Origin of the sequence: Paenibacillus sp. Marseille-P2973 (genome assembly GCF_018101095.1) — a bacterium.
GTDB lineage: Bacteria > Bacillota > Bacilli > Paenibacillales > Paenibacillaceae > Fontibacillus > Fontibacillus vini.
The window spans coordinates 287,785-345,455 of the sequence record NZ_JAGQEH010000001.1 but is presented as its reverse complement, the minus strand read 5'-3'; the positions used below and the strand labels follow the sequence as shown (position 1 = coordinate 345,455).

Here is a 57,671-nt window from a genome sequence, read left to right as displayed (position 1 = left end):
TTAAGGGTAATGTGAAAATACCGGATGAAGATGTACTAAAGGCGGCGCGCGAGGAAGGTCTTTATCCGTTTCAATGGATTTTCTCGTTGCCCGGACAGGACAAGCTGTCGGCGGAGTTAAACCGCAAGCTGCCGGGGACGTCATGGGTCGGTGTCTCTCGTACGGGAACCAAAATCTCGATTCAGGTTGTGGAGGCGACAGAGCCAAAGGAGCAAGGGCTTGCGAGCCCGCGGCACCTGGTCAGCAAGGCGGATGCGATTATTACATATATTTATGCGGAAAAGGGCCAGCCTGAAGTAAAGAAAAATGACCGTGTCAAAAAGGGCCAAGTTCTAGTATCGGGAATACAGGGAGGAAAGATGGTAGTTTCCAAGGGCGAGGTGAAGGGAAACGTATGGCACGAGTATAAGATCGAAGTCCCGCTCGTCCGCAAACAAAAGGTATATACCGGTGAAAAGAAGGAGCGGGGTTATCTTTTTTTCGGAAAGACGGCGATTCAACTCACAGGATACGGAAAAGTGGACTTCGATCGATCTCAGGTCCTCACGGAGTTCGATCCTTTGAGCTGGAGAAGCTTTAAGCTCCCGATCGGCTGGATGAGCGAGAAGATGCTCGAAACGACGGAACTCGAAATCAAGCTGTCTCGGGAACAGGCGCTTAAAGACGGAATCGAACGCGCGAAAAGAGACATTTTGGCTAAAAACGGGGCGACAAGCATCATTTTGGATCAAAAAATTTTGCATGAGAAGACAGACAATGGTAAAGTTTATATGAAAGTGCTTTTTGAAGTGGAACAAAATATAGCGGAAGAACTTCCGATAGTACATGACCAAGGAGAATGAGCTACTTGTCAGAACAACTATTCAATATAAAGATCACACTACAAAACGCCGCGGAAGGATTGTCCCTATTCGGCCCTCAAGATGTATTTCTGAAACTGGTTGAAAAGCATCTGAAAGCAAGTATCGTGCTCAGAGAGTCGGAGATATCCGTAAGAGGTGAAGAGCACGAGGTTGAGCGGATTCAGCAGTTGTTTGAAGTGCTGCTGGAGCTGATCCGCAACGGGTATATCCTTACCGAAAGAGATGTGCAATATGCCATCGATCTCGCGAAGGAGCTTCGCGCGGATCAGCTTCTTGATTTATATAAGGGCGAAATTGCCGTCACTTTCCGCGGGAAGCCCTTAAGAGTCAAAACCATCGGACAGAAGCATTACGTCACTACGATCCGGAAGAGAGACATCGTCTTCGGTATCGGGCCGGCCGGGACCGGTAAAACCTATTTGGCCGTAGTCATGGCCATTACCGCTTTGAAGGAAGGCGCTGTCAAACGGATCATTTTAACACGCCCCGCCGTGGAAGCAGGCGAAAACCTTGGCTTTCTACCGGGCGATCTGCAGGAAAAAGTAGATCCGTATCTGCGTCCATTGTATGACGCTCTTTACGATGTCATGGGGCCCGACCAAACGGCGAAAGCGCTGGAACGAGGCCTGATCGAGATTGCTCCGCTAGCCTATATGCGCGGCCGGACGCTGGACGACTCCTTTATTATTTTGGACGAGGCCCAGAATACGACCCCCGAGCAGATGAAAATGTTCTTGACCCGTTTAGGCTTCGGTTCGAAAATGGTCATCACCGGCGATGTCACCCAGATCGATTTGCCGAAAGGGAAAAAGTCGGGTTTGAACGAAGCCAGGAAGATATTGGAGAATATCGAAGAGATCGGATTCGTCTATTTTACGGAGTCGGATGTCGTTCGTCATTCACTTGTGCAGAAAATAATCGTTGCTTATGACCGTGCTGCTGAAAATCAGGGTTAATCATCCAGCCCCCGAACCCTCCCTAGCGGGATTCATCAAGCATTACATTCGCGTTGCGGCTTACCGGAGTAATGCGTAAAACAGGGTTCGGCGGGCTTTAAATTTTTCAGGAGGGCTGTCTCTATGACCTCAAACTCAAACGATCGACAAGAGAAAAGTAAGCTTCACGCCAGAACCGCGGGATGGAAACACAGCACATCGGTTCGTTACGTTCTGTATGTTGTGTTAATTGCCATGCTTTATGTGAGTCTGTCTCCCAAACTGTTGCCCGAAACATATGACATTGCCGTAGGAATGCCTAGCGATAAAGAAATTCTGGCTCCGATGGAAATACCGAATACGAAGGCTACTTTGAAGGCGCAGGAAGAGGCCGCAGAGAAGGTAGGACAAGTCTATACCATTCTGCCGCTCCGTAACGAAGCGCTGGTCGGCCAACTGATCGACCGGATCTTCCGGCTGAACCAGGATGACCAGGTGGCGACAGAGGATAAAATTAATATTTACAAAGAAGAGCTGCCCCAGCGCGTTAAGGACCATGTCCAGAATTTCATCATGAATAACCGCAACTCGGGGTCTTATTCTTCGACGCTTTTTCAGGAAGTCACGCAAAAGGTTGACGAACAGCAGTATCATATTTCGGAAGAAACATTTATTAAGATTCCGAAATTGACTGCTGAGGATATCAATGAGATGAAGCCGGTAGCCGCCGACATCGTCGCGCGTCTGATGACGGACCAGATCGTCGATGCCCAGACGGCTCGGGCCAAGGTAGCTGAAATGGTCAGCACGAGCTCGCTGAGCAAGCGGATCTCGCGCGAAGTCGTGCAGGAGCTGGCACGTCTATCCATCACCGCCAACAAGTTTTATGACGAGGAAGCCACCAAAACCGCAAAAGTAGAAGCGCGGGAAAATACACCTACCGTTTATATTAAGCAAGGGGACGTTCTCGTAGCTAAGGGCGAGAAAATTACCCAGGAAATGTATACGCTTCTCGAAAAGAACGGACTGCTTAAGGATGAGGTGAATTATTGGCCGCAATTCGGTCTCGTTTTGCTGTCGTCGCTGATGACGATCGGGCTTATTATGTTTATGCGCCAATCTGAGGGAGTCAGCAGGTTTAAATACAACAACTCTCAATTTGTCATGCTGCTGCTAATTATTCTGATCACTATCATTTCGATGCATATTACGGGGATCGTGCAAAACGAACAGCGGCCATATATCGGGTATCTGGCGCCAATTGCGACCGGTGCCATGCTGATTACTCTTTTGATCGATCTGTCATTGGCTTATATTTGCTCGATCTTGTTTAGTATATTGGCCAGTGTGATTCTAAATGTCCATCAGGGACAAATATTCGATTTTCAGTTTGGCTTTTTTGCCTTCGTTATTTCATTCGCATCGATATTTGCCATTCACCGTGCGAGCCAGCGGTCAACGCTCTTGAAGGCCGGTATCATGACTTGCCTGTTCGGCTCTGTTGCCGTCTTTACGTTGATCGTGATTAACAATAACGGATGGACGGAGTCAAGCACATTGTATGCGATTGGCTTCGCGATTGCGGGGGGCTTGCTGACTACAATTTTGGTCATTGGCCTGATGCCGTTCTTTGAGGTGACATTCGGAATTCTGTCGGCGTTGAAGCTGGTGGAATTGTCCAACCCGAACCACCCGCTTCTCCGGAAGCTGCTTACGGAAACGCCGGGTACTTATCACCATAGTGTGATGGTCGGCAATTTATCGGAGGCGGCTGCGGAAGCGATCGGTGCGGACGGGCTGCTGTGCCGCGTCGGATCGTATTATCACGATATCGGGAAAACGAAACGGCCGAGCTATTTTATTGAAAATCAAAACAATATGGAAAATCCGCATGATTTCATCGACCCGAAACTGAGCAAATCGATTATTATCGCCCATGCCAGAGACGGAGTTGAAATGCAGAAGGAATACAAGCTGCCGAAGCCGATCCGGGATATTGCGGAGCAGCATCACGGAACGACGTTCCTGCATTATTTCTACCACAAAGCGCTTGCTCTCGCCGAAGAACAAGGCGTGGAGCCGGATTTTACGGAGAAAGATTTCCGATATCACGGTCCTAAGGCCCAGTCGAAGGAAGCTGCGGTGGTTGGGATAGCCGATAGCGTCGAGGCGGCCGTTCGTTCATTGCGCAAACCGACGGTAGAGCAGGTGGAAACGATGATCGAAAAGATTATCAAAAGCCGGCTGGACGATCACCAGTTCAATGAGTGCGATTTAACGATGCGGGAGCTTGATCTGATTGCCCAAACATTAAAAGAAACGGTGATGGGAATTTTCCATTCCCGGATTGAGTATCCGGAACAAATCAAGAAGACAAAAGCAAATGACGAGAAGGATAGGGGGCTTGATGTGAATGGGACTAAGTCTGGCTTGGAACAATGAACAGGAGATTATGGAGATCGGCGAGGATTTGATTGAGCTGCTGGACAAGCTGTTGCAAAAAGCGGGTGAGGTTGAAGGCGTGACGGAAGGGGAAGTAGCCCTTACATTTGTCAGTGATGAGGCCATTCATGAATTGAATCGGGATTATCGCGGGATCGATCGTCCGACAGACGTGCTTTCTTTTGCGATGAACGAGTCTCTGGACGAGGAAATGGATATCGTTTATGAGCTTGAAGAGGGAGAAGAACTGGATGATATGACCGATGTGCTCGGAGATATTATTATTTCCGTTGAACGGGCTCAGGCGCAAGCGGAAGATTACGGTCATTCATTAACCCGTGAGATCGGATTTTTGTTCGTACACGGCTTTTTGCATCTGCTTGGTTATGATCATCAGGACGTGGCGAGCGAAAAAGTGATGATGGGGAAACAGGAAGCCGTTCTGGCCCAGGTCGGGCTTGTTCGCTAATGGTCTCCCGGCGTAAATGGAGCGCCACCTTTCGAAGTGCCTGGAGCGGGGTAATAACTTCATTGAGAACGGAGCGAAACCTCCGGGTTCACGTAGCGGCGGCGATCCTTGTGATCCTGGCCGCGCTCTTCTTCCGGCTTCCGGTGAGGGACCTGGCGCTGCTGCTCCTGGTGATCTCCGTGGTCATAACGGCTGAATTGTTGAATACCGCTATTGAAGCTGCAGTCGATCTGGCGACTCCGGAATGGCACAGACTGGCCAAAATTGCCAAGGATGCCGCAGCCGGAGCTGTCCTGGTCGCCGCGGCTTTTGCCGTTCTAATCGGGATTTTGCTGTTTTATAACCCGGTTATGACCTGGCTCGGCGGGGGCTAGTGATCAAAAGAATGGGAGATGATAGAGTATGAATATCGATTACAGCGCTTTGCTTCAGGAAGCGATTAAAGCCCGGACGGCCGCCTATATACCTTATTCGGGTTTTGGAGTGGGAGCGGCCCTGCTGGATCAGGAAGGCCGTGTCCACCGTGGCTGCAATATTGAAAATGCGGCCTATGGACCGACCAACTGCGGCGAGCGTACGGCTATTTTCAGGGCGATCGCGGACGGCCTTCAGCCTCGTACCTTCAAGGCTATAGCGGTAGTCGGCGATACGGAAGGTCCGATCTCGCCATGCGGCGTCTGCCGGCAGGTAATGCTTGAGTTGTGCGGACCGGATATGCCGGTCATTCTCGGCAACCTCAAAGGGGATATCCGCGAGACTACGGTTGGCGAACTGCTTCCTTACTATTTCAGCTCCTCCGATTTGAACGAAAAATAACAAAGGTTTCCTGTACGGAAAGGAATAACATCATGGCTAAAAATAAATTTAAATCCGGCTTTGTGGCCATCGTAGGCCGGCCGAATGTCGGCAAATCGACCTTGATGAATCAAATCATCGGTCAAAAAATCGCAATCATGTCCGACAAACCGCAAACGACGCGGAATAAAATTCATGGGGTATATACATCCGAGGAAATGCAGGTTGTTTTCCTGGATACGCCAGGTATCCATAAGCGCCAGTCGAAGCTCGGAGATTATATGAATACGACAGCACTGAATACGCTCGGAGAAGTGGAAGCGGTTCTGTTCCTCGTCGATACGGCCGAGGGATTGGGCGGAGGCGACCGTTTTATTATCGAGCGGCTGAAAGATCTCCGCACTCCTGTCATTCTCGTTCTGAACAAAATCGATCGTATACAGCCGGAAGAATTGCTGCCGATTATCGAGGAGTACCGGAAGCTGTACGATTTTGCGGAAATCGTTCCTATCTCGGCTAAGCTGGGTAATAATGTGAATACATTGCTGGAACAGATTGGCAAGTATCTGCCGGAAGGCCCGCAATACTATCCGGAAGACCAGGTGACCGATCATCCGGAGCAATTCGTCTGCGCGGAGCTCATCCGGGAGAAAATTTTGCACTTAACCCGGGAAGAGGTGCCTCATTCCATCGCCGTAACTATCGAAGATATGCGCGTCGAGGATAACGGTGTCGTATATATCTCGGCTGTCATATTTGTGGAGCGGGATTCCCAAAAAGGGATCATTATCGGGAAGCAGGGCTCGCTGCTTAAGGAAGTCGGTAAATTGGCGAGACATGACATCGAGAATTTGCTGGGCTCCAAGATTTTCCTCGAGCTTTGGGTTAAAGTGAAGAAAGATTGGCGTAACCAGGACCGCGTATTAAAAGATCTCGGATTCCACAGAGATGCTTAAATAATTTATTTAACTCTTTATGTTGGGAGTTATTGCAACGCATAGTTCGTGTTCACCCGCGCATCCTATTCTTTGAAGATGCAGGCGTCTTTCCGAAGAAAGGGTGAATACGAATGCGAGATTTTTCGTGGAAGTATTTTTCAATGACTGGAGATGTCGACGCTTATTTGTTATACAAAGAAGCTGGCGGCAATTCCGAGGAGGAAGCCGCGGCAGCGGAGGAGATTTTTGTTCCGGAAGAACAGGCCGAATAATTCGGCGCTGGTATTTTTATTAGAATGAGGTCAGGCTTGGGGGAAGAGACATGCTATACAGGGTGGAGGGAATCGTCATCCGCAGCATGGACTACGGCGAGGGAAACAAAATCATTACGCTCTGCACGGAGTCCCATGGAAAAATCGGGGTACTGGTACGCGGAGCAAAAAAAGTAAAAAGCCGTCATGCTGCACTTACACAGCTTTTTACTTTTGGGGAATTTGCATTTTTTCGCCAAAACAGAGGATTAGGTACTTTGAATTCAGGTGAGATTATTGAATCTCACTTTTCTTTACGTGAAGACCTGTATCTGGCTGCTTATGCTTCTTATGCTTGCGAATTGCTCGACAAGACGCTACAGGACGAAGAAGTGGGAAGCTTTTGGTTCACGCAGCTGAAAGCGTGCCTGGAAGGACTTTCGGCCGGAAAAGATCCACAGATCGTTATCCATCTATTTGAGATGAAAATATTGCAGGCGGCAGGGTACGGACCCTCGTTTGAATCATGTATTTCCTGCGGACGGGTCGATGATTCTCTTACGGTCAGCCCCCGGCTTGGAGGCAAATTATGTCGTGCATGCCGTAATCACGATCCGGCGGCGTTGCAATTGACGCCAGGAACCTATAAATTATTGTCTCTTTTTGAGAAAATGGATCTTAGAAGGCTTGGCAATATCGAAGTGAAGGATGCGACGAAAAAAGAGCTGAAATCCGTCATGAGAGCATTTATGGATATGCAGCTTGGACTCAGGCTTAAATCCCTTCAATTTCTAGACCAATTGGACAAATACGAAATTTGACGAACGACCTATTATCATATATTATAGATGAGAATTTCTTCTTTAAATGGGCATTAAAATGCCTTTTATCGGAGACTCATGCGTCGAACGGGAAAAGTAATGAGCTTGGGCCGAATAGCGAGCCGGGGATAGTGCAAGCCTGGCCGGAAAACTCATGAAATGGCGCCCCGGGAGTGTGGGAATTTGTTCGTGAAAAGTGGATTTGTGTCGGGCCGTTAATGACCGGCGCTTCGCAAATCAAGTAGGGTGGAACCGCGGGACTTTTGCTCTCGTCCCTATGTCTGGCAGCAGGCGTAGGCGACGGGAGCTTATTTGCGTCTTCCGGTGCGTAAACCTGAACTGACCTAAATATGCGTAAGGAGTTGTGGTTCATGAATTTTCAACAAATGATTTTGACACTGCAGCAGTTCTGGGCGGAACAAAACTGTATAGTGGTCCAGCCATATGACGTGGAGAAAGGCGCAGGTACGCTCAATCCGATGACCTTCTTGCGTTCCATCGGACCGGAACCGTGGAATGTGGCTTACGTTGAGCCTTCCCGCCGTCCGGCCGACGGACGTTACGGGGAAAACCCGAACCGGCTGTATCAGCATCACCAGTTTCAGGTTATTTTGAAGCCTTCTCCGGATAATATTCAAGAGATTTATTTGGAGAGCCTGAAGCGTCTCGGTATCAATCCGTTGGAGCATGATATCCGTTTTGTTGAGGATAACTGGGAGCATCCGGGACTTGGGGCATGGGGACTCGGTTGGGAAGTTTGGCTCGACGGCATGGAGATTACGCAATTTACGTATTTCCAGCAGGTCGGCGGCATTGAAACTAACCCCGTTGCCGTGGAAATTACCTACGGTATGGAGCGTCTGGCTTCTTATATTCAGGATAAAGAAAATGTGTTCGATTTGGAGTGGGTTGACGGTACTACCTATGGCGACGTCTTCCATCAAGCGGAATTCGAGCATTCGAAATATACTTTTGAAATTTCCGACGTAAAAATGTTGTTCACTTTGTTCAATATGTACGAACAGGAAGCGGGCAAAGCGATGGAGCAGCATCTTGTATTCCCGGCTTATGATTACGTCCTGAAATGTTCGCACACCTTCAACCTGCTGGATGCCCGCGGCGCGATCAGCGTGACGGAACGGACAGGATACATTACCCGGGTGCGGAATTTGGCCCGCCAGGTGGCGGCCACTTATTTGGAGGAACGTGAGAAGCTCGGATTCCCGATGCTGCAGAAAGGAGGCGTTGTCCGTGACTAAGGATCTGTTGTTTGAAATCGGAATGGAAGAAATGCCCGCCCGCTTTATCCGCGCGGCTATGGAGCAATTGAAGGATCGTTTGGAAAAATGGCTCGAGGAATCCGTGATTCCGCATGGAGCCGTTGAGAGCTATGCAACTCCTCGTCGTTTGGCTGTGCTCGTTAAAGACGTGGCCGAAAAGCAGGAGGATGTTCACGAGGAAGTGAAAGGACCTTCCCGCAAAATCGCTCTCGGCGAAAACGGGGAATGGAGCAAAGCCGCTTTGGGATTTGCGCGAAGTCAAGGCGTTGACCCTGAGCAATTTACGTTCAAGGAGCTTGCGGGAACCGAATATATCTATGTTAGCAAAAGCCGGGCAGGGGTAGAAACGAAAACCATTGTAGCCGATGGTCTGAACGGCATTCTGCATGCGATGAACTTCCCGAAAAACATGCGCTGGGGTCGCTATGATTTCAAATTCGTCCGTCCGATCCGCTGGATGGTAGCTCTGTTCGGCGAAGAAATTATCGAGCTTGAAGTAGCCGGTGTGAAGTCCGGAAACGTCACGAGAGGCCACCGGTTTCTTGGTCAAGATACGGTTATTTCCGTACCTTCAGCGTACGTTGAAGCGATGCGTGCCCAACATGTAATCGTCGACGTCAGCGAACGGGAAGAGCAGATCAAGAATCAAATCAAGGCCTTGGCTGAAGAAAAAGGCTGGAATATCGCGGTGAAGGACGATCTGCTGGAAGAGGTTCTATTCCTTGTCGAGACGCCGACGGTGTTATTCGGCAAATTCGAAGAGTCTTTCCTGAACATTCCACAGGAGGTTCTGATTACTTCGATGCGTGAGCATCAGCGGTATTTCCCGGTACTTGATGAAAAGGGTGCTTTGCTGCCGTTCTTTGTTACGGTACGAAACGGGGATGACCGTTCCCTTGATGTCATTGCAAGAGGGAATGAGAAGGTTCTCCGTGCCCGTCTGTCCGACGCGAAGTTTTTCTATGAGGAAGATCAGAAGCTGGCAATCAAGGACGCACTTTCGAAACTGGAAAGCATTGTGTTCCACGAAGAGCTGGGAACGGTCGGGGATAAAGTGCGCCGGATCCGCCGGAATGCTGAAAAGCTGTCCGATCTGATCGGCATTGATACGGGAACGGCGGAATCTGTCAGCCGTACCGCGGAAATTTGCAAATTCGACCTCGTTACGCAAATGGTTTATGAATTCCCTGAGTTGCAGGGCGTTATGGGCGAAGATTACGCGCGCAAGGCCGGAGAATCCGAGGCGGTGGCGAAGGGGATCTTCGAACACTATCAGCCGCGGTTTTCCGGTGATAGCGCTCCTGCATCAAGCGTCGGCTCTATCGTGAGCATCGCCGATAAAATCGATACGATTACCGGATGCTTCTCCATCGGCATCATTCCGACGGGATCGCAGGATCCGTACGGACTTCGCCGTCAGGCTGCCGGTATCGTTCAGATTATTCTGGAGCATGGGCTGGCGGTAAAGCTTAGCGATATTTTTGCCATCGCTTTGGATACTCATCAGCATTTCCATGAACTGAAACGGACCCGGGAAGAAATCATGAAGGATCTGATGGAGTTCTTCGGCTTGCGCGTAAGAAAGACACTGTCCGATAGCCTTCGTTACGATGTGGTTGATGCCGTTATGACCGCCGGCTTTGATGATGTAGTTTCCGTGGTTGCCCGTGGCGCCGCTTTGATGGCTGCAGTGAATGAGCAGGACGATTTCAAGTCGACGGTAGAATCCTTTGGCCGGGTCAGCAATTTGGCCGCCAAAGCATCGGCCGCCAAAGTAAGATCCGATTTGCTGGACGACCCTGCCGAACAAGGTCTTTATGATACTTGGCGCAAAGTGACCGAGGAATACCGGAAATCGCTGGACAGTCGCAATGCCGCTGAAGCATTGCAGCATCTCGGCGGACTGAAGAACGCCATCACCGTTTTCTTTGATGCGGTTATGGTCATGGCTGAGGATGAAGAAATCCGCACGAACCGTCTTGCTTTGTTGGCGGCAATCGATCGGGATCTTAAAGCCTTCGCCGATTTCAGCAAACTAGTCTGGGCATAATATAGAGGAAGTCAACTTCTCAGTGCTGAAAGCCCGGTTTTTGAACCTGATTTGAAGAGGTAGTTCAAAAAGCCGGGCTTTGATTCGAAGTAAGTTAAAGTACGGAGTAGCGAAATACGGACTTGGCTTGAATTAGCTGTAAAACCTGCAGCTAATTCAAGCCGGTAAGGCTGTTTGAAGCAAATTTGATGTAGAACCTGCAGTTAATTTTGTTCTTTCGGCGGGAAATTGGCATAATGGCTCAAATTAACGGTAGGTTTTACAGTTAATTTGGGATACTGAGGGTAAAAGGCCGAAATAGCTGTAAGTTTTGCAGTTATTTTGAGGCAGTTGGTAAAAGGCTGAAATAGCTGTAAGTTTTGCAGTTATTTTGAGGCAGTTGGCAAAACGCCAAAAATAGCTGCAGGTTTTGCAGTTGTTTTATGAGGCTGAAGGCTGCAGTCAGAGGGAAGAGAGCGGCCCCGAGCTTACTAAGAAGCAGTCGTTGGAGCGTAACGTATAGTTAATCTTATTCAGCCGGGAGTTCCGGCGAAAGGGAGCGGGAGTCTGATGGATATACGAATTGTCGTTGACGGGGACTCCTGCCCTGTCAAGGAAGAAATCGTTGCAGCGGCGCGGAGCTACGGAGTCCGCGTATTGATGGTCTCCTCTTACGATCATGTGCTTCGCGGAAGTGAAGGCGTGGATATTGTTCAGGTTGACCGCAGTCAGCAAAGCGCCGATCTGTACATTGCCAACCATATTGCCAAGCACGATATCGTCGTCACGCAGGATTACGGACTTGCGGCGTTGGCGATTGCCAAATCATGCAGAACTTTGTCTCCCCGGGGCGAAATATTTGACCCGGGGAATATTGATTATTTGCTCGAACGCCGCCATCATCATGCCAAGGCACGGCGCGGAGGGCGCTATTTCAAGGGGCCTCGGCCTTTTACAGATGAGGACCGGGGACATTTTACCGAGGTATTGTTAAAACTTTTGCAAGATATGCAGGAGAATGTACAATTTTAGCGAATTATTATTTACGTGTCTTAAGAAAGATGAAGGTGGTTTAGATGAGTACCGGACGAGGAAGTATTCCGGAGGAAGTCATCGAGGCAGTCTTGCGGCAGCATGATATCGTCGATACGGTCGGCAAGCACGTTCATCTGACAAAACAGGGCAAATATATGAAAGGGCTTTGTCCGTTTCATTCGGAGAAAACCCCTTCATTCACGGTGACGCCCGACCGTCAAATTTTTCATTGTTATGGCTGCGGCAAAGGCGGAAACGCGATTAAATTCCGAATGGAGATCGAAGGCCTGACTTTCCCGGAGGCGGTCAGAATGATGGCCGAAGAAGCCCATATCCCGTTTGATTACGGAACGGCCGGCCAGGGAGATGCGCCGCGAAATCTGGAATTAGAGCAACAACTGCAAGCCCATGAATGGACGTCCAAGCTGTATCATTTTCTGCTGAAAAATACGGAACACGGCAAACCGGCTATGGATTATCTTAAATCCAGAGGGTTTACCGACAAAGCCATCGACACGTTCCAAATCGGCTATGCGCCGGCGCGTTGGGATACGCTCGTTCAATTTTTGGAGAAGCGATCCTTTGATCTGGGAACGATGGAGAAAGGCGGCTTATTATCTTCCAAGCAGGATGGTACCGGCTATGTTGACCGTTTTCGCGACAGGGTGATATTTCCGTTGCACAACCGGAATGGCAAGGTGATTGCTTTTGCCGGAAGAGTGCTCGGGGAGGGACAGCCTAAATATTTGAACTCGCCGGAGAGCAAATTGTTCAGCAAGAGCCGTACGCTCTACAATCTTCACCAGGCGAAGGCGGAAATCCGGAAATCACGGCAGATCGTATTGTTTGAAGGATACGGCGATGTCATCAGCGCTTGGGAAGCCGGCGTACATAATGGCGTTGCCACGATGGGAACGGCATTGACCGAAAGCCATGCGGCGATGATGAGGGGTCTTGCGGACGAAGTCATCGTTTGCTATGACGGAGATAATGCGGGACAAGCCGCAGCTCTCAAAAGCATTCCGATTTTGGAAAGTCTTGGTTTTACCGCGAAAATCGCCCTGCTTAGCGAAGGGATGGATCCGGATGAATTTATTCAGAAGCACGGGGCCGAGCGTTTCAAGCATCAGGTGTTAGATGGAGCTGTTTCATCCGTCAAATTTAAGCTTATATATCTGAAAAAAAACCATATACTGCTAGAGGAAGACGGAAAGGTCGCTTACATCAAAGATGCGCTCGAAGTAATTGCACCCTTGCCGTCGCCGACGGAGCGGGAGATTTATTTGAAGGAAATGTCCGCCGATCTTCAGGTATCGTTTGACAGCTTGAAGCAGGAATGCAACGAAATGCGCCAGGCTATGCAAAAAAAGATACCGGCGGGGGATAATACGGCCAAAAGGTGGAATAATGGTAGGCATAAAAAGGGGCAGGCGTCCATGCCGGTTCTGCTGCCCGCTTATCATGTTGCGGAACGTAGGCTGCTTTCCTTTATGCTTCAGGATGACGAAGTCGCCCGGTATGTGGGCGATCGTCTAGGGGACAGCTTTAACATCGGTGAACATACAGCGATCGCTGCTTATCTATACGCCTATTATGCGCAGGGAAAAGCGCCTGATGCCAGCCGGTTCATCTCATCGCTTCAGGACGACAAGCTGGAGCAAACCGTTATTTCCATCGCCATGATGGATACGCCGGCAGAATGGAGCACCCAGGAGCTGGATGATTGTATCCGGGAAATCCAGAAGGTCCCGCTGCAGGCAGAAATAAAGCGCAAGAAGGAAGAGATGGTATCGGCTGAACGGGCCGGGGATTTTTTGCGTGCGGCACAAATTGCAAGTGAGATTATTGCCCTAGAGAGACAGTAGAAGTGCGTGTTAAAAAGTCAGATCAGTAACCGACTTTTTGAACAACCTCTATAAGAATGGACTTTCGGATGTTTCTAGGGAGGAGGGAGCCAGAAATGACGAATGATCAGCATACTGAACTAGAAACTGAACTAACCTTGGATCAGGTCAAGGACCGTCTGATTGAGCAGGGTAAGAAGAGGTCTTCATTGACCTATAAAGAAATCATGGAGAAGCTCTCCCCTTTCGAACAGGATCCCGAACAGATGGACGAGTTTTATGAACATTTGGCTGATTTGGGCATCGATATTACGGGCGACAGCGATGAAGAGCTGACAAACCGCAATAATGACGAGGAAGGGCGCGAATCGAGCGATGAGTTCAGCTTTGAAGATGACTTAACGCTGCCTCCCGGCATTAAAATCAATGACCCGGTTCGGATGTACCTGAAAGAAATCGGTCGGGTACCTCTTTTGTCGGCAGATGATGAAATGGAATTGGCCAAACGCATAGAGAACGGGGATGAGGAAGCCAAACGCAGGCTTGCCGAAGCCAACTTGCGTCTCGTGGTCAGCATCGCCAAACGTTATGTAGGCCGGGGTATGCTGTTTCTCGATTTAATCCAGGAAGGCAATATGGGCCTGATCAAAGCGGTCGAGAAATTCGACCATAAGAAAGGCTTTAAATTCAGTACCTATGCGACATGGTGGATTCGCCAGGCAATCACCCGCGCCATTGCGGACCAGGCCAGAACGATCCGGATTCCGGTGCATATGGTGGAAACGATCAATAAGCTGATCCGGGTATCCCGTCAACTTCTGCAGGAGTTAGGGCGTGAACCGGCGCCGGAAGAGATCGCTGCGGAGATGGAGCTCAGCGTCGAAAAAGTGCGCGAGATCATGAAAATCGCGCAAGAGCCTGTATCGTTGGAAACGCCAATCGGGGAAGAAGACGACTCCCATCTCGGCGATTTTATCGAAGACCAGGAAGCGTTGGCGCCTGCCGATGCAGCTGCATACGAACTCCTGAAGGAACAGTTGGAGGATGTTCTTGATACGCTTACGGAACGCGAAGAGAACGTGCTTCGCCTGCGTTTCGGTTTGGATGACGGCCGAACGAGAACATTGGAGGAAGTAGGCAAGGTGTTTGGCGTAACGCGGGAAAGAATTCGCCAGATTGAGGCGAAGGCGCTCCGCAAGCTGCGTCATCCTAGCCGAAGCAAACGGCTGAAGGATTTCCTCGAATAAGCGAATGCGAAAATTCCGACCTTCTGCAGTTAAGCAGCAAGGTCTTTTTTTTCACAGAAAAAGATGTAGGGCCTGGACTTCTTTCTTTTGGAAGTATTTCCTTCTTTTTCTTTATTGTTCTTTATTTTAGCTTTTTTCCAAGACCATTGCAAATGGTCTTGGGAGGATAAATACCAAAAATAGGGGGTGTGGTTGCGTCATGAAACTTTCAGCAAGATTACAGCATATTGCGGACCGGCTTTCGCCCGGTTGCAGGCTGGCGGATATAGGATCGGATCATGCCCTGCTTCCGGTTTATGCGGTACAAAACGGGCGTGCCTCCTTTGCCGTAGCGGGCGAAGTAAACGATGGTCCTCTTGAAGCGGCCAAGCGGCAGGTAGCCGAAGCCGGAGAGAGCAAGCGGGTGTCTGTCCGTAAAGGAGACGGCCTGGCCGTTGTCGAGCCGGGAGAAGTGGATGCCATCACGATTGCCGGTATGGGCGGAGCGTTGATCGCCTCGATTCTGGAGGCAGGGAAAGACAAGCTTGCGGGAGTTAAGCGGCTTGTCCTTCAGCCGAATGTCGGGGAGGATATCGTGAGGAGCTGGCTTATTGCAAACGGCTGGTATTTGAGTGAGGAGATCATCCTTGAGGAAGACGGCAAAATATATGAGATTCTTACGGCGGAGACAGGACCGGATGCAGCCAAGCTCAACGATCAATTATATTCGGAGCGTACGATTTCCGGCAGCACGGTTTCTCTTACCAGAGATCTGCTTTTGCTTATGGGTCCGCATTTGACGGAATCGAAGGACGAGGTGTGGTTTGCCAAATGGCGCTCCGAAATCGATAAGCTGGATAAAATCCGGCAGTCCGTGGCCACATCTAAACAGGAATCTTCGCGTGAGAAAGAAGAGTCGTTGAATCAACTTTCAAACCGGCTTAAGGAGGTGCTGGCATGTTTGCAAAAGGCCAAACTGTAATTCAGTATATGGAGCAGCTTGCCCCCAAGCATGTGGCGATGGAGGATGACAAGATCGGTCTTCAGCTTGGAACGCTGCAAAAGGAAATTACGGGCGTACTGACCGCGCTTGATGTGAATGAAGAGGTGGTCGACGAAGCAATCGCGCTCGGAGCCAATTTAATCATTGCTCATCACGCCATCATTTATCGTCCGCTTCGGAATTTGCAGAGCGATACGCCGATGGGCAAAGTATATGAAAAACTGATTAAACATGATATTGCTGTTTATGTGGCACATACGAACCTTGATGTGACCGAAGGCGGGATGAACGATTGGATGGCGGAGGTGCTCGGTATTGAGAGCAGCTCTTCCGTGGAAGACATCCACACCGACAATATGTACAAGCTTGTTGTATTCGTGCCTAAGGACCATCATCAACGCGTGCTGGATGCCGTGCTGAACGCAGGGGCGGGCGCTATCGGCAATTATAGCCATTGCAGCTTCAATATTGAAGGATACGGTACCTTCGTTCCTGGAGAAGGAACTGATCCGTTTATCGGGAAACAGGGCCAACTGGAAAAAGCGGAGGAAATCCGGATTGAAACCATTGTGCCTCAAAGCATTCGCAGCAAAGTGATTCAAGCGATGTTGAAAAGCCATCCTTATGAAGAGGTGGCTTACGATCTGTATCCGATGGACCTGAAGGGCCGTACCTTCGGACTCGGACGGGTCGGCAAGCTGAACGAGCCGGTTACTTTGAAACAATTCGTCCAGCGTGTGAAAGAGAAGCTGGATGTACCGTTTGTTCGAGTGGTCGGCGATTTGGACCGTCAGATTAAAAAAGCGGCGGTGATCGGGGGCTCAGGCGGGAGATACTGGAAGGCTGCGATGTTCCGGGGAGCGGAGGTGCTCGTTACGGGAGATATCGATTACCATACGGCCCAAGATGCGTTGATGGCCGGACTCACCTTGATCGATCCGGGGCATAACGCCGAGAAGATTATGAAGCCTCGGGTGGCTGCGTGGTTAAAGGAAAAACTGGAGGAAGGGAAATACGAAACCAAGGTGTTTAGTTCCGGAGTTCATACGGAGCCGTTTAATTTCCTCTAGTTTCTACTTGTGATTCAGCGGCAATGCCTGTATACTATCAAGTGTTGCTTTCGAAAGTTTGACAGACAATCGCCGGCGGCTTAACGGCCGCGGGAGGAAAGTCCGGGCTCCATAGGGCAGGGTGCTGGATAACGTCCAGTCGGCGCGAGCTGAAGGATAGTGCCACAGAAATGGACCGCCGATGGCCGCTGCAAAGCGTGCACAGGCAAGGATGGAACCGAGGTGTAAGAGACCCCGAGGAACGCTGGTGACTTCGTTCCTGGTAAACCCCATCTGGAGCAAGACCTAATGGGACGCAGCTTCCCTGAGAAGCAGCCTTAGCCCGAGGCGCGTCCGGGTTGGTCGCTGGAGCCGCCCAGTAATGTGCGGCCTAGATAGATGATTGTCGCTCAAAGCGGGAGGGTAGTTCCCGTTATTACCGCAAAGAGTACAGAACCCGGCTTACGGCAAACTTTCTTCACTGCAACTCACATGCATCATGTATGAATGGGAAATTGGACTTTTATAGCGGAAAAATGCAAAAACGGTTGGATAGAGGATTTCCTCATCCAACCGTTTTTTTGTGCGAAGTCATAAAGTGTAGTCTTACATAGCGTCATTCAGGATTTTGTTCATTTTGCGCTGCATTGACTGCGGCCAGAACTGCAAGGGGGCCGAGTTACCCTGCGCCGACTCCAGCGCCGAAAAGACATCGATTTGGCCGTATCCGAAGTATTTGTCGTGACCGGGATCCCCCAAATCAATAACGTTCTTGCGGATGATGTCCATGACTTCCGTATTTTTTAATTTAGGGTTCACGGATCGTATCAAAGCGGCCAAGGCGGATACATGGGGGCTCGCCATGGAGGTGCCCGATAAAGCGGCGTACTGGTTGTCGGGATAGGTGCTCGCAATACTTTCGCCCGGCGCCATCACATCTACGTAATCGCCGTAGTTGGAGAATGATGCCCGCTGCAGGTGGTAATCCGTCGCGGAGACGGACAGCACCTCCGGATAGGCTGCCGGATAACCCGGACGCTCCGTGTTGTCGTTCCCGGTTGCCGCAATTAGGACCACGTCACGATCAAAGGCGTATTTGATCGCCTCATGCAGAAACTGGGCATCCGCATAATTTCCGAGGCTCATATTGATCACTTTGGCACCGTGATCGGTAGCCCAGATGATTCCCTGGGCCACGGAATAGGTCGTGCCGGATCCGGTTTTGTCCAGCGCTTTTACGGGCAGGATTTTGCCTCCCCACATCATTCCGGCAATTCCTTCGTTATTGTTCACATTGGCGGAGATGATACCGGCGACATGGGTGCCGTGACCAACGTCGTCAACGGGATCGTCGCCCGGTGAGACGACGTTGTATCCTTTCAGGAGCCGGCCTTGGAGATCGGGATGCTTCAGATCCACGCCCGTATCGACGACGCCTACGATAACATCGTTGCTTCCTTTGGACAACTTCCAGCCCCGGTTAGTCTCGATGATCGGCAGATTCCATTGGTATTCAGAGAACAGCAGGTCATTCGGGATTTCCGGATTCTCATCGCCCAGACCGGTTACATTTTCATTGGTCATGTACAGATAGTGCGGTTCGACATGGTTCGGTTTCCAATGCTTTTTAAAATACGTTGTCAATTGCTTCATATCCATCGATTCCGAACGGAAAATATAAGTGTTGCCGATGTTTTGCGCCGGATTGCACCGCAGATCGCGCTCGATCTTCTTCATATCTGCAGCGGAAGGCGCCTTCCCGAAAGTGACGACAATTTCGTTTTCGTAATAATGGCTCGCTTTTTCATTGTCATGGCCGGTTTTTACGGTAATATCCTGCAATGTGTCGGCATGGACGGATTCGATCTTATACTTTCCTTCTTTGGGATAAGAGATGAGGCGCAGATTTTTATGTTGGTGATCCTGTACCCGGCTTAAAATCCCCATATCCAGCACTGCGATCATTCCCTGTTGATTCTTGCCCTGAGCGGGTTCTGCAGCTACAACATATTTCGGATTACCCTGCGGAAAACCAGGCGATTCATAAGAATTTCCTTTGCGGAGGGCATTCCGGGCGAAGCCCAAATAAGTGTCCAACTGTTTTTGCTCCGCTGCTTCCAGCCGGAATTTTGCCGCTCGAAATTCCCGTTCCTGCTTCCCCGTGTACCAACGCAGGGAAGGAAATTGTTTATGATCCTTCTGTAAATCTCCGGCATCTGTCGGTAATTTCCCTGGCTGTGCAGCGGCGAATTTATCGGCAAGCAGGCGAAGATGCCTCTTGGCGTCCAGCCTTGCAAGGCGTTCCGTAGCGGTCATGTCGCGCTTCAGCATCATTTGTTTCAGCTTATGTTCCTCGGCCGGATTTTTAACGGTTTTGATCTCAGCTTGCCGGTTAGCAGAAGGGGCGGACGAATCCGGAATCAAGTTGTAAAGAGCAACAGCGGCGACTCCCGCAAGGGCCAGCGCAGCCCATCTCTGCCATCTCATGTAGGTCCTCCTTTGCACAATATAAAGATAGACATAGAATGAGGTAAAACCGATGGTTTTATTCTTAAAGGACCGCGGTGAATGCAGGTCAAGGGTAACGTTTTCCAGCGTTTTTTGCGATATGGGGATCGTCAAATGGACAAACTGAAGAAATGCCGCAAATGCCTGCACAGCATCTTTTTTGTATCGATTTAACAGCTGGCGCTCCGCATACCGGCACGGGCCTCCGGGGAAAATGAACGGTGAGGTGATCATAATGCCAAACGGCGAAAAACCGATAGTTAAATGCAGCGTATCGAATTGTACCTATTGGGGTGAAAAAAACCTCTGTCAGGCCGATCTGATCATGATCGATATCGATAAGCATGCAAACCAGAGCTATAACGCCGAATTTGCCGGTGAATCGTTTGATACTGAGCATCAGGACACTGCCGCTTCGTCTTCCGCAACTTGCTGTCATACGTTTAAGCCGAAATCGTCGTAACCCGGAAGCCAAATTCAGGAGGTGCTGTGATGACTGATCGTACAAAGGATAAACAAGACCATCCCGTTTCCTCGAAAAAACGTGTGGATTATCCTAGAAAGACCCATCAGGAGGAGTACGCGGCAGAGGTGGTGCCGATGAGCACCGTCGCCGACAGACGAAGCGAACGGCGCGATGCCGACAATTCCGTACGTGCAGAACGCTCTGAAAACGGCACGGCTACGGCAGGGAAAACCGTCGGCTATGTGGGCGTCGGTTTCGGGATAGCGTCGCTTTTCATGTGGTCCATCATCTTGGGACCTTTGGCGGCAGTGATGGGATTTTACGCCTACAGCCAGGGTAATAAAACTTCCGGTGCCTGGGCAATCGGCCTTGGAGTTGTTGCCACGCTGAGTTATTTCGTCCTTATACCCTTTACCCGCTAAACGAGAGCAGTTTGTAAAAAGGACCGACGCCAAAGGTGTCGGTCTTTTTTTACCTGGAGCGAGGCATTTTTACATTTTGCGACAAATAGGTGGTCAAGCCTGCGATTCATGTGTAAAATATAGGGTATACCACCTTTTTAACGTGAAGAGGAGTCAAGCAAACATGCAAATCGATCCACGCACCATGACGCAGCTAATACAGTTACAGACCGTTAACGATATCGACCTCCAAGGGAATGCGGCAGCACGTACCAATGTCGATGGCGAAGGTTCCTTGTTTGATATATTGCTTCAAGAAATGATGATGGCGGAAGGCCGTACCGAGTCCAGTGATCTGGTGGGCAAGCTTCCGTTATCTGCGCTTACTTATGGTTCCGGTTATGAGGGGTGGATCTCGCAGGCTTTACCTGCCGAAGTCCTCGGTGGGCAAGCCGTGGAGGCGTCTGCTTATCGGCCCTCGGCCTCGATTGGCCAGGAACGCGGAGAATTGGATGAACTGATCACCCAAGCCAGCCGCAATTACGGTGTGTCCGAAAGTCTGATCAAAGCCGTCATCGAGACGGAATCCTCGTTTAACCCAGGGGCCGTATCATCGGCTGGAGCTAAAGGATTGATGCAGCTTATGGACGGAACGGCCAACGGGCTCGGCGTGAGCAATCCGTTTGACCCGGGGCAGAACATCGACGGCGGAACACGTTATTTGTCCTATCAGCTCAAGCGGTTTGGCGGCAATGAGAACACGGCGCTTGCAGCTTATAATGCCGGACCGGGCAGGCTGCAAAAGCTGGGGATTTCCAACGACCAGGAACTGATGGATAAGCTGCACTTGCTTCCCCGGGAGACGCAGAATTATATCGCTAAGATTGCGGCTGCACGCTCCAAGTATGAAATTTAACGCATGCCATGCAGTTTGACGGCAAAACGGTAATGAATGGATTGTACTGAATCCGCTAAGGTAAGGGGTTCATCTAGGGAAAGATCAAATGGGAAAACGCTCCGGCTGCCGGATTTTCGCGTTTTTTCTTTTGATCTTTTTTTGAAGTCTATATTTGATTTGGATTGGTTCAGGAGGAAATAAAGATGAGATATTTTGATCACGCGGCAACCACGCCTCCATATGACGAAGTGACCCGGACCATTGCTGAAGTGATGGCTCTGCATTATGGGAATCCGTCATCTCTGCACCGGCTTGGAGAAGAAAGCGGCAAGCTGCTGCGCAGGGCGCGGGAAGTATGTGCCGGAGCGCTGGGAGTTTTGCCCGGCGAAATTGTATTTACTTCAGGAGCCACGGAAAGCAACAATATGGCTATTAAGGGCGCGGCGCTTCAGTATGTCAAACGGGGCAAGCACCTGATCACTACAGCCACGGAACATCCGTCCGTATATGAGTGCTGCAGGCAGCTTGAGCAGTGGGGCTGGGAAGTTACGTTTTTACCAGTGAATAAAGAGGGCAGGGTATCCGTAGAGCAAGTTGACGAGGCTATCCGGAAGGATACGGTCCTGGTGTCCGTGATGCATGTCAATAATGAAACAGGAAGCGTTCAGCCTGTAGCAGAAATAGGAAGCCTGCTGAAAGAGAAATATCCGCGTGTGCTTTTTCATGTGGATGGAGTTCAGGGGTTTGGAAAAATAGAGCTGCCGATCAAGGAGAGCGGAATTGATTTATACAGCTTGTCCGCGCATAAACTAAGGGGACCGAAAGGGATCGGCCTGTTGTATGTGCGCGATGGAGTTACCTTACAGCCCCTGCTTGCCGGTGGAGGCCAGGAGGAAGGGCGGCGGCCGGGAACGGAGAACATCCCGTATGCCGTTGGCATGTCCAAGGCGATCCGGCTGGCCAAGGAAGGGGGCCCCGAGCGGGCAGTTCACCTTAGATCGCTTAAAGATAAACTGATTCGCGGCATAGCCACTCTTCCGGAGCTGGAGTTGAATTCTGCGTTGGAGGAGACTCACGGCGCACCGCATATCGTTCATTTCTCTTATCCCGGAATGAAATCCGAAGCTTTCTTGCACATGTTGGAGGAAGAAGGGTTCCTGGTATCGACCCGGTCGGCCTGCTCTTCCAAACGGGCCGAGCCAAGCCGGATTTTGCTTGCGATGGGCAAAAGTCCCGAGGCTGCCGCAGCGGGCATTCGAATCAGTCTGGGTGAGGAGCATACGGGCAAGGATATTGCGGATCTGCTGGAGGCGCTCAATAAATGTGTACGGCGTGTAAGGAATTTAAAGGGAGAGAGATGACCATGACATCATATGATATGCTGCTGCTTCGTTTTGGAGAAATTACAATCAAGGGAAAAAATAGGTCCCGGTTCGAAAAGGCCGCGCTGGCCCACGTGAAATCGCTGCTTAAGCCGTATCCTGCAACGAAGGTAATCCGGGAATACGGGCGGATTTATGTCGAACTCCATGGGGAACCGGCGAGAGAGGTCAGCGAATCCCTTAAACATGTATTCGGCATAACTTCGATTAGCCCGGTCAAAGTCTCTCCTTCCAGACTGGAGGACATCATTAGCGCGGCAAAAGAATTCGTGGGAAGCGTGCCTGCCGACCGGCATATTCCTTTTAAAGTGAACGCCCGCAGAGTATGGAAGGAGTTCCCCTACGGCTCGCAGGAAATGAATCGGCTCGTCGGGGGACCGATCCTGCAGGCTGCCCCCGGCTTGAAAGTGGATGTCCATCACCCCGAGCTCGAGCTGCGCGTGGAGATCCGGGAGCAAGGCACTTATCTTTATTCCGAGGTTATCCCGGCCGCAGGCGGATTTCCGCTAGGCACCAACGGGAAGGCGATGCTGCTGCTCTCCGGCGGTATTGATAGCCCTGTGGCAGGCTGGTCCGCGATGAGACGCGGACTTGAGATCGAATGCGTTCATTTCCACAGCTATCCGTTTACAAGCAAGAAGGCGGAGGAAAAAGTGATCGAACTGGCTAAAGTGCTTTCCCGCTATGCTGGGCAAGTTAAGCTTCATCTGGTTCCTTTTACGGAGATCCAAACTTCGCTTGCCGGTACCGGACAGGATAATTTGATCATTACGCTAATGCGCAGGTCGATGCTGAGAATCGCTTCCTTGCTGGCCGAAAAAAACGGGGCGCTGGCACTTGTCACCGGAGACAGCCTCGGCCAGGTGGCGAGCCAGACTTTGCCGAGTATGAACGTGATTGGCCGGGCTACCGAGCTGCCGCTGCTGCGGCCGCTTGTAATGAGCGATAAAGATGAAATCATTAGTCTGGCCAAGAGAATAGGCACCTTTGATTTGTCCATTCTGCCATATGAGGACTGCTGCACATTGTTCGTACCGAAATCGCCGACAACGAATCCGAATCTGCGGATTATCGAGAAGATTGAAGCGGGCTTGAACGGTCTTGCCGAACAAATCGAAACTGCCGTACGGGATACGGAAACCCTGATCATCAAGCCGCATGAGGAAGTTGTTAGATCATCCCCTGATGATATCAGCAGCGGGAATATGGCGGGAGCAGGGACTATCGACAACAATTGGTTTTAAATGCTCCGGTTTTACGCTGCCCTCTCCATTGTTCGTCGCTCTTTTCTCTTGACTTTTGTCATCGGACGCGCACTACCAAAACTTCAGTTATCCCAAAACCTACGCATCAATTTGACGCAAAGCTTAGCTGAATTCATCGCCTAAGAAATAAAACAAATCGCTCCCGCTGGCCTCAGGCCGGTCCGGGAGCGATTTGTTTTATCTTGGCACCGATGTTTAACGGGTAGCCGGATGGGACCGGCGTTTTTCCTCTTCCTTCTCGCGGTGCTTTTGTTTCGTTCTATAACCGGCAAATAGCACACCGGCCATAACGAGCGCGATAAACAGGTACCGCAGAATAGGGTTGTCCTCAAAAAAGCCAATGAAATGCGGTTCTTCGGTAATCATATGAGCTGCGGTGTAGGCCAGCACGGCCGCCCCGACATAGGCGATCCAGGGAAACATTCCGAGCAGCTTAATAAATAAGGTGCTTCCCCACACGACGATCGGCACACTGATCAGCAGTCCGATGATTACAAGAATTGTATGTTGTCCCGATGCGCCGGCTACAGCGATTACGTTATCCAGCCCCATCGCGGCATCCGCAATGACAATAGTTCGTACCGCAGGCCAAAGCGAATCTTTGGCTTCGACGGAATCGTGATCACCTTCATCGGCAAGCACTTTATAAGCGATAAAGATGAGCATGAGTCCGCCAACCGCAAGCAGCCAAGGAATTCCCAACAGCCAGACGACCACAAGCGTGGCGGCGATGCGAAGCAGAATAGCGCCGGCCGTACCGTAAAGGATCGCCTTCTTCTGAACTGTCTTGGGAAGCTTTCTAGCCGCCATTCCGATGACAATTGCGTTATCTCCAGCCAAAATCAAATCGATAAAAATGATATTGATCAGAGAGAGAAAAAATGTTGCACTGAAAAATTCCACTTATGTCACTTCCTCTTCAGACGTATATACGTATTAATTAACCAAATGGATTCATTTGTCCAGATTATTTTTACAAAAGGATAAAGACATAGCTTGCCCACTTACCTCATAAAAATGATAAGAGGTTGTTCAAAAAGGGGGATAAGCGTGGATCAGCTGATACTGCTTTCAGAAATTCTGATCATAAATTTGGTGCTCAGCGGCGACAACGCTCTTGTTATTGCGATGGCAAGCAAGGAACTGCCGCTCCAGCAGCGCAAACGGGCCGTATGGTGGGGGGCACTGGGAGCGGTATTGCTTCGTTGTCTCTTGTCATGGATTGCTGTGGTTCTGCTGCAAATTCCGTTTATTCAGGCAGCCGGCGGACTATTGCTTGCAGGCATTGCCTTTAAGCTTCTATTACCCCACGACGAGACTACGCGAGTTCGTGAAGCGGGTACGATGTGGCGTGCGATCCGAACCATTCTCGCGGCGGATTTTATTATGAGTCTCGATAATGTGCTTGCGATTGCGGCACTGGCCGACGGGGATCTCGCCATCCTCGTTATTGGGATTGCGATCAGCATCCCGATCGTGGTCTGGGGCAGTAATCTGATTGCGGACTGGCTGCAGCGCCTGCCAATACTGACTTATGCCGGCGCCGGAATTCTTGGCTATACGGCAGGAGATATGCTGCTGCATGATCCCAAGCTTGGGGGGCTGCTTGAGACGACTCTGCCGGCACTTGCGAACATGCTGCCGGTTGCACTGGCCGCGCTCGTTATTATGTTCGGCTGGGTGAAAAAATATCAGGCCGGTCGCTGAACTCCAGCCGGATTCAATTTGCGGACCGAGGCATGAAAAAATCACTCTCTTGATCCGGGAGAGAGTGGTTTTTTATGCTGTTTTCATTTAAACTGAAATCATAAAGGGAATGTCGTAATTTGCCGCGGCATGTCCCTCATTGTCTAACCGGAAGGTGTGTGATGGGATGTCCGATAACAACAAGCTAATGACCGGAATTTTGATTCTGGCTGCCGGGATCATCATCCTGCTTGGGAAACTCGGGGTATTCAGTTTTCTTGGAAAGGCGCTTTGGCCGCTACTGTTGCTGATACCGGGCATTGTATTTCACCTGTGGCATTTTTGGAGAAAAGGGCCGTCCGAGCTGCTTCTGCCCGGCGGGATTCTGACCGTTTACGGTGTTCTGTTTATTATTGCGAACATTTGGGGATGGACCACCCTCAAGTACAGCTGGCCCGGATTTATCCTCGGAATCGCTGTCGGACTGTACGAGTATGAATTTTTCTCCTCCGTCCGCCAAAACGGGGTTATGATTGCGGCTGTCATTGTGGGAGCCGTGTCCGTCATATTGTTCGGCATCACCTTATTTTCGCTGGCGCTGATCTATTTGGTTGCCATTGCGCTGATAATAGGAGGCATCTGGTTGATTGCCGCGCGGGGAAAAACCCGGCGAAGCTGGTGATGTATGGAAAGTTCTTGAATTTCTCTAAAATTTGCGTATAATATAAGGGATATGTCCAAGCGTCGGGATATGAGAACTCCGACGCTTGTTTTGTGGTGATTCAGCTGTCTTAGCTTTATAGAATAAGCAAACAGAGACGAAAGGATATGGAGAAAACCCATGCATGAAAGAAAACAAATCCGCAACATTGCGATTATTGCTCACGTAGACCACGGCAAAACGACGCTTGTCGACAAACTGCTTCAACAGTCCGGTATTTACCGGGAACATGAATCCGTCCAGGAACGCGCGATGGATTCCAATGATCTGGAACGCGAACGCGGAATTACCATTCTGGCCAAAAATACCGCGATCACTTATAAAGATTATTTGATCAACATTGTGGATACTCCGGGACACGCCGACTTTGGCGGCGAAGTGGAACGGATTATGAAGATGGTAGACGGCGTGCTGTTGGTCGTCGATGCTTACGAAGGCTGCATGCCGCAGACCAAATTCGTACTTCGTAAAGCGCTTGAACATCAGTTGACCCCGATTGTCGTCGTTAATAAGATTGACCGCCCTGCAGCCCGCCCTGCGGAAGTAATTGATGAAGTACTCGATCTGTTCATCGAGCTTGAAGCGAACGATGAACAGCTTGAATTCCCCGTTGTATATGCATCCGCTTTGAACGGAACCTCCAGTTTGAACCCTGAAAAACAGGATGAGAACATGCTGGCTCTTTACGAAACGATCATCGACCATATCCCGGCTCCTACGGAGAACGTGGAAGAACCGCTCCAATTTCTCGTCACTTTGATGGACTATAATGAATATCTGGGCCGAATTGCGATTGGCCGTGTCAATCGTGGCGTGATTCGCCAAGGTCAACCCGTTGCGGTTATGACGCGCGACGGCGGTAAGAAATCAGCCCGCATCGAGAAGCTGTTCGGCTTCCAAGGGCTGAAACGCGTTGAAATTGAAGAAGCCGGAGCCGGCGATATCGTGGCGATCGCAGGGATTAAAGATATCAATATCGGAGAGACCATTGCCGATCCGAATCAACCGGAAGCTTTGCCTGTTCTGAAAATCGACGAACCGACGCTGCAAATGACCTTCCTGGTTAATAACAGTCCGTTTGCCGGACGCGAAGGAAAATGGGTAACCTCCCGTAAACTTCGCGAGCGGTTGCTTAAAGAACTGGAAACCGACGTTTCTTTGCGCGTCGACGAAACCGATAGCCCGGATGCGTTTATCGTTTCGGGACGCGGTGAGCTGCATCTCGGTATCCTGATCGAGAATATGCGCCGCGAAGGTTATGAGCTCCAAGTGTCGAAGCCGGAAGTTATTGTCAAAGAAATTGACGGCATGAAGATGGAGCCGGTGGAACGGTTGCTGATCGATGTGCCTGAAGAGAGCATGGGCTCCGTAATGGAAAGCCTTGGCTCGCGTAAAGCGGAAATGGTCAATATGATCAACAATGGTAACGGACAGGTACGTCTGGAATTCCTGATTCCGGCTCGCGGTCTGATCGGTTACAGCACTCACTTCCTGACATTGACTCGCGGCTACGGCGTTATGAACCATGCGTTCGATAGCTATGGACCGCTTATTGGCGGCCAGGTCGGCGGACGTCATGAGGGCGTGCTTGTTTCGAGCGAAAACGGCGTTTCCACCCTGTACGGAATTTTGTCCATCGAAGATCGCGGTATCCTGTTCTTGGAGCCGGGAGCTGAGATCTATGAGGGAATGATCGTCGGAGAGCATACTCGCGACAACGATATCGTCGTCAATATCTGCAAAGAAAAGCAATTGACGAACGTGCGCTCGGCGACCAAAGACGATACGGTTAAGATGAAAACGCCTCGGCTCTTCTCGCTGGAGCAGGCGCTTGAATATTTGAATGATGACGAGTATTGCGAAATTACTCCGAAATCGGTTCGTCTGCGTAAGAAGATCTTGAACAAGAGCGAACGCGAACGTGCCGAAAAACATCGCAAAAATGCGGAAGCCAATCTATAATAATTACTAACGATATTGAAGGAGGGACCCGTCTTGCAGGCTTGGTTTGCGCAAAATCCGGTAATATCCTACATTCTAATTTATGTGCTTGTGATTTTCGTGTACAACAAAGTGTTCCGTACCCAACAGAAGCTCCCGCTTCTGAAGGAGATTATCCTGTACCTGCTTATGGCGATCGGTTCTTTCCTTCTGCTTATTTTTCAGATCGATAAGCTGCCGATTATTCAATGTCTTCTCGTAGCCGTGGTTTTGATGCTGATGGTGCGAATCCGTTATTTTGTAGAAGGACGTCGGAGCCGGAAGGACAAGTCCGCTTCCGAGCCGTCCGCCGTGAATAAGCAGGACTAGTTCTGCTGTCCATGGAGGCTGTAACTAATCGCGGTCTCTATTCGTTATTATTCATGCGGCTTAATACAGACGAAATTAGGTGTTAGATTTCATGAGTTCTAATCGCAGCGGTTTGCCTCCTCGGGGGCAGAACCAAAGAGTAACTTCCAAAGGCAAGAGTCCGAAGAAAAGAAAAAAATCCGGCGGAAAAACCTTTCTGAAGGTTCTGTTGAGCATTATGATTTTAGCGGTTGTCGGCGTTGGCGCCTATATAGGTTTCCTTTGGCTGACAGTCGATAAGGTAATTGACGATACCGGGACTTCAGCTAATGTGGCTCCCGAGAAATCGGCTAAGGTAAAGCCGCTCACCATGCTGCTGCTTGGAACGGATTATCGGCCGAAAACAGGAACCCATCTGAGCGACGTGATGATGGTAATCTCCATGAATCCTGATACAAAATCGGCTACCGTCGTTTCCTTGCCTCGGGATACCCGATTTGAAATGGACGGCTACAAGACGAACAAGCTGAATGCCTTTTATCCGAATTTCCTGGCAGCCGAGAAGAAATCGGGCATCTCCGCCGAACAGGAAATGAAAACGATGATGGGCAAATATTTCGGCTTGACCATCGATTATGTAACGGTTCTGAATTTTCAGGGTTTCCGCGACATCGTTGACTCGCTTGGCGGCGTCGACGTGAACGTAGATGCTAACATGTGCTACCGGGACAGCGCTGATGGAACTGATATTAACTTGAAGGCGGGGCCGCAGCATCTGAACGGCGAGGATGCGCTCGGCTTTGTCCGTTACCGGAAGTCGAATTGCAGTCCCAAGACAAAGGCATCGGACGACTTTGACCGTAACCGCCGGCAGAACGAAGTACTGCACGCTCTGATCGATCAGGCGAAATCCTTAAACGGGGTACTTGGCGCAGGCAAGGTCATCGAATCGGTCGGCAAAAATATGGAGACCGATCTGGAATCCAAGCAGATGAAAAATATGATCTCTACTTATTGGAACATTTCCAAGGAAAATGTCGATTTCGTGCCGGTAACCGGACAATGGAAGAGCCCTTATGTTTATGTGAATGACGACGAGCTTGAACAGGCCAAGCAGGCGCTGAAGAATGAGCTTGCCGGGACGAAAACGGCGCCGTCGACTGGGGAATCCGACGAACAAGCAGGCAATTGACGATTGAATGCAAGTTTTTGGCCATGGTATAATACAATTAGTTATACGGTTTTAATGATGAAGAATCCAATGACGATTTGTACTACAGGAGGGCTGGCATATGTCCGAACTCGTAACCCAATTGTCTGAACCGTTATACGCTGCATTCCAGTCCGAAACTTTTGTTTTGCTGAGTACGGTTGACGAAGAATCCGGGGGACCGACTTCCAGTGCAATTTCATGGATTTACGCCCTGGATCATTCCACGCTGCGTTTTACGCTGGATCACCGGTCAAGATTGGTCCGAAACATCAAGGCCCATCCGAGAATTACGGTTACCGTGTTTGGCGATGAGACGATTTATGCGATTAACGGTAAAGCAGAGGTTGTCCAAGACCCGCTTGAAGGGGTTCCATTCAAAATGTGCTGCTTCGACATGAAGATTGACGCGGTCCGCAATGCGCTGTTCTATGGAGCGCAGCTTGCCTCCGCGCCGTCCTATGCCAAAGTGTATGATCACCGTGCGGCGGAACTCTTGGACAACCAAGTGTTTGCTGCCATGAAAAAAGCCTAGCGAATTTTTCGCTGGGCTTTTTCTTTTGGGACATCCCATTTCCGGTTATCTGCCTGGGGCCATTTGCATCTCTCTGGTTCCGTGGTTTTTGGTACGGTTGACGTCTTGCTTGCCGCCGGTTCTATCATGGATGGTTCCATTGCTGCGGATTCCGTCGTTGACATTGCCGGTCCCGTTATTCTGAACCTTAGGCACATTGTCTCTCGGAGTGGTATCACCCGGCATCTGCGGCACGATTCGACCGATAATGTCGGCCAACTCGGTTGCAAACCCGCCGATCGGATTTCCGTTCGCAATTTTATCGCCGATTTCGGCGATCCGCTGGTTTAGATCGATATCGGCGGTCACGATAGCGCCAGCGCCTTGGGGATCCTTGCGGAGCGCCTCGGCTACCGTATATTTGATGCTTCCTACCCGGGCGCGTTCCAGTTTTGAATCAACATCGATGCCAACCACCGCAGTTTTACCCATGACGACACAATGAGCGCCTTTTACGCCAGGTACCCTTTTTACCAGTTCCTCCAAATGGTTTTGTCGTTCTGTCGCCGACAACGCTCTGGTACCTGTACCATCTGTCATATTCCTGTTCCCGTCGTTTGTGCTTTGAGCACGGGGACCGTTGTTAGTTTGATTCTGAGGAGAGGGTGATGCCTTTTTAGTTGCCGTACCGCAGCTTGTAAGCAGAAAAATCGTCAATAACAAACACAGCCATATTCGCATGAACTGCTACCGTCCTTTCAGTAGGGATCTTGTAGTAAACTATACTTTTTAACATTTCCCGGACGGGGGAAAGTATGTATGCGAATTAGAGGCTGCAAGATGTTCGGTGGAGGGGATATTCGTGAAAAAAATCTTTGTGCTCGATACCAATGTTTTGCTGCATGATCCGAATGCAATATTTGCTTTTGACGAGCATGAGGTAGTCATACCGGCGGTAGTCCTGGAAGAAATCGACTCCAAGAAGAGGAATGCGGAAGAAATTGGCCGCAATGCGCGCAGGGTTTCCCGGCTTCTGGATGGACTTCGTGAAATCGGTCATTTGCATGACGGAGTTCTGCTGGAAAGCGGGGGGAGGCTGAAGGTGGAACTGAACCACCGCAGTTTTCTCAAGGTACAGGAGATGTTCGGCGAGATTACGAACGATAACCGGATATTGGCCGTGGCGCTCAACTATCATCTGGAACAGCAGGAAAATAATGAGCCGCGTTCTGTCGTTCTGGTCAGCAAGGATGTGCTTGTCCGGATCAAAGCCGATGTTCTGGGTTTGAACGCCCAGGATTATTTGTCCGACCGCACAGCGGGCCCGTCGGATTTATACTCCGGATACTCTACCCTTAAAGTGCATCCTTCCGTTATCGATGAATTTTATTCATACCGTTATTTACCGATCAAACCGCTGGGACTGTCCTATAATCTCTATCCGCATGAGTTTGTTATTTTAAAAGATGAAATGGGCACCGGAAAATCGGCGCTACTGCGTGTTAATTGGGATGCTTCCAAACTTGAGCCGTTATATTTAAGCAATGATCCCGTTTGGGGGATCAGCGCCCGCAATGCCCAGCAGAGGATGGCGCTGGAATTGCTGTTGAACGATGAGATTCCGCTCGTAACCATAACAGGCAAAGCGGGGACAGGGAAAACATTGTTGGCGCTGGCCGCCGGTTTATTGAAAGTGGAAGATGACCATAAATATAAAAAGCTTCTGATCGCACGCCCGGTCGTTCCGATGGGCAAGGACATCGGTTATTTGCCGGGTGAGAAGGATGAAAAGCTCCGCCCCTGGATGCAGCCGATCTATGATAATCTCGAGTATTTATTCGATACGAAGAAGTCCGGCGATATCGAGAAAATTTTGATGGGGCTGGGCAGCATACAGGTTGAGGCGCTGACGTACATCCGCGGGCGCTCGATTCCAGGGCAGTTCATTATTGTGGACGAAGCGCAAAATTTGACCCGGCATGAAGTGAAGACGATCGTCTCCCGGGTAGGTGAGGGAAGCAAAATCATTTTAATGGGAGACCCTGAGCAAATCGACCATCCTTATCTCGATTCGGCCAGCAATGGATTGACCTACCTGGTGGAAAGGTTTAAGGAACAGGGAATCAGCGGCCACATTACTTTGGAAAAGGGGGAGCGTTCCAAGCTGGCCCAACTGGCTGCGGACCTGCTCTAGCCATGGACATAAGAGACCGCTGTTACAATGCCGAAGCGAAAGCTTCGGCATTTTTTACCGTGACGTCATTTTTGTAATGATTTGTAAGGACAATCTCCGAGCAGATTTGTTACAATAGGGGGTAACAAGCGGAGAGGAAGAACCGGTGTGAAGCGAAAAAACCATTGGGTGCTTTTTGCCATCCTTTTACTCGCCTTGATCAATTTGTCGCCAAGCGAAACATCGACCCTGATAAGATCCGAGGACCAAGGAGAAACGGAACCGATTACCCCGCAAAGCCTGGAAACGGAGAAAGACCCAGGCTCTATTTCGGTTGCGGTTCAATTAAATGATTCCGATTTTCTGCGTCTACAACAGCTGAATCAGCAGGTGGTGGATGAATATCATATTGAAGTTGAGCTGAGAAATCTTCCGGCCGGAAAGGATTATTCGGGTATTCGGCAGGAATTGGAACTGGGGGATTCTCCGGATGTCCTCCTGCTGAACAATACATGGATCCGGAGATTTGCTTCCGGCGGCTACTTGCTTCCGACCGAAAGTTATTATTCGGGTTCTTTGACCGGCGAAGTGTTAAGCGCTTCCTTAACGCAAAATGAGTGGAATGGCTATGTGTGGGCGGTTCCGATGGATGCCGATCCTTACGTATGGGTGTATCATCCCGGTAAGCTAAAAGAGGCCGGGCTGGAATTTCCCGCATCGGGGAGCGATTGGGGAGCGCTGCTAAACGCTTATAAGAAACATCCTTCATCTCCTTATTTGTTCGCATTGGATTTTAACGACCCTTATGCTGTGATGTCGTTCATGTGGCAACTGACGGGACAACGCGGTTCAACGGATGAGACGTCCTTGTTCAAGCCCACCGAGGAGCTGGAAACGGTAGTTCAGCAACTGGATACGATGAAGCCATTCTTGACGACTCTAGGATCACCGGGGGAAGAAGAAACGTGGAATAAACTGTTCAACGGAGAAGCGGCCTTTGCTTTGGTAAGGTGGAGCGATGCTAAGCGGCACCAGCATCCGAATCTCACAATCGTCTACCCGGATCAGGAATCACCTGCAGGCGGAGCATGGGTAGGAGGAAGAAGTTACGCCGTCTCGGCGCGATCGGGTAATAAAGAAGCGGCCGGTCTGTGGATTACGGCAATGACAACCCAGCTTCAGCAGCGTCAGTGGTTTGACTTAACGGGATATTTGCCAGTGTTAAAAACGATGTACTACCAAGCGTCCCGCAATGGACTTCCTGCCTGGATCCCGGCTTCATTCGTAAATGGAAAGGGAACTCCGCTGCCCGTGGGGGCCGGAATTCCCTTGCTAATGGAGAAATATGGCGCATTGTCCTCATCTTTTTTATACGGGGAGCTCAGTTATAAATCCTATTTAAGTGAATTAGAGTCCTTATAAGTTCGTTATTCTCATAAAACAATTTTTAGTTTCACGATCAGGGTTCCCTCTCGGATGTCCGCTTCGGTGGCTTCGACGAAGGGAACTATTTTTTTGGGATAAAATCCGAGATCGAAATCTTCCTCAAGCTCGGCTCTTGTCGTATCCGGCAGTTCCAGGCCGTTAAACAGCAGCCGGTCCACATGGAAGATGATCGAATTTTGCGGTTCGTTTTCAACGGTATAATGGCCCTCCACCACCAATTCAAGACCTTCCCTCCGACCTTGTGCAATAATGCGCCCGTCTTCAAAGACAAAGGACATGTTCTTTAGCAGCTCGTTTTTGGAGCGGAGAAAATCGTTCAAGTCCGCTTCCTTGACCGTCAGCGTATAGCCGTTCTTACCGGAAGAGAGACTGTCTTTATGATCTTTTAAAAAGTCAGGGAAATCGGACATCGCCGTCGCCAGCGCCCGGAAATGGCGGCGGATTTCATACAGACCGACATTTTCCCAGTAAGTGGTCAGCTCTTGGATCATAGCTTTCATTTTCTCGGGATCGCTACTTGCGCTTAGCGAACCGTCCAGGCTTTCCTGCAGAAGGGCGACGCGGTCCCGCTGCTGGAGTAAGGCGGTCTTCATTTGATCAAGGTCGGACGACAACTGATCCAGCTTGCGTTTCGTTTTTGCCAAACCCGCATATTCCTTTTTGTAGGCATCCATAATATGTCGGTCTCGTTCAACGATCAATTGATAATAGTCCAGCATCGTAAAAAAGTCCTTCAGGCTGTCCGCGGACAACAGTGCCGATAGCAGGGTTTCCCGCTCCCCCATATAGTAAGCGGCAATTCGCTTGCCGGCTTGATCCCGGCTTCCGCGGATTTGCTCGTTCTTGTCCGCAAGCTGCAGCTCAAGCTGCTGAATCGATTGCTCGGTTTCCTTCTGCTGCTTCTCGATCCGGACAATTTCCCGGTCGATCTCCACAATCGACAAGCTTTTCTCCAGAACCTTCAACTCCTCGTCCGACATCGGGGCAGCCGCAGTTTGCATCGGCAGCAAGAGGGTGACGGTAAGAGATATCGAGAGGAACAAAGAAGAGATTCTTCTGTTAATTATTTCATCCACTCTCCCCCAATTGGATTCCATCCATATATATGATACCAGTAAACCAAATATCAGTATGTCATTTAATTCCTAACTCGCCAAAAATGAAAAAAGGCGGTCCGGGTGTTGGCCGGATCGCCTTTAATCGGTTTGGAACAGAGGGGATTACAGCGGCATTCCCATCTGAAAGATTGTCCAATAGCTGAAGCCTGTAAAGGCGACAATCATATAACCCCAGAAGAGCAAAATGTACGTTCTTTCCGTAAATTTCAGATAACCGAACAGTACGAAAAAGGCGGTTTGCACGAAGAACAGCAAAGCCATTTCAATCAGGTTGCCGGCGAAAGCCATAAGTCCGATGGCCAATGTGAAGAAGCCAAGAACGCGGAACATGCGATCCAAGAGAAAATCCCCCTTTCCTATGTATACACGTCTACCGATTTCTATACCTCATTATACCCGTTACCCCAACATGTGTAAACGAAAAGTCATAATATTTAGCAAGTTATAGCTCGGTTTGTGATATATATTATTGCCTGTCATTTCGGATTAATGAGTGGAAATTCGGTTTTTTTTGAAACAGGTATGGAGGCGCTTTAAATTGGAAATACATTTTAGTATCAAATAGATTCTATGAACTCTATGAGAGGCATAGAAATGGAGTAAGAAGCTTTTTACCAGCGAGCCTGCCGGAACAGCCGGTCGGAAGACGGTTATATTAGGATGTCGTTAGGAGGTTTTTATAGCATGACAGCAGTGAGACAAGATGCGTGGAGTGCGGAAGATGATTTGATTTTGGCGGAAGTGACTCTGCGCCATATTCGGGAAGGCAGTACCCAATTAACCGCCTTTGAGGAAGTTGGGGAACGTATCGGAAGAACGGCAGCAGCTTGCGGTTTCCGGTGGAACAGTTGCGTTCGCAAAAAATATGAAGCGGCGATTGGCATTGCCAAGGCCCAAAGGCAAAAACGGAGTTACATGAAGAAGCAGGGAAGCCTTGCGGGCAATCCGGCGATTTCATCGCTGGCCCCGGTTGAGCTGGACGAAGTGAACTACAGAAGCGAGGGCGTTACGGAAGAGACGATTTCTATCGATGCGGTGATCCGCTTTTTACGCGGCTGGAAAAGTACGATTCAGGATACGAGCCGGCACGTGAAATCTCTTGAGAAAGAGTTGAGGGATAAAGAAGAGCAGCTTGCCAGACTCCGCGAGGAGAATCAGCATCTGTCAACCCAAGTAAATGAAGTGCAGACCGACTACAGGGTAGTGAATGACGATTATAAGGCATTAATCCAAATTATGGATCGCGCCCGCCGGTTGGCCTTTCTAAATGAGGAAGACGAGGAAGCGAAAACGAGATTTAAGATGGATGCAAATGGAAATTTGGAACGAATCGAATAGTGAATATCGAATAGTAAATAATGAAGTGAAAAGAATGCAATAAGAAATCAAGAGTACAAAGCGAATCCTGCCGATACGGCAGGATTTTATTATTTTCAGGGCTGTTTTGTATTAGAAGGTCTGGTATAAAGAAAGAAGGAAACTATACAAGATCATTCAATTTAGTTCATCTAATATAGCTCGGCGGAAAGGAAGAAGAAGATGAAAATCGAGGTTATCGGTTCGGGCGCACTGGGCATGTTGTTCGGAGGAATGCTGGCCGCATCCGGCGAGGAGGTCGCTTTTTGGACAAGAACAGCTGAACAAGCGGCGACGCTTCGTGAGTGCGGAATTGTAGTCAAAGGGCAAGATGATTCGGTATTGCATATAACGCCGAACACTTTTACAGCCACCCCTTTGGCAGAAGCGGGTGAAAATACAAGGCAGGATACACCGGAATGGATTTTGCTAACCGTGAAGCAGCGGCATATCGATGCGAGTCTGTTAAGCGGCATGAAGGCAAGGGTGGGAAACAATACGAAAATCGCCTGCTTTCAAAACGGTGTCGGACATATAGAGAAGATTAAGACCTCTTTTGGAGGAAATTCCGTCTATGCGGTAATCACTACCGAAGGGGCGAAAAGAGAGGAAGGATCCGTAGTAATCCGTGCGGGGCAAGGCGCGACCCGAATCGGTATTCCCGGTTATTCCAGGTTTGCAAACCTTGCAGAATCAGGTGTGGAAAAGAATGAAGCGAGTAAAAAAGCAGGGGAAAGTTTAGTGAATCGGCTTCAAAAGGCAGGATTTGAATCATTTTTGTCGAATGACATCGATAAAGAGATTTACAGGAAGTTATTAATTAATGCTGTTATAAATCCTCTGACCGCCCTATTGCGAATCCCCAACGGCGAATTGCTGGATGGTGAGGATCGAGCGGAGCTGATCCGCCAGCTTTGCGAAGAGGGCATTCGCGTTTATCAAGCCTGCAGCATCCCATATGATTCCGATATGCACGCCATTATCGCCGATGTTTGCCGTTCTACTTCCACCAATACTTCTTCGATGTTAAAGGATGTTCTCGAGGGGTTGCCTACTGAAGTCGACTACATTAATGGACATCTTGTGGAAATGGCCCGCTCGGTAAATTTACAAGTTCCAGGACATGAAACCCTCTGGCGGTTGATCAGGGCGCTACCCGCATGAATTACCCGTAACAATTTTTGAAAGCCCGAAAGGCAATTAAATTCTCTGAGGAGGTGGAGCTTTGGGTATTTTGCTCACGTCTATCTTCGTTCTCTCCGTGATGCCGATCATTCCTTTTATAATTGTGTATTTCATTACCTACTATTTAAAGAAAGACAAGAAAGCGGCCGTAAAGCTTGCTATGGATGTGACAACGTTGTTTCTGATCCTGTCCGTTTCCGCCTTGTTTAACATTGTTTTCGCTTCAAAGTTCGGATTCTATCTCATTTTGCTTGTTTTGCTGATCGCCGTCGGACTGATCGGAGGAGCGCAAAACCGGATGAAGGGCAAAGTGGATATGCGAAGACTGCTTAGGGCAGTTTGGAGGCTGACGTTTGCCGGAACCGGAATCGCCTATATTTTGCTTTTTCTCATTAGCTTCATTACATATGTTTCAGCAGCTTAGATTCTGCTAAAGAGAAATCTGGAATTACATAAAATAAATGACATCATAGGTTAATTGTTAAGAAAATAAAAAGTCAATATTGTAGAAAGGACTATTTTGTTAAGAAATAGTCCTTTTTATTAACCACTGATTAAATTTCAGAAAATTTATGTTGGATTTTTTTGACCGCTGGTTGTATAATCTAAAAACATATACCACAAATTTTAAGGGGGATTCAACAAGATGAAGAAGAGTAAGAGTTTATTGCTCCTTTTGACACTTGTTCTCGCAGTAGGGACGCTGCTCTCGGCGTGCGGCTCTAATGACAAGAACAGTGCAAATAGTGGCAACAACGGAACTTCCAACAGCGACAAGAATGCTGCAAACAGCGGCGAAGCAAAGTTGGCCGCCGATCAAACGCTTAGAATCAACCTGAGTGCGGAACCGCCTACTTTTGACCCGGCTCAAGCACAAGACAGCCAAGCTAACACCGTGCTGAAAATGATGTATGAAGGTTTGACCCGCATGGACGAAGCTGGCGAAGCCCAACCTGCAGCAGCAGAATCTTGGGATATCGACGGAACCAAATACACTTTCCATCTTCGTAAAGATGCCAAATGGAGCAACGGCGACCCTGTAACCGCAAATGATTTCGTATTTGCTTGGGAGCGCGTGCTGAGCCCGCAAACAACTCCGGCTCCTCCTTATGCTTATCAATTGTACTACCTCAAAAATGCGCAAGAATATAATGAAGGAAAAATTACGGATTTCAGCCAAGTTGGCGTGAAAGCTGTAGACGACAACACACTGGAAGTGGAATTGACTGGACCAACACCTTACTTCCTCGGTCTGACTTCTTTCTACACGTTCTATCCGGTTCACCAATCCGTGAAGAACGATGACAAGTGGGCTGTTGACGCAAGCAAAATGATCGTAAACGGTGCTTTTACATTGACGAACTGGACTAAGGGCCAAGCAATCGATGTTACAAAGAACGAGAACTATTGGGATAAAGGTAACATCAGACTGAATAAAATCACTATGTCCCTGGTAAACAGTGGCGCTACTGAATTGACAAGTTACAAAAACGGTGAATTGGACCGCGCCGGACACCCTAACGGTGAAATTCCGACCGACCAAATTCCGATTGTACAAAAGGAATTGAAAGACGAATTCCACGTTAAAGGTATTGCAAGTACGTATTACTATGAATTCAACGTGACGGCTAAGCCGTTCGATAACGCTAAAATCCGTAAAGCATTTGCAATGTCCATCGATCGTCAAGCGATTGTAGACAAGGTAACGCTGGGCGGACAGCTTCCGGCTTTCGGCTTTGTGCCTCCAGGTATCAAAGGGGTAAATGACGAATACCGTACTGAAAATAAAGACGACTACTTCACAGAAAATGTGGAAGAAGCGAAGAAATTGCTTGAAGAAGGTATGAAGGAAGAAGGCTACACCAAACTTCCTGAAATCACTTTGATCTACAACTCCAGTGAAGCTCACAAGAAAATTGCTCTCGCTGCAGCTGATATGTGGAAGAAAAACCTGGGCGTTGACGTGAAAACGGAAAACCAGGAGTGGGCTGTATTCCTTGAGAACCGTAGAAGCTTGAACTACCAAATCGCTCGTGCTGCTTGGAGTGCAGACTACAACGATCCGATGACGTTTATCGATATGTGGACATCCAACAGCGGTAACAACGATTCCGGGTTCAAGAATGAAGAATACGACAAACTCGTGAACGAAGCTAAGAGTTTGGAAGACAACGCAAAACGTAACGAAAACTTCAAAAAAGCAGAAGAAATCTTGATCAAAGAAAATCAAGTTCTGATGCCTGTTTACTACTACACTAACGTTTCGGTAGAGAAGCCTTGGCTGAAAGGCATCGTACTAGACTTTAGCGGTGCTATTGATTACACACGTGCTTACCTGGAAGATCATTAATCTAACAGTTTAACGCGTTAAAGAATTACATGGTTTCCTCGGGATATATATGTGGGTATTCCATATATATCCCGTTTTTTTTATGAGCGGCGATTTTATTCAAATTGCAAATGATTAATGGGAATTATATTGAATAGACAAAGCTCTGAAATTGGCCTAAAATCGTTTTATGTCGAATTTTATCAAAAGGAGGTGCAAACGGGCATGGTGCGTTACATTGCAAATAAGTTATTTTACATGTTAATCTCGTTGTTCATTTTGATCTCTGCTACCTTCTTTTTGATGAAAGGTATACCGGGCAGCCCACTTACTTCAGAGAAGCAAGTGCCGCCTGCGATACAGGAACGTCTAAAGGAACAACTCGGATTGGACAAGCCCGTTTACCAACAGTATTTCAAGTATTTAGGTGACGTAGTGCAAGGTGATCTTGGCATTTCAATGAAAAAGATTAACCAGGACGTTTCTGGAATTATCGGACAAACGTTTTCCGCTTCTCTGAAGCTCGGGTTAGTCGCTATCATTGTGGCTGTAATTGTTGGGGTGGTGCTTGGTATGCTGGCAGCGCTGTATCATCGCAAGCTGATCGATAATGTCGCGATGGTGTTAGCGGTGCTGGGCATCGCGGTTCCTAGCTTCGTGGTTGCATCCCTGCTTCAGTACGTATTTTCCTCGCAGTTGCATTGGCTGCCTACGATGGGCTTTAAAGGTCCGATGTACTACATTCTTCCCGTTGCCGCATTGACGGCGCAACCGATTGCGTTTATCGCACGTCTGACCCGTTCTAGCATGCTGGAAGTCCTGCATGCCGATTACATCAAAACAGCTAAAGCAAAAGGCTTGACCTGGTTCGCTATATTATGGCGCCATGTGATTCGTAACGGTATTATGCCGGTCATCACTTATATCGGCCCTATGACGGCAAACATCGTAACCGGTTCGGTCGTTATCGAACAAATTTTCGGGATCGGCGGGATCGGCAAGCAGTTTGTCGAAGCTATCAGTACTCGTGATTACCCGGTAATTATGGGGATTACGATCTTCTACGGTATTTTGCTGATGCTTGCTCGTTTCTTGACGGATATTGCTTATATGCTGGTAGATCCGAGAGTTAAAGTGAATAAAGGGAAGGAGGGGTAAGGATGGAACAAACACCAATTCAAGTAATGCCGACGCCGGTAGATTTGAAACCGGAAGATTTCCGGAAAATCGGTACAGACGAAAAGGAAGCCGAAGTCATTCAGCGTGAAAGTATTTCTGCTTGGCGCGATGCTTGGCAACGTCTCTGTTCCAATAAAATGTCGATGGTGGCACTTTCTGTACTGGTGCTGATCGTCCTTGCAGCGATTGTAGGGCCATGGATTTCAAAATGGGTGCATGGTTACAATTACTATTCCAACGACTTGATGAATACAAACCAGAAGCCATCCGCTGCCCATTGGTTCGGTACCGATGATCTCGGCCGTGATATGTGGGTGCGTACCTGGATGGGGGCCCGGATCTCCTTGATCGTAGGTCTGGCGGCTGCTTGTATCGACTTGATGATCGGCGTTATTTACGGCGGCATCATGGGTTACTTCGGCGGAAGAGTCGATGAAATCATGAATAAATTTTCCGAAATTTTGTATTCCATTCCTTACCTGCTGGTTACTATCCTGCTTCTTGTCGTTATGGAACCAAGCTTGGGAACGATTATTCTGGCTCTGACGATTACCGGATGGATTAATATGTCATGGATTGTTCGCGGAGAAATTATGCAGCTCAAAAACCGCGAGTTCGTGCTTGCTTCCCGTTCGATGGGTGCAGGTTCAGGACGTCTCTTATTCAAGCATTTGCTGCCTAACGCGGTAGGCCCGATCATCGTAACCGTGACTTTGTCCGTACCGAATGCTATCTTCTCCGAAGCCTTCTTGAGCTTCTTGGGACTTGGTGTACAAGCACCGATCGCTTCGCTCGGTTCGATGATTAACGATGCCCTCACCGGCTGGTTGTACTATCCTTGGCGGATGCTGTTCCCAGCGGCTGTCATCAGTTTGACGATGCTGGCGTTTAACATTTTTGGCGACGGTCTTCGCGACGCGCTGGATCCAAAACTGAAAAAATAGGAGGTGGAACTGATGGAGCCGATTTTACAAGTCAAAGATTTGCATGTCTCCTTTTCTGTAAAAGGCGGAGAAGTGAAAGCTGTCCGCGGCATGAACTTTGAGATAGGTAAAGGGGAAACGGTGGCAATCGTCGGTGAATCCGGCAGCGGCAAAAGCGTAACGGCCCAGACGATCATGCGCCTGATCCCTTCCCCTCCGTCGATTATCAAGCAAGGCGAAATCCTGTTCCAGGGACAGGACTTGCTCAAAAATAGCAATAAGCAAATGGAAGCAATTCGCGGTAAAGATATTGGCATGATTTTCCAGGATCCGATGACCTCTTTGAATCCTACTATTAAAGTAGGTAAACAAATCACTGAAGTGCTTATCAAACATCAGAAAATGTCAGCGGGCGAAGCGAAAAAAGAAGCTATCGAGATGTTGAAGCTTGTCGGCATCAAAAATGCCGAAGCCCGCTTTAACCAATACCCTCACGAATTTTCCGGCGGCATGCGGCAACGTGTAATGATCGCGATTGCACTGGCTTGCCGGCCTTCACTGCTGATTGCGGATGAACCGACTACTGCGCTCGACGTTACGATTCAGGCGCAAATTATGGATGTCATGAAAGAGATGCAGCAGCGTCTTGGCACCTCCATCATTTTGATTACGCATGACCTGGGCGTTGTAGCAGGCATGTGCGACCGGGTTATCGTTATGTACGCCGGTGAAGTGGTTGAAACCGGTACGAAATGGGAGATCTTTAAAAACCCGCAGCATCCTTACACCAAAGGCTTGCTGAGATCGATGCCGCGGCTTGACCAGAAGAAGGGTGAACCGCTGATTCCGATCATCGGTACTCCGCCGGATTTGATCAAACCGCCGCTTGGCTGCCCGTTTGCGGCACGCTGCGATCAGGCCATGAAGATCTGCGAACGCATTGATCCGGGTGCGACTGTATTCAGCGACACGCATATGGCCCGTTGCTGGGATCTTCACCCGATGGCCAAGGAGGGACAGTCGTCATGAGTAAAAACCTGATCGAGGTTGAAGGCCTCAAAAAATATTTTAATGTCGGCGGCGGCAATGTACTTAAGGCCGTCAACGATATCAGCTTTTCGATCGCCGAAGGCGAAACGCTCGGTCTTGTGGGCGAATCCGGCTGCGGCAAGTCCACGGCAGGCCGGACGATTCTCCGGCTGTACGAGCCAACGGGCGGAAGCGTCCGCTTCAATGGCACGGACATCAATCAACTGTCACCGCGCAAAATGAAAGCAATGCGCCGCGATATGCAGATGATTTTCCAAGATCCGTACGCATCGCTTAATCCGCGGTTTACGGTAACGGATATTATCGGCGAAGCGCTCGACATTCACGGCATGGCCGGATCGCGCGCGGAACGCAAGAAACGGGTAGAAGAATTGCTCGATATGGTCGGACTTAATCCTGACCATGCAACCCGTTATCCGCATGAATTCTCCGGCGGCCAACGGCAGCGGATCGGGATTGCGCGGGCGCTTGCGGTAAATCCGAAGTTCATCATTTGCGACGAACCGATTTCCGCGCTCGACGTTTCGATTCAAGCACAGGTCGTCAATCTGCTTAAGGATTTGCAGGATCGTCTCGGTCTGACCTACTTGTTCATCGCGCATGACTTGTCCATGGTCAAGCATATCAGTGACCGCGTTGCGGTTATGTACCTGGGACGAATCGTGGAGCTGGCTGAAAGTGAAGAACTGTATGCCAACCCGCTTCATCCTTATACCAAAACGCTGCTCTCGGCGATTCCGATTCCGGATCCGGAAGTGGAAGAGAACAAGAAGCGGATTCTGCTTGAAGATAACGGTAACGGCCCGATTCACTCGGCTAAAGACGGTTCTGCAGGCGGCGGCTTGTTCGATCTCGACAATTCGGAACTCGTCGAAGTATCCAAAGGCCACTGGGTATCGATGCCGAATAAAGGATAATTTTGTTCCGGCAAAGCTTAGGTTAAGATTAGAATGCAGCTCTCGCGCCGTTTTGCGGCGCGGGGGCTTTTTTCAATCCTGAAGTGCCGGGGTTAAGACTGTTGTTTGCTTAGCGATTTGTAGACGGTTATGCTATATTTTTAAGGTAGTCTAGCTTTGAGAGAAGACAGGAGGATCAGAACCTGATGAATATTGTTCAAGAGCCGCTGAAGGCCGGCCAACCGCTGGCGGAAGCACTCATTCAAGATTTTTCGAAAGTTAGCGGGCTTTATGAATATAATCCGGCCGAAGAGAAAAGCTGGAGCGACAGATTGGCATGGCTTGATCAAAGCGATCGGCTCCGCGTGGACCGGAAGGAGCTTGTAAACCAGCTCCGCGTATATAATTTGAAGCATAATCCGCATGATGCGGTTTCGGGTCATTTGGATCAGCTGGAGCGGCCGGGAACGGCAGTTATAGTCGGAGGGCAGCAAAGCGGGCTGTTTACCGGACCACTGCTGGTTATTTATAAAGCGATAACGATCATTAAAGCGGCCAAAGAAGCTTCAACGAAGCTGAATCGTCCGGTTGTTCCCGTGTTCTGGATCGCAGGGGAGGACCATGATTGGGATGAGGTCAATCACACGTACGTCTTGTCGCAGGACCTGCAGGTAACCCGGATCCGGATTGCGCAAGGACATGATCAGCGTCTGCCGGTCAGCTGGACCGAGCTTGATGCCGAGGCTTGGGAGCAGGCGGCCGCCGAGCTGGAACAACTGCTTCCGCAGACCGAATTCAAATCGGGATTGATGGAACTGTATCGCGAAGCCGCGGCATCTTCGTCTACATTGACCGATTGCTTTGCCAAGCTGATGGGAAGCTGGTTCGGCAAATACGGGCTTATTCTGCTCGATTCAGCGGATCCCGGGCTGCGCCGGCTGGAAATTCCCGTGTTCGAAGAGATGATCGCCAGAAACGACGAACTGGAAGAGGCTTATCGCCATGCGGCGGATGACATACTCCAGCTTGGATTTTCTGCCCAAGCGGATGCGAGGGAACATGCGGCGAATCTGTTCTACATACATGAGGGAGAGCGTTTGCTTCTATTTAAACAAGACGGAAAATTTTGCGACCGAAAAGCTAAGGTAGCTCTGACTAAGGAAGAACTGCTGGAGGAGCTGCGCCAGCACCCTGACCGGTTCAGCAACAATGTGTTGACCCGGCCTTTAATGCAGGATTCGCTGCTGCCAGTGCTGGGCGCTGTGCTTGGATCCGGCGAAATCGCTTATTGGGGTTTGACCCGTCAGGCATTCCGGCGTTTGGATTTGCAGATGCCGATCCTGCTGCCACGCGAATCGTTTACAGTGCTGGAAGGAACGCTTCATAAGCACATGGATAAATATGCTCTTTCCTGGGAGGATGTTGCGGACCGGGATGTTTTTCAGGCTAAACGGGAAGCTTGGCTAGCCGGACAGGACGCTTTGAACTTAGGGGAGAGGTTCGGGGAAATCAAGTCGGCCTTTACCGGCATGTACGATCCTTTAATCGAACAGCTGGGCGGCATTCAAAACGGATTGACAAAGCTCGGAAACGCCAACCGGGATAAAATCATCGATCAGATTGAATATTTGTACGGTAAAGCGAAGGATGCACTGGAGAAAACGAATGGAGCGGGATTACGGCACTTTGACCGGATCGAGCTATCCCTCTTTCCGATGGGCAAACCGCAGGAGAGAGTCTATAACATTTTCTATTATATGAATCGTTACGGTGAAGCCTGGATTGACGGTTTGACCGGAATTCCTTATGATGTAACGGGAACGCACCGGATTATATATTTGTAGGAGGGTAATTGATCATGAGTTCAGCGAATCAAAACAGCATTGTTGCCGATATGAAGTTGGCCCCGGAAGGGCATTTGAAAATTGATTGGGTAGAAGCCCATATGCCGGTACTGGGACGGATCCGGAAGCAATTTGAGGCCGAGCAGCCTTTCAAAGGTCTGAAAGTCGCGATCTCGCTGCACCTGGAGGCCAAAACCGCTTATTTGGCTAAGGTGGTTCAGGCGGGCGGCGCGGAAGTTACCATCACGGGCAGCAATCCGCTGTCCACACAGGATGATGTTTGCGCGGCGTTGGTGGAGGACGGAGTGACCGTATTTGCAAAATATAATCCGGAGCCTGCCGAGTACAAGGAGCTTTTGGTTCGTGCTCTCGAAACCAAGCCGGACCTCATTATTGACGACGGCGGCGATCTCGTTACGATTCTGCATTCCGAACGCCCCGATCTGCTTGAAAATATTCGCGGCGGCGCTGAAGAAACGACTACCGGTATTTTGCGCCTGAAAGCGATGGATAAAGAAGGTAAGCTGCAATTTCCAATGGTTGCGGTCAATGACGCCTATTGCAAATACTTGTTCGATAACCGGTACGGAACCGGACAATCCGTATGGGATGGAATAAATCGGACCACCAATCTGGTCGTGGCGGGTAAAACGGTCGTTGTCGTTGGCTACGGCTGGTGCGGCAAGGGCGTGGCTATGCGGGCAAAAGGTCTCGGCGCCAATGTCATCGTAACCGAGGTGGATGCGATCAAGGCCGTAGAGGCCTATATGGACGGCTTCCGTGTAATGCCTATGCTGGAAGCGGCCAAAATTGGCGATTTCTTCGTGACGGTCACAGGCAACCGTGATGTAATTCGCGGCGAGCATTATGACGTTATGAAAGACGGAGCCATCTTGTCCAATGCGGGCCACTTCGACGTAGAAGTGAACAAGCCGGAACTGGCCGAGCGTTCCAGCTCGGTGCGGACGGTACGCCGCAATATTGAGGAATATCAACTGAAGGACGGCCGCAAAATGTATATTCTTGCGGAAGGTCGTCTCGTCAATCTCGCGGCCGGCGACGGACATCCGGCTGAAATTATGGACATGACGTTTGCATTGCAAGCCTTGTCTCTCAAATATGTGAATGAACAATATGAGAAGATCGGCAAGTCGGTCGTCAACGTGCCGTACGAGCTTGACGAGCAGGTTGCACGCTACAAGCTGGAAAGCCTCGGACTCGGGATCGATACCTTGACCGAAGAACAGCGGACATACCTTGACAGCTGGCAAGAACATTAATTAGATTGTTGATAATTTGACTACTGGAATAGCAACAATTAGCAAAGCCTTTCCTCTTCTTTAATGAAGGGGGAAGGCTTTTTTTGCCTTTGGAACTCCAAAATATGCATCAGTCTCCTGCTGAGGGTAATTTTACCGATAAAAAAAGTTTGAACATAAGAAGGATTTTGTCCTTGCATGCAGAATAAGTAGTATTCATAGTGGTGGAAAGTGGTGCAAAGTGGGGGAAAGAGGTAAGGGGTGAGCTAACCAATGTTTATGGGGGAATTCCAACATAGCATTGACGAGAAAGGCCGCATCATTATTCCGGCCAAGTTTCGTGATCTCCTGGGAACCTCTTTTGTAGTTACCCGCGGTCTGGACCAATGCCTCTTCGTTTATCCGCAATCGGAATGGGAAGTGCTGGAGCAGAAGCTCAAAGCCTTGCCGTTGATGAAATCCGATGCCCGTGCGTTTACCCGGTTCTTTTTCTCCGGGGCAACGGAATGCGAGTGGGATAAACAGGGAAGGGTAAATTTACCCGCTAATTTAAGACAGTATGCGAAGCTGGAGAAGGATTGTGTCGTTCTCGGCGTGTCGAACCGGGTAGAAATTTGGAGCCGGGATACGTGGGAGCAGTATTTCCAACGGTCGGAGGATACGTTCAACGAAATTGCGGAAAAGCTGGTTGATTTTAATTTCGATCTGTAAACATTGATAATAACCGGGTAGCTCCATGAGACTAATACATATAGCTAATCCCGGAACAGTCTGGAGGGCTGCAGTCTTGTTTCATCACATCACGGTGCTTAAGAAAGAAGCGACAGAAGGGCTGCGCATTAAGCCGGACGGCATTTATGTGGATTGCACGTTGGGCGGCGGCGGGCATAGCTCCGTTATTTTGTCCCAGCTTGGCGACGGCGGAAGATTAATCGCATTTGATCAGGATGATTGGGCATTGGATAATGCCAGAGAGAACCTGGCCGCCTACGGTGACAAGCTTACATTGGTAAAAAGTAATTTCCGTCATCTCGAGCATAAGCTCCTTGAGCTTGATGGTATCCCGCAGCATAATGGGGTTCCGCAGGTTGACGGCATTTTGTTCGATCTCGGCGTTTCCTCGCCTCAATTCGATGAAGGAGATCGCGGGTTCAGCTACAATGCGGATGCTCCACTCGATATGCGAATGGATCAATCGGCGCAGTTGACGGCCCGGGAAATCATTAATGAGTGGCCGGAGCGCGAAATTGCTCGGATTTTGTTTCAATACGGCGAAGAAAAGTTCTCCAGGCGGATCGCTAAAGTGATCGCGGAAACAAGAGAAACTTCGCCGATCGAGACTACGGGCCAACTGGTCGAGCTGGTGAAGGAAGGAATCCCGGCTGCGGCTCGCCGGACGGGCGGACATCCCGCCAAACGAAGTTTTCAGGCCTTGCGGATCGCGGTCAATGATGAACTCGGCGCGCTGGAAGAAGGGCTGCATGCGGCGGTCCGGTGTTTGGCGCCGGAAGGAAGGGCCTCGGTCATTACCTTTCATTCGTTGGAAGACCGGATTTGTAAACAGATTTTTGCAAGCTATGTAGAAAAGTGCACCTGTCCTCCCGATTTTCCTTTGTGTGTGTGCGGAGGCCAAGGACAATTGAAATTGATTAATCGGAAACCGTCGGTTCCTTCGGATGAGGAACTGGAACAAAATCCGCGGGCGCGTTCGGCTAAGCTGCGCGTAGCGGAGAAACTGCATTCTAAAGCGGAGGAAATGTGAGATGGCGTATACTCGGGGGAATTTGGCAGTAAAAGAACAAACAGTGGAACGCGGACAACAGTCTCCGCGATTCCGTGAAACGACGAAAGTAGTAACAAGACGCTCGCCGCTCCCGGTTCGGGAAAAGCTGCTCTATATGGTGACCGTTCTTTTCTGTGTGGCTGTAATGGGCGGTCTGTTATGGCAAAATTCCAACCTCTACAATATTAAGCGGCAAATGTACAATCTGGACACTGAAATCCAGGCGATGACCGTACAGATTAAGGAAATGTCCGTACAGAAAGAAAAGCTGCAGGAGCAAATTCCGCAAGAAGCAGCGAAGCTTGGATATGTTGAAACGTCGGAGGAAGGCTTCCATATTCAGATTCCGGCTAATTCGCAAACCGAAGGTTCGGCGGACGAAGTAACCACCGCCAAAAAATAACGTATTAAAGAGGTTTAGAGATGATCAAGAGAATAAGACTTCGGACGCTGCTGATAGGGGGATGTATTACCCTCTTTTTTGCTGTATTGATGGGGAGAGTTTTCTGGCTCCAGGTCGTTCAGGCCGATTTCTGGCAGGAACACGCCGAAGAACTCTGGTCCAAGAAGAAAACAATTACTGCCACCCGCGGGACGATTACCGACCGGAACGGGGATATTCTGGCCGTCGATGCCCCGGCTTATACCGTGGCGATAAATCCTAAATTAATTAATGAACTGAATTTAAAGGATGAAGTCGTCGACGGATTAAATGAGCTGCTTGGCAAGGACAAAGCAGAACTCGAACAGTTGGTGATGGCGACGAAGAAGGACGGTCAATTCTACTCTCAGCGCGAGGTGCGCAATGAGGGGTGGAAAATTGATCAGGAGCTCCGGGATAAAGTGGAGGCTTTCGCCAAGGAACTGAAGGAAAAGCATAAGCTTGAAGATACGGGCATTTATTTGATCAAGGAACAAAAACGCTATTATCCTCAAAATAATCTTGCTGCCCATGTATTGGGCTACACGGACCGTGAAGGCAATGCGGTTTCCGGTCTGGAAGCCTATTACGACGAGGAATTGAAAGGGCAGAACGGCTCGATTGAGTACAAGAGCGATGGCAGGGGGATTGAAATCCCGAAAGCGAGCGAAATTTATAACCCTGTAAAGAATGGCAAGAACATCCAGCTGACGATCGACGATACGATACAGTATTATATCGAAGAAGCGATGAAGGAAGCGTTCGATGAATTGAAGCCGATCAGTATGACGGTCATAGCGGCGGATCCGAAGACGATGGACATTTTGGGAATGGCGAATCTGCCAACCTATAACCCTAATGAGTACTGGGTCGACGTGGATCAGAAGAATTTCTATAACCACGCAATCAAATCGGTATATGAGCCGGGCTCGACATTTAAGATCGTAACGCTGGCCGGGGCTGTGCAGGACGGGTTGTTTAATCCGGAAGCGAGATATATGTCGGGAAGCATCCGGGTGCCGGGACAAACGATCCATGACATGAAGCGTTCCGGTTGGGGCGAAATCAGTTATATCGAAGGCGTTAAGCGTTCAAGTAACGTTGCCTTCGTTAAATTGGGATATGAAATGCTGGGCCCTGACCGGTTGAAGGAATATGTCGACAATTTCGGGTTCGGTAAAAAGACGGGTATCGAGCTCCCTGGGGAAGCAGCGGGCGTCGTGACGCCGGTGCAACAGGCGGACTTTGCGGCAATGGCCTACGGTCATGGTAAGCTGCTGGTTACACCGCTGCAGCAAGTGGCTGCAATCGCAGCTGTGGCGAATGGCGGGAAATTGCTTGAACCGCATCTTGTAAAGTCGATCACCGACCCGCAGACGGGCGAAACCATTAAGACGCAACCTCAAGAAATACGGCAAGTGATTTCCCCGGAAAAGGCAAAGGAAGTCGGCAGTTATCTTGAACAAGTCGTATCCGACCAGAAAATCGGGACCGGGCGCCATGCCTATATCGACGGTTACCGGGTTGCGGGCAAAACCGGAACAGCGGTGAAGCCGGTGAACGGGGTATATGATTATACCAAGCAAGTTATATCTTTTATCGGCTACGCGCCGGTAGACGACCCCAAGATCGCGATTCTGGTGCTGATCGACGAACCGAAGGATTCCGAGCTGGGCGGCGGTGCCGCCGCTGCCCCGGTGTTCCAGAAGATCGCCAATCAGACGCTTCAATATTTGGGGGTTCCGAAAAAGTTCGACGAAGCATCTTCTAAATCCGTGCAAGAGAGCAATCCGGGCGTCAAAACGCCGGATCTGAAAAAACTGTCCCTGCAGGAAGCCAAAAACCTGCTCAAGAGCAAAGGGATATCTTACGCCACCCTCGGCAGCGGAACCGAACTTATTTCTCAGTTTCCAAAAGCGGGCGCCACGTTGAAAGCGGGTCAGCATATGTATCTCCTGACCGAGGAAGGCAAAGCGATGTCCATCCCGAGCCTGAAGGGGGAATCGCTTCGCGAAGCGTTGGAGCTTCTCTCAGTCCTTCAAGTTTCCGTGACGGCCGAAGGTGAAGGCTATGTCGTGGACCAGACCGTCTCCGAAGAAAACGGGCAAAGAAAAGTTCATTTGGTTCTGGAACCGCCGGTCAAGGAGAATGCGGATTCCGGAGAGGATAGCAACACCGCAGAAGAGGAAACGGAAGGCGAAAACACGGATGAAGGCTCCGGATCTTCTCCATAGCTTGTTCTAACCCCTGTTTGTCCTGAATATTCATGTGATGAGATCAACATGTGACTGGATGGAACAGGGGGGCAATCGATGAGAATATCCAAAATAGTTGTAAGGCGAAGATTGTTATTTTTGCTGTGTATGCTGTGTCTGCTGTTCGCGGCTCTCGCCGTCCGGCTTGCCTACGTGCAGATCGGCAAAGGGGCGGAGCTGTCGGCCAAGGCGGAAGATTCATGGCGGCGCAACATTCCTTACTCCGCAAAGCGGGGAGAAATTGCAGACCGAAACGGCAGCGTACTGGCTTACAATATTACGACGCCAACGGTCATGGCGATTCCGGTGCAGGTGAAAACGCCGGAGACTACGGCCCGGAGCCTGGCGCCATTACTTGGGATGAGCGAGGAAGCCGTATTAAAGACGATCACCAAGAAACAATCCATAGTCAGGCTGCAACCCGGCGGACGCAAAATTACGATGGAAAAAGCGCAGCAAATTCGTGATTTGGCTCTTCCGGGTATTGTCGTTGCCGAGGACAATAAGCGGTATTATCCCTATGGAGGTCTTGCCGCTCATATTCTCGGTTTTACGGGCGGCTACAACCAGGGGCTTACCGGGGTCGAGAGTAAGTATGACAGTGAACTGAACGGGATGGGCGGCAGTGTTTCCTACTTGTCCGACGCTGGAGGCAGGTTGATGCCCGGTTCCTCGGAGAAATACGTAGAACCTAAGGACGGCCTGAACCTTACGCTGACGATCGACAAATCGATCCAGAGCATTATGGAGCGCGAGCTGGACCAGGCTATGGCCAGACTTCAGGCCAACTCAGCCTTGTCCATCGCCATGAATCCCAAAACCGGGGAGATTCTGGCCATGGCGGCCAGACCCGGCTATGACCCGGCTCAATATCAGGAAGTGGACGCCGAGGTCTATAACCGTAATTTGCCGATCTGGATGACTTATGAGCCGGGGTCCACGTTCAAAATCATCACTCTCGCTGCTGCGTTGGAAGAGAAGAAAGTCGATTTGAAAAACGAACGGTTCTTTGATCCCGGTTTTGTGAAAGTAGGAGGGGCTACGCTGCGCTGCTGGAAAAGAGGCGGTCATGGCAGCCAGACCTTTTTGCAAGTGGTTGAGAATTCCTGCAACCCCGGGTTTGTGGCATTGGGCCAACGATTGGGGAAAGAATCCTTGTTCAAATATATCAAGGATTTTGGTTTCGGCACCAAGACCGGCATCGATCTGGGCGGTGAGGAGAATGGTATCCTGTTTAAGTTGCCTAGGGTAGGGCCGGTGGAACTGGCCACGACTTCTTTTGGCCAAGGGGTGTCCGTGACGCCGATTCAGCAGATAACCGCGGTTTCGGCGGCGATAAACGGAGGTAAACTTTATAAGCCCTATGTAGCCAAATCATGGACTAACCCCGATACGGGTGAAGTAGTGCACACGAACGCTCCGGAAATGGTCCGTCAGGTAATTTCGGAGGAAACGTCAAAGCAGGTGCGGGAAGCGCTGGAAAGCGTAGTTGCCAACGGTACCGGGGGCAACGCGTTTATCGACGGCTACCGGGTCGGCGGCAAGACGGGGACCGCGCAGAAGGTTATTAACGGACGGTATTCGCAAAATGAACATATCGTTTCGTTTATCGGCTTCGCTCCGGCGGACGATCCTCAGATCGTCATCTATACGGCGGTCGATAATCCCCAAGGAATTCAGTTCGGCGGCGTCGTAGCGGCTCCGATCGTTCGTAATATTATGAAGGACGCTCTGGAGTACATGCAGATCGCGCCTCGCACGGATCAGGTCGCCAAGAAATATAAATATGGCGAAACACCTGTAGTCACGGTCCCCGATTTGGTCGGACATACGGCTCAAGAAATATACGAGGACCTGAACATGAACTTTAACCTTGCAAAATCCGGGGCCGGAAACGTCGTGATCAACCAGGCGCCTAAAGCGGGAACCCGGGTGGATAAAGGGTCGACGATCCGGATTTATATGGGAAGCGAAGCGGATGCGGAGCAGGGCCACCAGCATGAAACAAGTGAATAATATTCCTGAAAATATCATTTTTTGGTGATAATATGGATAGGTGTGTTTGAGTAATGGAAAGAGGGGAATTTTATGCTGCTTAAAGACTTAACAACTTACTTAATAGCTTCGGAACTAAAAGGCGATGATCATACGGAGTGCAGCGGCATTTCCATCGATTCCCGCCACGTGCAGCCCGGCGATCTGTTTGTATGTCTGCCGGGTCATACGGTTGACGGGCATGATTATGCGGCGAAGGCTGCCGAGCAAGGCGCAGTCGCGCTCGTCGTGCAGCGGTGGCTGGACGATGTTTCTCTCCCTCAGCTTAAAGTTAAGGATAGCCGGTTGGCGATGGCGATATTGGGAAATGTATTCTTCGGTTCGCCAAGCTCGGAACTGAACGTGATCGGCGTTACGGGTACGAACGGAAAGACGACGACCACATATTTGATCGAACGTATTCTTGAGGATCAAGGCAAGCATACCGGCCTGATCGGAACTATTCAGCGCAGATTCGCCGGCCAGACATTTCCGATGTCCGGAACGACGCCGGAATCGCTGGATCTGCAGCGTTACCTGCATGAAATGAAAGAAGCGGATATGTCGTATTGCGTCATGGAGGTTTCATCGCATGCGTTGGAACAGGGCCGTGTGAAAGGGACGAAATTCCGTACTGCGGTGTTTACAAACCTTACGCAGGATCATCTGGATTACCATAAGTCCATGGAGGAGTACCGGGCGGCCAAGGGATTGCTCTTCTCCCGGCTTGGCAATACCTTTGCTTCCGAACCCGGCCAGCGGAGCTACGCCGTATTGAATGCCGATGATCCGGCTTCCGCTTATTTTGCCAAGCAAACGGCGGCGGAGACAATCACTTATGGTGTTGAGCATGAGGCGGATGTACGGGCTTCGAATATCTCCATCACGGCGAAAGGAACTTCCTTCCATGTGGAAACGTTCCGCGGCAGTGAAGACATCACTTTAAGAATGGTCGGCAAGTTTAACGTATACAATGCGCTCGCGGCGATTTCCGCCGCGCTCCTGGAAGGTATCGCGCTTTCCGATATTAAGACCAGCCTCGAAGCCATCAAGGGAGTCGAGGGCCGCGTAGAGGCTGTGGACGAAGGACAATCTTTTGCAGTGATCGTGGATTACGCGCACACGCCGGATGGACTGGAAAACGTGTTGAACACAGTGAATGAGTTCGCACAGGGCAAAGTCATCTGCGTATTCGGCTGCGGAGGAGACCGGGACCGCACGAAACGGCCGATTATGGGCAAAATCGCAGCGCGGTTGTCCGGCCATATCATCGTAACTTCCGATAATCCGCGTACGGAGAATCCGGATCTGATTTTGAGCGACATTGAAGCAGGTTTGAAAGAGGACCAAGTACCAAGCGACCGATACGAGCTCATTGTGGACCGTCGCAAAGCGATTCAAAAGGCTATTGAAATGGCAAGCCAAGGCGATGTAGTATTGATTGCGGGGAAAGGGCATGAAACCTACCAGTTGATCGGCAAAGAGGTACACGATTTCGATGACCGGATCGTGGCCAAAGAAGCGATAAGGGGTTTAGACAAGTGATAAAACGAAAATTAGCGGAACTTGCCGCCATGTGCGGCGGACACGTTGCAGATGCCGGCGATTCCGACATCACCATAGAGGGAGTCGTCACCGACTCCCGCAAAATCAAGCCGGGATGCCTGTTCATTCCACTGGCCGGGGAACGTTTTGACGGCCATGACTTCGCCGGCGATTGTCTGGCGGCCGGAGCGTCAGCCGTACTGTGGTCCGAGTCCAAAGGCAGCCCTCCCGGGCCGGCCGTGATTGTGGGTGACACGCTCGAAGCGATGCAGCGCCTTGCAAAAAGTTACCTTGCGGCCTGCGGAACCAAGGTGATCGGCATAACGGGCAGCAACGGAAAGACTACGACGAAGGATCTCGTATTCTCGTTGCTGGCTACGACTTTCAAAGTGCATAAAACACAGGGTAATTTCAATAATCATATCGGTTTACCGTTGACGATCCTCGCCATGCCGGAGGATACCGATATCGCGGTCCTGGAGATGGGAATGAGCGGCCGGCACGAAATCGAATTGCTGTCGAAGCTTGCTGAACCGGAAACGGCCATCGTGACCAATATCGGTGAGGCGCATCTTCTGCAACTGGGCTCCAGACTGGAAATAGCCCGGGCGAAGCTGGAGATTCTGTCCGGTATGAAGCAGGGCGGATTGTTTGTTTACAATGGGGACGAACCTCTCATCGCTCAGGTTTTAGCGGAACCTTCCACCGAAAAACCGGAGGGACTGAGAATGTTCACCTTCGGCCTTGACGGAAGTAATGACGATTCTCCGAGCGGGATTATGTATATGGAGGAAGAGACGGTATTTACCTCTCGTGCTGGGGGGAGCGCGTCGCTGAGACTTCCGCTGCTTGGCGAGCATAATGTGGTCAATGCGCTGGCGGCGCTGGCGGTTGCCCGGCATTACGGTGTATCCGAAGATGACATTGAGGAAGGTCTCCGTCGGGTCGAACTGACGGGAATGCGGATTGAAACGGTAGTTGGCGCAAGCGGAATTACGATTCTGAATGATGCCTACAATTCGAGTCCTATCGCCGTGAAGGCCGCAATCGGGGTGCTTGAGAAAAAACGCGGTTACCGGAAAAAGATTGCCGTGCTTGGCGATATGCTGGAGCTTGGGCCATCGGAAGATGAATTTCACCGTGAAGTCGGCAGATTTCTTACACCCGAAAAGGTAGATCTTCTGTTTACGTATGGCCGGCTTGCCGAGAAAATCGCGGAAGGCGCCGCGGAAAATTTGGAGCCAGGAACCATTTTTGCATATCATGATAAAAGTGAGCTTATTGAAAAGTTGATTTCTATGCTGCATCCGAAGGATGTGCTGCTTGTGAAGGCTTCGCGGGGAATGAAGCTGGAAGAGGTCGTCGACGCAGTCAAAAATAGCAATCTAGAGACATAATACCGGCGAAAGGGGGGTGATCCCATGGACTTTGGACTTATTCTTTTAACGATCGGCGTATCATTTATTTTAGCGGTGATCTCGGCCCCTTTGCTGATTCCTTTGCTGCGGCGAATGAAATTTGGACAGCAGATTCGCGGCGAGGGTCCGCAGAGCCATCAAAAAAAGGCGGGAACGCCGACTATGGGCGGGATCGTTATCATATTGGCGTTCACGCTGGCTTTCTTGAAATTTTCTGTAATCAACACTGATTTTTACGTATTGCTTGTAGCGACACTTGGTTTCGGTTTGGTCGGTTTTCTGGACGACTATATCAAAATTGTGTTTAAGCGATCGCTGGGTTTAACGCCTAGACAAAAAATGTTCGGACAATTGTTGTTCTCCGGTATTGTCTGCGCCTTGCTGATTTCGGAAGGACACAGTACGGCTATCGGCATCCCGGGAACGCAAATCTCTTTTGACTGGGGAGCCTGGTTCTATTATCCGTTTATTATCATCATGATGCTGGCCATCAGCAACGCGGTCAATTTTACCGACGGTTTGGACGGATTGCTCTCCGGCGTCAGCGCAATTGCTCTCGGAGCTTACGCGGTAATTGCGATGCAGGCTACGTCACTTCCGGCTGCGGTTTGCGCGGCGGCCATGATTGGCGCAGTACTCGGCTTTCTCGTGTTTAACGCGCATCCGGCCAAGGTATTTATGGGTGACACGGGGTCTCTCGGCATCGGCGGGGCGATTGCGGCTATCGCGATCGTTACCAAGAGCGAATTGCTGTTCCTCGTCATCGGCGGGATTTTCGTAATTGAAATGCTGTCGGTCGTGCTGCAGGTGGTGTCGTTTAAAACCCGCGGGAAGAGAATCTTTAAAATGAGCCCGATCCACCATCACTTTGAATTGTCGGGATGGTCGGAATGGCGCGTCGTCGTCACATTTTGGGCGGTCGGCTTGGTGCTGGCGGGTATTGGACTTTACTTGAACAAGGGGTTGTAGAGATGAAACATCCAGATGAATACCGGGGACGACAAGTGGTTGTTCTCGGTCTAGCGAAAAGCGGCGTGCAGGTCGCCAAAACCCTACACCGGAGCGGCGCAGTCGTCACGGTCAACGATAAAAAGTCGAGGGAAGAGAGTCCCGAAGCATCCGAATTGGAGGCTTTGG

53 protein-coding genes and 1 other RNA gene (2 of these 54 only partly in view) are annotated in these 57,671 nt (G+C 50.0%); 49 read left to right on the top strand and 5 right to left on the bottom strand.

The genetic code is table 11. From position 1 onward, the window contains the following. The 17 genes from yqfD to rnpB all read left to right on the top strand — a co-directional run. Positions 1 to 842, top strand: partial view of a sporulation protein YqfD gene (gene yqfD, locus KB559_RS01665; protein WP_211019844.1) — the 3' portion only. 340 nt of this gene lie to the left of the window's left edge; only the last 842 of its 1,182 coding nucleotides appear in the window; its start codon lies off the left edge, out of view; its stop codon occupies positions 840 to 842. 5 nt (positions 843 to 847) lie between these two features. Continuing rightward, on the top strand, positions 848 to 1,819 hold the full coding sequence (locus tag KB559_RS01660; RefSeq protein ID WP_211019843.1) for a PhoH family protein: 972 nt from the start codon (positions 848 to 850) through the stop codon (positions 1,817 to 1,819). Positions 1,820 to 1,942: 123 nt separating this feature from the next. Further along, positions 1,943 to 4,240, top strand: coding sequence for an HD family phosphohydrolase (locus KB559_RS01655; protein WP_211019842.1), 2,298 nt, complete (start codon positions 1,943 to 1,945; stop codon positions 4,238 to 4,240). Then, entirely contained in the window at positions 4,212 to 4,709 is a 498-nt protein-coding gene (gene ybeY, locus KB559_RS01650) for an rRNA maturation RNase YbeY (RefSeq protein ID WP_211019841.1), read from the top strand. The genes KB559_RS01655 and ybeY overlap by 29 nt, the downstream gene beginning before the upstream one ends. Beyond that, positions 4,709 to 5,083, top strand: coding sequence for a diacylglycerol kinase family protein (locus KB559_RS01645; protein WP_211019840.1), 375 nt, complete (start codon positions 4,709 to 4,711; stop codon positions 5,081 to 5,083). The genes ybeY and KB559_RS01645 overlap by 1 nt, the downstream gene beginning before the upstream one ends. A 28-nt stretch (positions 5,084 to 5,111) precedes the next feature. Then, complete coding sequence (locus KB559_RS01640) at positions 5,112 to 5,525, top strand: cytidine deaminase (protein ID WP_247681494.1); 414 nt, start codon at positions 5,112 to 5,114, stop codon at positions 5,523 to 5,525. A 32-nt stretch (positions 5,526 to 5,557) separates the two neighbouring features. Continuing rightward, positions 5,558 to 6,460, top strand: a complete 903-nt coding sequence (gene era, locus KB559_RS01635) for a GTPase Era (RefSeq protein WP_211019839.1) — start codon at positions 5,558 to 5,560, stop codon at positions 6,458 to 6,460. Between the two features lie 113 nt (positions 6,461 to 6,573). After that, a complete protein-coding gene (locus KB559_RS01630; RefSeq protein ID WP_211019838.1) occupies positions 6,574 to 6,714 on the top strand; it encodes a YqzL family protein in 141 nt (46 codons plus the stop codon). 50 nt (positions 6,715 to 6,764) lie between these two features. Next, positions 6,765 to 7,514 (top strand): DNA repair protein RecO, encoded by a 750-nt coding sequence (gene recO / locus KB559_RS01625; protein WP_211019837.1) that lies wholly within the window; start codon positions 6,765 to 6,767, stop codon positions 7,512 to 7,514. 371 nt (positions 7,515 to 7,885) lie between these two features. Then, positions 7,886 to 8,773 carry a glycine--tRNA ligase subunit alpha gene (gene glyQ, locus KB559_RS01620; RefSeq protein WP_211019836.1) on the top strand — a complete coding sequence of 296 codons (888 nt, stop codon included), beginning with the start codon at positions 7,886 to 7,888 and terminating at the stop codon, positions 8,771 to 8,773. Continuing rightward, entirely contained in the window at positions 8,766 to 10,844 is a 2,079-nt protein-coding gene (gene glyS, locus KB559_RS01615) for a glycine--tRNA ligase subunit beta (RefSeq protein WP_211019835.1), read from the top strand. Before glyQ ends, glyS begins: the two co-directional genes overlap by 8 nt. A gap of 549 nt (positions 10,845 to 11,393) precedes the next feature. Continuing rightward, positions 11,394 to 11,855: a YaiI/YqxD family protein gene (locus KB559_RS01610; protein WP_211019834.1), complete on the top strand. Its 462-nt coding sequence runs from the start codon at positions 11,394 to 11,396 to the stop codon at positions 11,853 to 11,855. A gap of 44 nt (positions 11,856 to 11,899) precedes the next feature. Continuing rightward, positions 11,900 to 13,723, top strand: a complete 1,824-nt coding sequence (gene dnaG, locus KB559_RS01605; protein ID WP_211019833.1) for a DNA primase — start codon at positions 11,900 to 11,902, stop codon at positions 13,721 to 13,723. Between the two features lie 95 nt (positions 13,724 to 13,818). Then, positions 13,819 to 14,949: an RNA polymerase sigma factor RpoD gene (rpoD, locus tag KB559_RS01600; protein ID WP_211019832.1), complete on the top strand. Its 1,131-nt coding sequence runs from the start codon at positions 13,819 to 13,821 to the stop codon at positions 14,947 to 14,949. Positions 14,950 to 15,148: 199 nt separating this feature from the next. Further along, a complete protein-coding gene (locus KB559_RS01595) occupies positions 15,149 to 15,910 on the top strand; it encodes a tRNA (adenine(22)-N(1))-methyltransferase (RefSeq protein ID WP_211019831.1) in 762 nt (253 codons plus the stop codon). Continuing rightward, positions 15,886 to 17,001, top strand: a complete 1,116-nt coding sequence (locus tag KB559_RS01590) for a Nif3-like dinuclear metal center hexameric protein (protein WP_211019830.1) — start codon at positions 15,886 to 15,888, stop codon at positions 16,999 to 17,001. Before KB559_RS01595 ends, KB559_RS01590 begins: the two co-directional genes overlap by 25 nt. 53 nt (positions 17,002 to 17,054) lie before the next feature. Then, positions 17,055 to 17,460: RNase P RNA component class A (rnpB, locus tag KB559_RS01585), an RNA gene on the top strand. A gap of 126 nt (positions 17,461 to 17,586) precedes the next feature. Here the strand turns inward: rnpB and KB559_RS01580 are convergent. Next, the gene (locus KB559_RS01580) at positions 17,587 to 19,467 is read right to left on the bottom strand and encodes a S8 family peptidase (protein WP_211019829.1); all 1,881 of its coding nucleotides are present in this window, start codon (positions 19,465 to 19,467) and stop codon (positions 17,587 to 17,589) included. A 256-nt stretch (positions 19,468 to 19,723) separates the two neighbouring features. On the opposite strand from KB559_RS01580, the gene KB559_RS01575 reads away from it, so the two are divergent. The 5 genes from KB559_RS01575 (at position 19,724) to thiI (ending at position 23,879) form a co-directional block, all read left to right on the top strand. Continuing rightward, complete coding sequence (locus tag KB559_RS01575) at positions 19,724 to 19,951, top strand: DUF1540 domain-containing protein (RefSeq protein ID WP_211019828.1); 228 nt, start codon at positions 19,724 to 19,726, stop codon at positions 19,949 to 19,951. 29 nt (positions 19,952 to 19,980) lie between these two features. Beyond that, a complete protein-coding gene (locus KB559_RS01570) occupies positions 19,981 to 20,376 on the top strand; it encodes a hypothetical protein (RefSeq protein WP_211019827.1) in 396 nt (131 codons plus the stop codon). 163 nt (positions 20,377 to 20,539) lie between these two features. Beyond that, a complete protein-coding gene (locus KB559_RS01565) occupies positions 20,540 to 21,271 on the top strand; it encodes a lytic transglycosylase domain-containing protein (protein WP_211019826.1) in 732 nt (243 codons plus the stop codon). Positions 21,272 to 21,456: 185 nt separating this feature from the next. After that, positions 21,457 to 22,614, top strand: coding sequence for a cysteine desulfurase family protein (locus KB559_RS01560; protein WP_211019825.1), 1,158 nt, complete (start codon positions 21,457 to 21,459; stop codon positions 22,612 to 22,614). Between the two features lie 2 nt (positions 22,615 to 22,616). Further along, entirely contained in the window at positions 22,617 to 23,879 is a 1,263-nt protein-coding gene (gene thiI, locus KB559_RS01555) for a tRNA uracil 4-sulfurtransferase ThiI (protein ID WP_211019824.1), read from the top strand. Between the two features lie 216 nt (positions 23,880 to 24,095). Here the strand turns inward: thiI and KB559_RS01550 are convergent, their stop codons facing one another. Next, the gene (locus KB559_RS01550; RefSeq protein ID WP_211019823.1) at positions 24,096 to 24,803 is read right to left on the bottom strand and encodes a TerC family protein; all 708 of its coding nucleotides are present in this window, start codon (positions 24,801 to 24,803) and stop codon (positions 24,096 to 24,098) included. 147 nt (positions 24,804 to 24,950) lie between these two features. On the opposite strand from KB559_RS01550, the gene KB559_RS01545 reads away from it, so the two are divergent. The 6 genes from KB559_RS01545 (at position 24,951) to KB559_RS01520 (ending at position 30,341) form a co-directional block, all read left to right on the top strand. Next, positions 24,951 to 25,607, top strand: coding sequence for a TerC family protein (locus KB559_RS01545; RefSeq protein WP_211019822.1), 657 nt, complete (start codon positions 24,951 to 24,953; stop codon positions 25,605 to 25,607). Positions 25,608 to 25,794: 187 nt separating this feature from the next. Beyond that, the gene (locus tag KB559_RS01540) at positions 25,795 to 26,268 is read left to right on the top strand and encodes a hypothetical protein (RefSeq protein WP_247681492.1); all 474 of its coding nucleotides are present in this window, start codon (positions 25,795 to 25,797) and stop codon (positions 26,266 to 26,268) included. A 159-nt stretch (positions 26,269 to 26,427) separates the two neighbouring features. Next, complete coding sequence (gene typA, locus KB559_RS01535; RefSeq protein WP_211019820.1) at positions 26,428 to 28,269, top strand: translational GTPase TypA; 1,842 nt, start codon at positions 26,428 to 26,430, stop codon at positions 28,267 to 28,269. A 33-nt stretch (positions 28,270 to 28,302) separates the two neighbouring features. Then, positions 28,303 to 28,617 (top strand): YlaH-like family protein, encoded by a 315-nt coding sequence (locus KB559_RS01530; RefSeq protein WP_211019819.1) that lies wholly within the window; start codon positions 28,303 to 28,305, stop codon positions 28,615 to 28,617. Between the two features lie 91 nt (positions 28,618 to 28,708). Then, complete coding sequence (locus KB559_RS01525; protein WP_211019818.1) at positions 28,709 to 29,788, top strand: LCP family protein; 1,080 nt, start codon at positions 28,709 to 28,711, stop codon at positions 29,786 to 29,788. 100 nt (positions 29,789 to 29,888) lie between these two features. Further along, complete coding sequence (locus KB559_RS01520; protein ID WP_211019817.1) at positions 29,889 to 30,341, top strand: pyridoxamine 5'-phosphate oxidase family protein; 453 nt, start codon at positions 29,889 to 29,891, stop codon at positions 30,339 to 30,341. Between the two features lie 45 nt (positions 30,342 to 30,386). On the opposite strand, the gene KB559_RS01515 is transcribed toward KB559_RS01520, so the two are convergent. Further along, positions 30,387 to 31,061 (bottom strand): YhcN/YlaJ family sporulation lipoprotein, encoded by a 675-nt coding sequence (locus KB559_RS01515; RefSeq protein ID WP_211019816.1) that lies wholly within the window; start codon positions 31,059 to 31,061, stop codon positions 30,387 to 30,389. A 121-nt stretch (positions 31,062 to 31,182) separates the two neighbouring features. Here KB559_RS01515 and KB559_RS01510 point away from each other — a divergent pair, with 121 nt between their 5' ends. Both KB559_RS01510 and KB559_RS01505 read left to right on the top strand, forming a co-directional pair. After that, complete coding sequence (locus KB559_RS01510) at positions 31,183 to 32,514, top strand: PhoH family protein (protein ID WP_211019815.1); 1,332 nt, start codon at positions 31,183 to 31,185, stop codon at positions 32,512 to 32,514. A gap of 147 nt (positions 32,515 to 32,661) precedes the next feature. Continuing rightward, positions 32,662 to 33,915 (top strand): ABC transporter substrate-binding protein, encoded by a 1,254-nt coding sequence (locus KB559_RS01505; protein ID WP_211019814.1) that lies wholly within the window; start codon positions 32,662 to 32,664, stop codon positions 33,913 to 33,915. 11 nt (positions 33,916 to 33,926) lie between these two features. Here KB559_RS01505 and KB559_RS01500 read toward each other — a convergent pair whose 3' ends face one another. Together KB559_RS01500 and KB559_RS01495 are read right to left on the bottom strand one after the other, a co-directional pair. Then, complete coding sequence (locus tag KB559_RS01500) at positions 33,927 to 35,015, bottom strand: coiled-coil domain-containing protein (protein WP_348772877.1); 1,089 nt, start codon at positions 35,013 to 35,015, stop codon at positions 33,927 to 33,929. 144 nt (positions 35,016 to 35,159) lie between these two features. Then, the gene (locus KB559_RS01495; protein ID WP_211019813.1) at positions 35,160 to 35,396 is read right to left on the bottom strand and encodes a DUF2626 family protein; all 237 of its coding nucleotides are present in this window, start codon (positions 35,394 to 35,396) and stop codon (positions 35,160 to 35,162) included. Positions 35,397 to 35,741: 345 nt separating this feature from the next. On the opposite strand from KB559_RS01495, the gene KB559_RS01490 reads away from it, so the two are divergent. The 19 genes from KB559_RS01490 to murD form a co-directional block, all read left to right on the top strand. Continuing rightward, a complete protein-coding gene (locus KB559_RS01490) occupies positions 35,742 to 36,395 on the top strand; it encodes an RsfA family transcriptional regulator (RefSeq protein WP_211019812.1) in 654 nt (217 codons plus the stop codon). Between the two features lie 201 nt (positions 36,396 to 36,596). Further along, positions 36,597 to 37,577 carry a ketopantoate reductase family protein gene (locus KB559_RS01485; RefSeq protein ID WP_211019811.1) on the top strand — a complete coding sequence of 327 codons (981 nt, stop codon included), beginning with the start codon at positions 36,597 to 36,599 and terminating at the stop codon, positions 37,575 to 37,577. Between the two features lie 61 nt (positions 37,578 to 37,638). Next, positions 37,639 to 38,022, top strand: a complete 384-nt coding sequence (locus KB559_RS01480) for a DUF3397 domain-containing protein (protein WP_244861388.1) — start codon at positions 37,639 to 37,641, stop codon at positions 38,020 to 38,022. Positions 38,023 to 38,244: 222 nt separating this feature from the next. After that, positions 38,245 to 39,948: a peptide ABC transporter substrate-binding protein gene (locus KB559_RS01475; protein ID WP_211019810.1), complete on the top strand. Its 1,704-nt coding sequence runs from the start codon at positions 38,245 to 38,247 to the stop codon at positions 39,946 to 39,948. A gap of 204 nt (positions 39,949 to 40,152) precedes the next feature. After that, positions 40,153 to 41,085: an ABC transporter permease gene (locus tag KB559_RS01470; RefSeq protein ID WP_211019809.1), complete on the top strand. Its 933-nt coding sequence runs from the start codon at positions 40,153 to 40,155 to the stop codon at positions 41,083 to 41,085. A 2-nt stretch (positions 41,086 to 41,087) separates the two neighbouring features. Next, on the top strand, positions 41,088 to 42,050 hold the full coding sequence (locus KB559_RS01465; RefSeq protein WP_211019808.1) for an ABC transporter permease: 963 nt from the start codon (positions 41,088 to 41,090) through the stop codon (positions 42,048 to 42,050). A gap of 12 nt (positions 42,051 to 42,062) precedes the next feature. Continuing rightward, entirely contained in the window at positions 42,063 to 43,058 is a 996-nt protein-coding gene (locus tag KB559_RS01460) for an ABC transporter ATP-binding protein (protein ID WP_211019807.1), read from the top strand. Further along, complete coding sequence (locus KB559_RS01455; RefSeq protein WP_211019806.1) at positions 43,055 to 43,996, top strand: ABC transporter ATP-binding protein; 942 nt, start codon at positions 43,055 to 43,057, stop codon at positions 43,994 to 43,996. The genes KB559_RS01460 and KB559_RS01455 overlap by 4 nt, the downstream gene beginning before the upstream one ends. Positions 43,997 to 44,181: 185 nt before the next feature. Continuing rightward, on the top strand, positions 44,182 to 45,819 hold the full coding sequence (gene bshC, locus KB559_RS01450; protein ID WP_211019805.1) for a bacillithiol biosynthesis cysteine-adding enzyme BshC: 1,638 nt from the start codon (positions 44,182 to 44,184) through the stop codon (positions 45,817 to 45,819). Positions 45,820 to 45,833: 14 nt separating this feature from the next. Next, complete coding sequence (locus KB559_RS01445) at positions 45,834 to 47,099, top strand: adenosylhomocysteinase (RefSeq protein WP_211019804.1); 1,266 nt, start codon at positions 45,834 to 45,836, stop codon at positions 47,097 to 47,099. 252 nt (positions 47,100 to 47,351) lie between these two features. Beyond that, entirely contained in the window at positions 47,352 to 47,789 is a 438-nt protein-coding gene (gene mraZ / locus KB559_RS01440; RefSeq protein WP_211019803.1) for a division/cell wall cluster transcriptional repressor MraZ, read from the top strand. 76 nt (positions 47,790 to 47,865) lie between these two features. Then, positions 47,866 to 48,840: a 16S rRNA (cytosine(1402)-N(4))-methyltransferase RsmH gene (gene rsmH / locus KB559_RS01435; RefSeq protein WP_211019802.1), complete on the top strand. Its 975-nt coding sequence runs from the start codon at positions 47,866 to 47,868 to the stop codon at positions 48,838 to 48,840. A gap of 1 nt (position 48,841) precedes the next feature. After that, positions 48,842 to 49,264 carry a hypothetical protein gene (locus tag KB559_RS01430; RefSeq protein ID WP_211019801.1) on the top strand — a complete coding sequence of 141 codons (423 nt, stop codon included), beginning with the start codon at positions 48,842 to 48,844 and terminating at the stop codon, positions 49,262 to 49,264. Between the two features lie 20 nt (positions 49,265 to 49,284). Next, the gene (locus KB559_RS01425; protein ID WP_211019800.1) at positions 49,285 to 51,516 is read left to right on the top strand and encodes a penicillin-binding transpeptidase domain-containing protein; all 2,232 of its coding nucleotides are present in this window, start codon (positions 49,285 to 49,287) and stop codon (positions 51,514 to 51,516) included. Positions 51,517 to 51,594: 78 nt separating this feature from the next. Next, a complete protein-coding gene (locus KB559_RS01420; protein ID WP_211019799.1) occupies positions 51,595 to 53,553 on the top strand; it encodes a stage V sporulation protein D in 1,959 nt (652 codons plus the stop codon). Positions 53,554 to 53,625: 72 nt separating this feature from the next. Further along, positions 53,626 to 55,116, top strand: a complete 1,491-nt coding sequence (locus KB559_RS01415; protein ID WP_211019798.1) for a UDP-N-acetylmuramoyl-L-alanyl-D-glutamate--2,6-diaminopimelate ligase — start codon at positions 53,626 to 53,628, stop codon at positions 55,114 to 55,116. After that, complete coding sequence (locus KB559_RS01410; protein ID WP_211020224.1) at positions 55,116 to 56,513, top strand: UDP-N-acetylmuramoyl-tripeptide--D-alanyl-D-alanine ligase; 1,398 nt, start codon at positions 55,116 to 55,118, stop codon at positions 56,511 to 56,513. Before KB559_RS01415 ends, KB559_RS01410 begins: the two co-directional genes overlap by 1 nt. A gap of 24 nt (positions 56,514 to 56,537) precedes the next feature. Next, entirely contained in the window at positions 56,538 to 57,503 is a 966-nt protein-coding gene (gene mraY, locus KB559_RS01405; RefSeq protein ID WP_211019797.1) for a phospho-N-acetylmuramoyl-pentapeptide-transferase, read from the top strand. A 2-nt stretch (positions 57,504 to 57,505) separates the two neighbouring features. Next, positions 57,506 to 57,671: the beginning of a UDP-N-acetylmuramoyl-L-alanine--D-glutamate ligase gene (gene murD / locus KB559_RS01400; RefSeq protein WP_211019796.1), read on the top strand. Its footprint extends 1,259 nt past the window's final position; the window shows 166 of its 1,425 coding nt (coding positions 1-166); its start codon is at positions 57,506 to 57,508; its stop codon lies beyond the right edge, outside the window.

What these genes read in the sequence shown, in the direction of transcription:
- KB559_RS01655 (WP_211019842.1), top strand. Translation starts at nt 1,943, where the DNA reads ATGACCTCAAACTCAAACGATCGACAAGAGAAAAGTAAGCTTCACGCC.
- ybeY (WP_211019841.1), top strand. Translation starts at nt 4,212, where the DNA reads ATGGGACTAAGTCTGGCTTGGAACAATGAACAGGAGATTATGGAGATC.
- KB559_RS01645 (WP_211019840.1), top strand. Translation starts at nt 4,709, where the DNA reads ATGGTCTCCCGGCGTAAATGGAGCGCCACCTTTCGAAGTGCCTGGAGC.
- KB559_RS01640 (WP_247681494.1), top strand. Translation starts at nt 5,112, where the DNA reads ATGAATATCGATTACAGCGCTTTGCTTCAGGAAGCGATTAAAGCCCGG.
- era (WP_211019839.1), top strand. Translation starts at nt 5,558, where the DNA reads ATGGCTAAAAATAAATTTAAATCCGGCTTTGTGGCCATCGTAGGCCGG.
- KB559_RS01630 (WP_211019838.1), top strand. Translation starts at nt 6,574, where the DNA reads ATGCGAGATTTTTCGTGGAAGTATTTTTCAATGACTGGAGATGTCGAC.
- recO (WP_211019837.1), top strand. Translation starts at nt 6,765, where the DNA reads ATGCTATACAGGGTGGAGGGAATCGTCATCCGCAGCATGGACTACGGC.
- glyQ (WP_211019836.1), top strand. Translation starts at nt 7,886, where the DNA reads ATGAATTTTCAACAAATGATTTTGACACTGCAGCAGTTCTGGGCGGAA.
- KB559_RS01610 (WP_211019834.1), top strand. Translation starts at nt 11,394, where the DNA reads ATGGATATACGAATTGTCGTTGACGGGGACTCCTGCCCTGTCAAGGAA.
- dnaG (WP_211019833.1), top strand. Translation starts at nt 11,900, where the DNA reads ATGAGTACCGGACGAGGAAGTATTCCGGAGGAAGTCATCGAGGCAGTC.
- rpoD (WP_211019832.1), top strand. Translation starts at nt 13,819, where the DNA reads ATGACGAATGATCAGCATACTGAACTAGAAACTGAACTAACCTTGGAT.
- KB559_RS01595 (WP_211019831.1), top strand. Translation starts at nt 15,149, where the DNA reads ATGAAACTTTCAGCAAGATTACAGCATATTGCGGACCGGCTTTCGCCC.
- KB559_RS01590 (WP_211019830.1), top strand. Translation starts at nt 15,886, where the DNA reads ATGTTTGCAAAAGGCCAAACTGTAATTCAGTATATGGAGCAGCTTGCC.
- KB559_RS01580 (WP_211019829.1), bottom strand. Translation starts at nt 19,467, where the DNA reads ATGAGATGGCAGAGATGGGCTGCGCTGGCCCTTGCGGGAGTCGCCGCT.
- KB559_RS01575 (WP_211019828.1), top strand. Translation starts at nt 19,724, where the DNA reads ATGCCAAACGGCGAAAAACCGATAGTTAAATGCAGCGTATCGAATTGT.
- KB559_RS01570 (WP_211019827.1), top strand. Translation starts at nt 19,981, where the DNA reads ATGACTGATCGTACAAAGGATAAACAAGACCATCCCGTTTCCTCGAAA.
- KB559_RS01565 (WP_211019826.1), top strand. Translation starts at nt 20,540, where the DNA reads ATGCAAATCGATCCACGCACCATGACGCAGCTAATACAGTTACAGACC.
- KB559_RS01560 (WP_211019825.1), top strand. Translation starts at nt 21,457, where the DNA reads ATGAGATATTTTGATCACGCGGCAACCACGCCTCCATATGACGAAGTG.
- thiI (WP_211019824.1), top strand. Translation starts at nt 22,617, where the DNA reads ATGACATCATATGATATGCTGCTGCTTCGTTTTGGAGAAATTACAATC.
- KB559_RS01540 (WP_247681492.1), top strand. Translation starts at nt 25,795, where the DNA reads ATGACCGGAATTTTGATTCTGGCTGCCGGGATCATCATCCTGCTTGGG.
- typA (WP_211019820.1), top strand. Translation starts at nt 26,428, where the DNA reads ATGCATGAAAGAAAACAAATCCGCAACATTGCGATTATTGCTCACGTA.
- KB559_RS01525 (WP_211019818.1), top strand. Translation starts at nt 28,709, where the DNA reads ATGAGTTCTAATCGCAGCGGTTTGCCTCCTCGGGGGCAGAACCAAAGA.
- KB559_RS01520 (WP_211019817.1), top strand. Translation starts at nt 29,889, where the DNA reads ATGTCCGAACTCGTAACCCAATTGTCTGAACCGTTATACGCTGCATTC.
- KB559_RS01515 (WP_211019816.1), bottom strand. Translation starts at nt 31,061, where the DNA reads ATGCGAATATGGCTGTGTTTGTTATTGACGATTTTTCTGCTTACAAGC.
- KB559_RS01490 (WP_211019812.1), top strand. Translation starts at nt 35,742, where the DNA reads ATGACAGCAGTGAGACAAGATGCGTGGAGTGCGGAAGATGATTTGATT.
- KB559_RS01485 (WP_211019811.1), top strand. Translation starts at nt 36,597, where the DNA reads ATGAAAATCGAGGTTATCGGTTCGGGCGCACTGGGCATGTTGTTCGGA.
- KB559_RS01475 (WP_211019810.1), top strand. Translation starts at nt 38,245, where the DNA reads ATGAAGAAGAGTAAGAGTTTATTGCTCCTTTTGACACTTGTTCTCGCA.
- KB559_RS01470 (WP_211019809.1), top strand. Translation starts at nt 40,153, where the DNA reads ATGGTGCGTTACATTGCAAATAAGTTATTTTACATGTTAATCTCGTTG.
- KB559_RS01465 (WP_211019808.1), top strand. Translation starts at nt 41,088, where the DNA reads ATGGAACAAACACCAATTCAAGTAATGCCGACGCCGGTAGATTTGAAA.
- KB559_RS01460 (WP_211019807.1), top strand. Translation starts at nt 42,063, where the DNA reads ATGGAGCCGATTTTACAAGTCAAAGATTTGCATGTCTCCTTTTCTGTA.
- KB559_RS01455 (WP_211019806.1), top strand. Translation starts at nt 43,055, where the DNA reads ATGAGTAAAAACCTGATCGAGGTTGAAGGCCTCAAAAAATATTTTAAT.
- bshC (WP_211019805.1), top strand. Translation starts at nt 44,182, where the DNA reads ATGAATATTGTTCAAGAGCCGCTGAAGGCCGGCCAACCGCTGGCGGAA.
- KB559_RS01445 (WP_211019804.1), top strand. Translation starts at nt 45,834, where the DNA reads ATGAGTTCAGCGAATCAAAACAGCATTGTTGCCGATATGAAGTTGGCC.
- mraZ (WP_211019803.1), top strand. Translation starts at nt 47,352, where the DNA reads ATGTTTATGGGGGAATTCCAACATAGCATTGACGAGAAAGGCCGCATC.
- KB559_RS01430 (WP_211019801.1), top strand. Translation starts at nt 48,842, where the DNA reads ATGGCGTATACTCGGGGGAATTTGGCAGTAAAAGAACAAACAGTGGAA.
- KB559_RS01425 (WP_211019800.1), top strand. Translation starts at nt 49,285, where the DNA reads ATGATCAAGAGAATAAGACTTCGGACGCTGCTGATAGGGGGATGTATT.
- KB559_RS01420 (WP_211019799.1), top strand. Translation starts at nt 51,595, where the DNA reads ATGAGAATATCCAAAATAGTTGTAAGGCGAAGATTGTTATTTTTGCTG.
- KB559_RS01415 (WP_211019798.1), top strand. Translation starts at nt 53,626, where the DNA reads ATGCTGCTTAAAGACTTAACAACTTACTTAATAGCTTCGGAACTAAAA.
- mraY (WP_211019797.1), top strand. Translation starts at nt 56,538, where the DNA reads ATGGACTTTGGACTTATTCTTTTAACGATCGGCGTATCATTTATTTTA.